This window comes from Streptomyces sp. NPDC048291, assembly GCF_043201715.1.
In the GTDB taxonomy this organism is placed as follows: Bacteria; Actinomycetota; Actinomycetes; order Streptomycetales; family Streptomycetaceae; genus Streptomyces.
The window spans coordinates 547,150-603,475 of record NZ_JBICZC010000002.1; the positions used below are offsets into that span (position 1 = coordinate 547,150).

Annotated in this window: 50 protein-coding genes, 3 tRNA genes and 1 pseudogene (1 of these 54 cut by a window edge); 24 read left to right on the forward strand and 30 right to left on the reverse strand. The window is 72.2% G+C overall.

What is annotated here, in order from left to right:
• The first annotated feature begins 573 nt into the window (after positions 1-573).
• Both ACGF5O_RS06730 and ACGF5O_RS06735 read left to right on the forward strand, forming a co-directional pair.
• Positions 574-1,995: a GH1 family beta-glucosidase gene (locus ACGF5O_RS06730; protein WP_393808804.1), complete on the forward strand. Its 1,422-nt coding sequence runs from the start codon at positions 574-576 to the stop codon at positions 1,993-1,995.
• 198 nt (positions 1,996-2,193) lie between these two features.
• On the forward strand, positions 2,194-2,874 hold the full coding sequence (locus ACGF5O_RS06735; RefSeq protein ID WP_393808805.1) for a hypothetical protein: 681 nt from the start codon (positions 2,194-2,196) through the stop codon (positions 2,872-2,874).
• A 22-nt stretch (positions 2,875-2,896) separates the two neighbouring features.
• Here ACGF5O_RS06735 and ACGF5O_RS06740 read toward each other — a convergent pair whose 3' ends face one another.
• The 3 genes from ACGF5O_RS06740 to ACGF5O_RS06750 all read right to left on the reverse strand — a co-directional run bounded on the left by ACGF5O_RS06740 (position 2,897) and on the right by ACGF5O_RS06750 (position 6,657).
• Entirely contained in the window at positions 2,897-4,387 is a 1,491-nt protein-coding gene (locus tag ACGF5O_RS06740; RefSeq protein WP_393808806.1) for a cellulose binding domain-containing protein, read from the reverse strand.
• Positions 4,388-4,519: 132 nt separating this feature from the next.
• Positions 4,520-5,950 (reverse strand): sensor histidine kinase, encoded by a 1,431-nt coding sequence (locus ACGF5O_RS06745; RefSeq protein WP_393808807.1) that lies wholly within the window; start codon positions 5,948-5,950, stop codon positions 4,520-4,522.
• Complete coding sequence (locus ACGF5O_RS06750; protein WP_362586731.1) at positions 5,947-6,657, reverse strand: response regulator transcription factor; 711 nt, start codon at positions 6,655-6,657, stop codon at positions 5,947-5,949. Before ACGF5O_RS06750 ends, ACGF5O_RS06745 begins: the two co-directional genes overlap by 4 nt.
• 98 nt (positions 6,658-6,755) lie before the next feature.
• Here ACGF5O_RS06750 and ACGF5O_RS06755 point away from each other — a divergent pair, with 98 nt between their 5' ends.
• Entirely contained in the window at positions 6,756-7,292 is a 537-nt protein-coding gene (locus ACGF5O_RS06755; protein ID WP_393808808.1) for a hypothetical protein, read from the forward strand.
• Positions 7,293-7,596: 304 nt separating this feature from the next.
• Here ACGF5O_RS06755 and ACGF5O_RS06760 read toward each other — a convergent pair whose 3' ends face one another.
• Both ACGF5O_RS06760 and ACGF5O_RS06765 read right to left on the reverse strand, forming a co-directional pair.
• On the reverse strand, positions 7,597-8,469 hold the full coding sequence (locus tag ACGF5O_RS06760; protein WP_393808809.1) for a spermidine synthase: 873 nt from the start codon (positions 8,467-8,469) through the stop codon (positions 7,597-7,599).
• A gap of 36 nt (positions 8,470-8,505) precedes the next feature.
• On the reverse strand, positions 8,506-8,886 hold the full coding sequence (locus ACGF5O_RS06765; protein WP_393808810.1) for a hypothetical protein: 381 nt from the start codon (positions 8,884-8,886) through the stop codon (positions 8,506-8,508).
• A gap of 255 nt (positions 8,887-9,141) precedes the next feature.
• Between ACGF5O_RS06765 and ACGF5O_RS06770 the strand changes: the two genes are divergently transcribed.
• Entirely contained in the window at positions 9,142-10,620 is a 1,479-nt protein-coding gene (locus ACGF5O_RS06770; protein WP_393808811.1) for a hypothetical protein, read from the forward strand.
• Positions 10,621-10,795: 175 nt separating this feature from the next.
• Here ACGF5O_RS06770 and ACGF5O_RS06775 read toward each other — a convergent pair whose 3' ends face one another.
• Positions 10,796-11,392, reverse strand: coding sequence for a histidine phosphatase family protein (locus tag ACGF5O_RS06775; RefSeq protein WP_393808812.1), 597 nt, complete (start codon positions 11,390-11,392; stop codon positions 10,796-10,798).
• 224 nt (positions 11,393-11,616) lie between these two features.
• Between ACGF5O_RS06775 and ACGF5O_RS06780 the strand changes: the two genes are divergently transcribed.
• The 7 genes from ACGF5O_RS06780 (at position 11,617) to ACGF5O_RS06810 (ending at position 18,087) form a co-directional block, all read left to right on the forward strand.
• Positions 11,617-12,570: a phosphatase PAP2 family protein gene (locus ACGF5O_RS06780; protein ID WP_393808813.1), complete on the forward strand. Its 954-nt coding sequence runs from the start codon at positions 11,617-11,619 to the stop codon at positions 12,568-12,570.
• The gene (locus tag ACGF5O_RS06785; protein WP_393808814.1) at positions 12,467-13,738 is read left to right on the forward strand and encodes a hypothetical protein; all 1,272 of its coding nucleotides are present in this window, start codon (positions 12,467-12,469) and stop codon (positions 13,736-13,738) included. The genes ACGF5O_RS06780 and ACGF5O_RS06785 overlap by 104 nt, the downstream gene beginning before the upstream one ends.
• Positions 13,729-15,318: a hypothetical protein gene (locus tag ACGF5O_RS06790; protein WP_393808815.1), complete on the forward strand. Its 1,590-nt coding sequence runs from the start codon at positions 13,729-13,731 to the stop codon at positions 15,316-15,318. The genes ACGF5O_RS06785 and ACGF5O_RS06790 overlap by 10 nt, the downstream gene beginning before the upstream one ends.
• Positions 15,315-16,652: an AAA family ATPase gene (locus tag ACGF5O_RS06795; protein ID WP_393808816.1), complete on the forward strand. Its 1,338-nt coding sequence runs from the start codon at positions 15,315-15,317 to the stop codon at positions 16,650-16,652. The genes ACGF5O_RS06790 and ACGF5O_RS06795 overlap by 4 nt, the downstream gene beginning before the upstream one ends.
• Before the next feature lie 260 nt (positions 16,653-16,912).
• Positions 16,913-17,275: a hypothetical protein gene (locus ACGF5O_RS06800; RefSeq protein WP_393808817.1), complete on the forward strand. Its 363-nt coding sequence runs from the start codon at positions 16,913-16,915 to the stop codon at positions 17,273-17,275.
• Between the two features lie 139 nt (positions 17,276-17,414).
• The gene (locus ACGF5O_RS06805; RefSeq protein WP_393808818.1) at positions 17,415-18,023 is read left to right on the forward strand and encodes a bifunctional DNA primase/polymerase; all 609 of its coding nucleotides are present in this window, start codon (positions 17,415-17,417) and stop codon (positions 18,021-18,023) included.
• Positions 18,014-18,087: transfer RNA gene (locus ACGF5O_RS06810), tRNA-Lys, on the forward strand. The genes ACGF5O_RS06805 and ACGF5O_RS06810 overlap by 10 nt, the downstream gene beginning before the upstream one ends.
• 71 nt (positions 18,088-18,158) lie before the next feature.
• On the opposite strand, the gene ACGF5O_RS06815 is transcribed toward ACGF5O_RS06810, so the two are convergent.
• Positions 18,159-19,373 carry a M6 family metalloprotease domain-containing protein gene (locus ACGF5O_RS06815; protein ID WP_393808983.1) on the reverse strand — a complete coding sequence of 405 codons (1,215 nt, stop codon included), beginning with the start codon at positions 19,371-19,373 and terminating at the stop codon, positions 18,159-18,161.
• 372 nt (positions 19,374-19,745) lie between these two features.
• On the opposite strand from ACGF5O_RS06815, the gene ACGF5O_RS06820 reads away from it, so the two are divergent.
• Positions 19,746-21,599, forward strand: coding sequence for a putative bifunctional diguanylate cyclase/phosphodiesterase (locus ACGF5O_RS06820; protein ID WP_393808819.1), 1,854 nt, complete (start codon positions 19,746-19,748; stop codon positions 21,597-21,599).
• Here ACGF5O_RS06820 and ACGF5O_RS06825 read toward each other — a convergent pair.
• From ACGF5O_RS06825 to ACGF5O_RS06835, 3 genes are all read right to left on the reverse strand, one after another.
• Positions 21,569-22,666 carry an LLM class flavin-dependent oxidoreductase gene (locus ACGF5O_RS06825; protein WP_393808820.1) on the reverse strand — a complete coding sequence of 366 codons (1,098 nt, stop codon included), beginning with the start codon at positions 22,664-22,666 and terminating at the stop codon, positions 21,569-21,571. The two genes, ACGF5O_RS06820 and ACGF5O_RS06825, sit on opposite strands and share 31 nt — an antisense overlap.
• Before the next feature lie 292 nt (positions 22,667-22,958).
• A complete protein-coding gene (locus tag ACGF5O_RS06830) occupies positions 22,959-23,690 on the reverse strand; it encodes an aspartate/glutamate racemase family protein (protein ID WP_393808821.1) in 732 nt (243 codons plus the stop codon).
• On the reverse strand, positions 23,687-24,487 hold the full coding sequence (locus tag ACGF5O_RS06835) for an aspartate/glutamate racemase family protein (protein ID WP_393808822.1): 801 nt from the start codon (positions 24,485-24,487) through the stop codon (positions 23,687-23,689). Before ACGF5O_RS06835 ends, ACGF5O_RS06830 begins: the two co-directional genes overlap by 4 nt.
• 193 nt (positions 24,488-24,680) lie before the next feature.
• Here ACGF5O_RS06835 and ACGF5O_RS06840 point away from each other — a divergent pair, with 193 nt between their 5' ends.
• Complete coding sequence (locus ACGF5O_RS06840; protein ID WP_393808823.1) at positions 24,681-25,634, forward strand: D-2-hydroxyacid dehydrogenase; 954 nt, start codon at positions 24,681-24,683, stop codon at positions 25,632-25,634.
• Between the two features lie 14 nt (positions 25,635-25,648).
• On the forward strand, positions 25,649-27,055 hold the full coding sequence (locus ACGF5O_RS06845) for an amidase (RefSeq protein ID WP_393808824.1): 1,407 nt from the start codon (positions 25,649-25,651) through the stop codon (positions 27,053-27,055).
• A gap of 1 nt (position 27,056) precedes the next feature.
• Here the strand turns inward: ACGF5O_RS06845 and ACGF5O_RS06850 are convergent, their stop codons facing one another.
• The gene (locus ACGF5O_RS06850) at positions 27,057-27,551 is read right to left on the reverse strand and encodes a DUF3830 family protein (RefSeq protein ID WP_393808825.1); all 495 of its coding nucleotides are present in this window, start codon (positions 27,549-27,551) and stop codon (positions 27,057-27,059) included.
• Between the two features lie 47 nt (positions 27,552-27,598).
• On the opposite strand from ACGF5O_RS06850, the gene ehuB reads away from it, so the two are divergent.
• The 6 genes from ehuB (at position 27,599) to ACGF5O_RS06880 (ending at position 31,880) form a co-directional block, all read left to right on the forward strand.
• Complete coding sequence (ehuB, locus tag ACGF5O_RS06855) at positions 27,599-28,537, forward strand: ectoine/hydroxyectoine ABC transporter substrate-binding protein EhuB (RefSeq protein ID WP_393808826.1); 939 nt, start codon at positions 27,599-27,601, stop codon at positions 28,535-28,537.
• The gene (ehuC, locus tag ACGF5O_RS06860; RefSeq protein ID WP_393808827.1) at positions 28,534-29,250 is read left to right on the forward strand and encodes an ectoine/hydroxyectoine ABC transporter permease subunit EhuC; all 717 of its coding nucleotides are present in this window, start codon (positions 28,534-28,536) and stop codon (positions 29,248-29,250) included. The genes ehuB and ehuC overlap by 4 nt, the downstream gene beginning before the upstream one ends.
• Positions 29,247-29,897 carry an ectoine/hydroxyectoine ABC transporter permease subunit EhuD gene (gene ehuD, locus ACGF5O_RS06865; RefSeq protein ID WP_393808828.1) on the forward strand — a complete coding sequence of 217 codons (651 nt, stop codon included), beginning with the start codon at positions 29,247-29,249 and terminating at the stop codon, positions 29,895-29,897. Before ehuC ends, ehuD begins: the two co-directional genes overlap by 4 nt.
• On the forward strand, positions 29,887-30,657 hold the full coding sequence (gene ehuA / locus ACGF5O_RS06870) for an ectoine/hydroxyectoine ABC transporter ATP-binding protein EhuA (protein WP_393808829.1): 771 nt from the start codon (positions 29,887-29,889) through the stop codon (positions 30,655-30,657). Before ehuD ends, ehuA begins: the two co-directional genes overlap by 11 nt.
• 280 nt (positions 30,658-30,937) lie before the next feature.
• Positions 30,938-31,696 (forward strand): IclR family transcriptional regulator, encoded by a 759-nt coding sequence (locus ACGF5O_RS06875; RefSeq protein WP_393808830.1) that lies wholly within the window; start codon positions 30,938-30,940, stop codon positions 31,694-31,696.
• A gap of 110 nt (positions 31,697-31,806) precedes the next feature.
• Positions 31,807-31,880: transfer RNA gene (locus ACGF5O_RS06880), tRNA-Lys, on the forward strand.
• A gap of 300 nt (positions 31,881-32,180) precedes the next feature.
• Here ACGF5O_RS06880 and ACGF5O_RS06885 read toward each other — a convergent pair.
• The 5 genes from ACGF5O_RS06885 to ACGF5O_RS06905 all read right to left on the reverse strand — a co-directional run bounded on the left by ACGF5O_RS06885 (position 32,181) and on the right by ACGF5O_RS06905 (position 37,736).
• Positions 32,181-33,806, reverse strand: a complete 1,626-nt coding sequence (locus tag ACGF5O_RS06885; protein WP_393808831.1) for a long-chain-fatty-acid--CoA ligase — start codon at positions 33,804-33,806, stop codon at positions 32,181-32,183.
• Positions 33,807-33,915: 109 nt separating this feature from the next.
• On the reverse strand, positions 33,916-34,392 hold the full coding sequence (locus ACGF5O_RS06890; protein ID WP_393808832.1) for a DUF3592 domain-containing protein: 477 nt from the start codon (positions 34,390-34,392) through the stop codon (positions 33,916-33,918).
• Between the two features lie 129 nt (positions 34,393-34,521).
• Entirely contained in the window at positions 34,522-35,127 is a 606-nt protein-coding gene (locus tag ACGF5O_RS06895; RefSeq protein WP_393808833.1) for a lytic polysaccharide monooxygenase, read from the reverse strand.
• Between the two features lie 109 nt (positions 35,128-35,236).
• Positions 35,237-36,367: an SPFH domain-containing protein gene (locus ACGF5O_RS06900; RefSeq protein ID WP_393808834.1), complete on the reverse strand. Its 1,131-nt coding sequence runs from the start codon at positions 36,365-36,367 to the stop codon at positions 35,237-35,239.
• Positions 36,368-36,437: 70 nt separating this feature from the next.
• On the reverse strand, positions 36,438-37,736 hold the full coding sequence (locus tag ACGF5O_RS06905) for a peptidoglycan-binding protein (protein WP_393808835.1): 1,299 nt from the start codon (positions 37,734-37,736) through the stop codon (positions 36,438-36,440).
• Between the two features lie 186 nt (positions 37,737-37,922).
• Here ACGF5O_RS06905 and ACGF5O_RS06910 point away from each other — a divergent pair.
• The 4 genes and pseudogenes from ACGF5O_RS06910 (at position 37,923) to ACGF5O_RS06925 (ending at position 43,486) form a co-directional block, all read left to right on the forward strand.
• Positions 37,923-37,996 (forward strand) — tRNA-Lys (locus ACGF5O_RS06910).
• Positions 37,997-38,466: 470 nt separating this feature from the next.
• Positions 38,467-40,458 (forward strand): glycosyltransferase family 2 protein, encoded by a 1,992-nt coding sequence (locus ACGF5O_RS06915; RefSeq protein WP_393808836.1) that lies wholly within the window; start codon positions 38,467-38,469, stop codon positions 40,456-40,458.
• Positions 40,455-42,392: a galactose oxidase-like domain-containing protein gene (locus ACGF5O_RS06920; RefSeq protein WP_393808837.1), complete on the forward strand. Its 1,938-nt coding sequence runs from the start codon at positions 40,455-40,457 to the stop codon at positions 42,390-42,392. Before ACGF5O_RS06915 ends, ACGF5O_RS06920 begins: the two co-directional genes overlap by 4 nt.
• 152 nt (positions 42,393-42,544) lie before the next feature.
• Positions 42,545-43,486 (forward strand): annotated as a pseudogene (locus ACGF5O_RS06925) (transposase).
• A 31-nt stretch (positions 43,487-43,517) separates the two neighbouring features.
• On the opposite strand, the gene ACGF5O_RS06930 reads toward ACGF5O_RS06925, so the two are convergent.
• The 14 genes from ACGF5O_RS06930 to ACGF5O_RS06995 form a co-directional block, all read right to left on the reverse strand.
• The gene (locus tag ACGF5O_RS06930) at positions 43,518-44,636 is read right to left on the reverse strand and encodes an FAD-dependent oxidoreductase (protein ID WP_393808838.1); all 1,119 of its coding nucleotides are present in this window, start codon (positions 44,634-44,636) and stop codon (positions 43,518-43,520) included.
• A gap of 447 nt (positions 44,637-45,083) precedes the next feature.
• The gene (locus ACGF5O_RS06935) at positions 45,084-46,112 is read right to left on the reverse strand and encodes a glycoside hydrolase family 6 protein (protein ID WP_393808839.1); all 1,029 of its coding nucleotides are present in this window, start codon (positions 46,110-46,112) and stop codon (positions 45,084-45,086) included.
• A gap of 359 nt (positions 46,113-46,471) precedes the next feature.
• Positions 46,472-47,143, reverse strand: coding sequence for a class F sortase (locus tag ACGF5O_RS06940; protein ID WP_393808840.1), 672 nt, complete (start codon positions 47,141-47,143; stop codon positions 46,472-46,474).
• Positions 47,144-47,156: 13 nt separating this feature from the next.
• A complete protein-coding gene (locus ACGF5O_RS06945) occupies positions 47,157-47,705 on the reverse strand; it encodes a hypothetical protein (RefSeq protein ID WP_393808841.1) in 549 nt (182 codons plus the stop codon).
• Positions 47,706-47,808: 103 nt separating this feature from the next.
• A complete protein-coding gene (locus ACGF5O_RS06950) occupies positions 47,809-48,588 on the reverse strand; it encodes an HAD-IIA family hydrolase (protein ID WP_362586635.1) in 780 nt (259 codons plus the stop codon).
• A 91-nt stretch (positions 48,589-48,679) separates the two neighbouring features.
• The gene (locus tag ACGF5O_RS06955; RefSeq protein ID WP_393808842.1) at positions 48,680-48,811 is read right to left on the reverse strand and encodes a hypothetical protein; all 132 of its coding nucleotides are present in this window, start codon (positions 48,809-48,811) and stop codon (positions 48,680-48,682) included.
• Positions 48,812-49,004: 193 nt separating this feature from the next.
• Positions 49,005-50,060: a 2-aminoethylphosphonate ABC transporter substrate-binding protein gene (locus tag ACGF5O_RS06960; protein WP_393808843.1), complete on the reverse strand. Its 1,056-nt coding sequence runs from the start codon at positions 50,058-50,060 to the stop codon at positions 49,005-49,007.
• 65 nt (positions 50,061-50,125) lie between these two features.
• Positions 50,126-50,923 carry an ABC transporter permease gene (locus ACGF5O_RS06965; protein WP_393808844.1) on the reverse strand — a complete coding sequence of 266 codons (798 nt, stop codon included), beginning with the start codon at positions 50,921-50,923 and terminating at the stop codon, positions 50,126-50,128.
• Positions 50,910-51,671 carry a 2-aminoethylphosphonate ABC transporter permease subunit gene (locus ACGF5O_RS06970; RefSeq protein WP_393808845.1) on the reverse strand — a complete coding sequence of 254 codons (762 nt, stop codon included), beginning with the start codon at positions 51,669-51,671 and terminating at the stop codon, positions 50,910-50,912. The genes ACGF5O_RS06965 and ACGF5O_RS06970 overlap by 14 nt, the downstream gene beginning before the upstream one ends.
• 67 nt (positions 51,672-51,738) lie before the next feature.
• Positions 51,739-52,836 carry an ABC transporter ATP-binding protein gene (locus ACGF5O_RS06975; protein WP_393808846.1) on the reverse strand — a complete coding sequence of 366 codons (1,098 nt, stop codon included), beginning with the start codon at positions 52,834-52,836 and terminating at the stop codon, positions 51,739-51,741.
• Positions 52,833-53,510 (reverse strand): phosphonatase-like hydrolase, encoded by a 678-nt coding sequence (locus ACGF5O_RS06980; protein ID WP_393808847.1) that lies wholly within the window; start codon positions 53,508-53,510, stop codon positions 52,833-52,835. Before ACGF5O_RS06980 ends, ACGF5O_RS06975 begins: the two co-directional genes overlap by 4 nt.
• A gap of 6 nt (positions 53,511-53,516) precedes the next feature.
• Positions 53,517-54,641: a TIGR03364 family FAD-dependent oxidoreductase gene (locus tag ACGF5O_RS06985; RefSeq protein ID WP_393808848.1), complete on the reverse strand. Its 1,125-nt coding sequence runs from the start codon at positions 54,639-54,641 to the stop codon at positions 53,517-53,519.
• A gap of 138 nt (positions 54,642-54,779) precedes the next feature.
• Positions 54,780-55,538: a GntR family transcriptional regulator gene (locus ACGF5O_RS06990; protein ID WP_393808849.1), complete on the reverse strand. Its 759-nt coding sequence runs from the start codon at positions 55,536-55,538 to the stop codon at positions 54,780-54,782.
• An 88-nt stretch (positions 55,539-55,626) separates the two neighbouring features.
• Positions 55,627-56,326 carry the 3' portion of a hypothetical protein gene (locus ACGF5O_RS06995; RefSeq protein WP_393808850.1) on the reverse strand. 335 nt of this gene lie beyond the right edge of the window, so 700 of the gene's 1,035 nt are visible here — the last part of the coding sequence; its start codon lies beyond the right edge, outside the window — the gene reads right to left on this strand; it ends in the stop codon at positions 55,627-55,629.

Genomic DNA, 56,326 nt, shown 5'->3' on the forward strand with positions numbered 1-56,326 from the left:
ACCGGCGATCCGGACCTGCCCTCTCGGTGCGAGCAGCGGCCGGCCCACAGCACTCGACGTGCGGTGAAAAGGTGCTGGTCAACGAGGTGCGGTAACGACAGAGGGAAAGGCCATGGGGTGGTTCGCTCCACACGGGAGCGATTCCCCGGCTACCCGTGGGACCGCTCCCACGCGGCATGCCGGAAGACTGGTTCCTGCCGGGCCGACTGTCAAGACTTGAAAACGGCGTTGTTGCCCAAGCGTGTTCCGGACGTCACGGGAACGTGTCGCACCGGGGGGTTTCACCGGCCCGACATCAGCCCGTCTCATCCAGGAATCACGCAGGTCACAGACGCGACGGCCGTCGACGTCGCAGGAGTTGCGCCGCACACCTCCGCACGCCCGGGGTTTCCCGGGCCAGGACGCGGCACGCTCGGACCGGACGCCGAGAGGTGAACGATGAGCTTTCCGCAGCGCCTCCCGGGAACCGGACGCCCCGGGCCGCCGGCGGGATTGCGGGAGCCCGGCGGCACCTCTTTGCCATGGGAGCGCTCCCATGCATAATGGCGCCAAGCCGACCATGGGAGCGCTTCCATGCCCGATTCGCCGACCGCGAGCTTTCCTCCCGCCTTCCTCTGGGGCGCCGCGACCTCCGCGTACCAGATCGAGGGGGCGGTGCGGGAGGACGGCCGCACCCCCTCGATCTGGGACACCTTCAGCCATACGCCGGGCCGGACGGCCGGCGGCGAGACCGGTGACATCGCTGTCGACCACTACCACCGCTACCGCGACGACGTGGCGCTGATGGCGGACCTCGGCCTGAACGCCTACCGGTTCTCGGTCTCCTGGTCGCGCGTCCAGCCGACCGGCCGCGGCCCGGCCGTCCAGGTGGGCCTGGACTTCTACCGGCGACTCGTCGACGAGCTGCTCGCGAAGGGCATCAAGCCGGCGATCACCCTCTATCACTGGGACCTGCCGCAGGAACTGGAGGACGCGGGCGGCTGGCCGGAGCGGGACACGGCGTACCGGTTCGCCGAGTACGCGCACATCGTCGGCGAGGCGCTCAGCGACCGCGTGGAGCAGTGGATCACCCTCAACGAGCCCTGGTGCAGCGCCTTCCTGGGCTACGGCTCCGGGGTGCACGCCCCCGGCCGTACCGACCCGGCGGCCACCCTGCGTGCCGCGCACCACCTCAACCTCGCGCACGGCCTGGGGACTTCGGCACTCCGCGCGGCGATGCCGGCCCGCAACCAGGTCGCGATCAGCCTCAACTCCTCGGTGGTACGGCCGCTTTCGCAGGACCCGGCCGACCTGGTGGCGGTCCGCACCATCGACGACCTCGCCAACGGGGTCTTCCACGGCCCGATCCTGCACGGCGGCTACCCCCGGTCGCTGTTCGCGGCGACGGCGTCGGTGACCGACTGGTCGTACGTCGAGGACGGCGACCTCGCGGCCATCAACCAGCCGCTGGACGCCCTCGGCCTGAACTACTACACGCCGACCCTGGTGTCGGCGGCCTCCGGCACGGTGACCGGCCCCCGGTCGGACGGCCACGGCGCCGGCGCCCACTCGCCCTGGCCGGGCGCCGACGACGTCGCCTTCCACCAGACGCCGGGCGAGCGCACCGAGATGGGCTGGACGATCGACCCGACGGGCCTGCACGAGCTGATCATGCGCTACACCCGCGAGGCACCGGGCCTGCCGCTCTACATCACCGAGAACGGCGCGGCCTACGACGACAAGCCCGACCCGGACGGCAGGGTCCACGACCCGGAGCGCATCGCCTACCTGCACGGCCACCTGTCGGCGGTGCGGCGCGCGATCACCGACGGCGCGGACGTGCGCGGGTACTACCTGTGGTCGCTGATGGACAACTTCGAGTGGGCGTACGGGTACGAGAAGCGGTTCGGGGCGGTGTACGTGGACTACGCGACGCTGGCGCGGACGCCGAAGTCGAGCGCGCGGTGGTATGGGGAGGCGGCCCGTACGGGGACGTTGCCTGCGGCGGCCGTCTGACCGGGCCGCGGCAGGCCGTCGTTCGGGCGCGGCGCCGTTGTGGCCGGTCGCGCCCATGCGGCGGTAGCCGCAAACTCGATACAGCCCCGCGCCCCTGACGGGGCGCTCACAGGGGGCGCTCAGCCAGCTCTCAACTCCCGGGCGTCTGATGGGTGGTACGAGGTGATCGAGTGATCCTCGTGGATACCGGAGGACGTCATGGGATTCATCGTGCTGGTGCTGCTGGTGCTGGCCGTCGGCTCGGTGGTGGCTCTCGTCGGCCGGAACCGGGAGCGGGCCGGGTCCGGCGCCGGGCAGTCGGTCCAGCAGGACCTCACCGCCGACGCGGGGGCGGAGGCCACCCGCTGGGTGGACCGGCTGGGCGGCGGGATCACGACACTGGCCGCGGGTGACGACCGGGCGGCCCGTCAGTCCCTGGCGGACGCGACCGAACGGCACCGCGCGGCGCAGGCCCAGCTGGCGACGGCGTACACCCCGGCGCAGTACGCCCTGGTCACCCAGACCGCGGTCGAGGGCCTGCACTACGTACGGGCGGCCCGCACCGCCCTCGGTCTCGACCCGGGCCCGGCGCTGCCGCCGACGGGCACGGCCGCGGCCGGCCGGCAGGTGACGGTGAACGGCCGGACGTACACGTCCTCGGACCGCCCGGGCGCGGGCACCCCCTACTACTACCCCGGCGGCCTGGTCGGCGGCCGTACCGTCCCCGGCGGCTGGTACAGCACGCCGTGGTGGAAGACGGCCCTGGTCGCGGGCGCCGCGGGGGTGGGCGGCATGCTCCTGGCCGACGCCCTCTTCGACGGCTTCCACCACCACGGCCCGCCGATGGGCGGGCCGGGAGGGTTCGGGGGGTTCGGCGGGCCGGGCGGGCCTGGCTTCTGAGCGGACGTGCTCGCGGTGCGGGTCAGCCGATCGCGGCGAAGGCCTTCGAGAAGGCGTACTTGTCCTGGGTGACGGAGCTGCAGGTGGCGTCGGCGGTGGGCTTGGCGCCGCCGGCGCACTGCTGGTCGCGGGTGGCCGACCACATGGAGAGCCAGCCGATCCCCTTGGACTTCGCGAAGTCGACGAGCTGGGTGGCGTCGTCCACCTTGAAGACCTCGGCGGAGACGTCGTTGACGCCGATCATCGGGGTGACGGCGACCGCCTTCCAGGCGGCGGAGTCGGAGAGGCCGAGGACGCTCTTGATCTGGGCCTGGGTGGCGGTGGCGGCCTGGATGGCGTAGGTGCCCATGTCGCCGTTGTAGGCGGGACCGTAGTCCATCGCCATGATGTTGACGGCGCTGGTCTTCACGCCGTTGGCCTTGGCGTCGGAGAGCAGGTTCACGCCGTCCTGGGTGAGGCCTTCCGGCATCACCGGGAGGGTGAAGGAGACGTCCAGGCCGGGGTGGCTCGCCTGGAGCTTGGCGATGGCCTTGGCGCGGTTGGTGTTCGCCGTGGTGTTGGGCAGCGCGCCGCCCTCCACGTCGAAGTCGACCTTGGTCAGCTTGTACGCGTCGACGACCTTGCCGTACGCCGCCGCCAGCGCGTCCGCCGAGGAGCAGGTGGTGGCGAGTTCGGAGCCGGACGCGCCGCCGAAGGAGACCCGGACGTCACCGCCCTTGGCGCGCAGCGCGCCGATCTGGGAGGCCACGCCGTCGCTCGCCAGGTCCGTCACCCCACCCCACTTGGGCGTGCAGCCGCCGCCGTCGGTGACGAAGGCGAGGTTGTAGTTCTTCACGCCGGTCGCGTTCGCCGCCGCGAGGAGGTCGAACGCCGGGTAGAGGGAGGTGTCGACGTAGGGGGCGAAACCGGCGGAGGCGGTGGTACCGGATCCGGTGCCGGTGGTCTGGGTCGGGGTGGCGGTGGGAGTGGCCGTCGCCGTGGAGGTGGCGGACGCCGTGGGCGTCGACGTCGCGGTCCGGGTCGGGGTCGGTGTCGCGGTCGGGGTGGTGGACTGCGTCGGACGGCCGCTGGGCTCCGGGGTCGCCGTGCCGTCCGCCGAACAGCTCGCGTTGTCGATACGGCAGCCGGTCGGGTCCCCGCTGCCGTTGACCACGAAGCCGACGGTGTCGGACTCGCCGGCCGCGAGGCCGTCCGTGTCCCACTTCGGCGGCTTCACGGTGACGTGCTGGCCGCTGACGGTGTACTCGGCGTTCCACAGCGAGCTGAGCTTCGCGCCGGCCGGCAGGTCGAACTCCAGCGTCCAGTCCTGCTCCCTGGCACCGCTGTTGTTCGTGACGACGTACTGCGCGGTGTACCCGGTCGACCAGTCGCTGGTCTTCGTGTACGCGGCGCCGACCCCGGCCGCCTGCGCGATCCCGGTGAACAGGATCGCCCCGCCACCGACCACGGCCGCGGCGACCAGACCGCCTATCGCCTTGTTCCTGCCACTGATTCTGCGCCGGTGCGTGCTCATGCCGTGCCTGCCTTCGCCTGCCAACGGGGGTGGGGTGCGGCAGCACGCTAGCGGCAGGGAATCGGACAAACGGCCTGATAGGGGCGGCTGTTGGGGATCTTAGGGTGCGCTTAAGGACAGCATCGGGACCGATTAAAGGTCGAGACCAATTCGCCCGGTGGTTCCCCCGGTTCCCCGCCTGCCGTTGTCCCCATGCTGCCTGCGCGGACGGCGCCGGCGCACCGCTCCCCGGTGCCCCTTGCGCTCCGGTTTGCGGCCGTCCAGCTGGATCCAGATCCGCACCTCGGTCCCGCCGAGCACCGACGACCCGATCCGCACGTCACCGCCGGTCGACTCGGCGAGCCGGCGCACGATGTCCAGGCCGAGGCCGGTCGACCCGGCCGCCCCGGAACCCCGCCCGCGGGCCATCGCCGCCTCCGGGTCCCGGATGCCGTGTCCCGCGTCCGAGACCAGCACGATCACCGCGTCCTCCGCGTTGTGCACGTCGACCGCGAAGGCGGTGCCCTCGGCGGTGTGCCGGAAGACGTTGCCGAGCAGCGCGTCCAGCGCGGCGGCCAGGTCGGCGCGGGCCACGGGTATCCGCACCGGCCGGTCCGCGCCGGCCACCCGCCACTTGCGGCCCTCGTCCTCGGCGAGCGCCGACCAGAACCCCATCCGCTCCCGCACCACCTCGGCGGCGTCGCACCCGGCGCCCGGCCCGATCGCCGCCGTCTGCGGCTTGGCCTCCCGGGCGGTCCTGATGATGGTGTCGACCTCGCGCTCCAGTTGCGCGACGGCGGCCCGGGTCTGCTCGGCGGCGGTCCCCTCCCCGAGCGAGGCCGCGTTCAGCCGGAGCACGGTGAGCGGGGTACGCAGCCGGTGCGACAGGTCGGCGGCCAGCTCCCGCTCGTTCGCCAGCAGTTGGACGACCTGGTCGGCCATCGAGTTGAACGCGACCGCCGCCAGCCGCAGTTCGTTCGGCCCCTCCTCGGGCACCCGCGCGCCCAGCTTGCCCTCCCCCAGTTCGTGCGCGCCCTCCGCCAGCCGCTGGGCGGGCTGCACCATCCGTACGCCGAGCCGGTCGGCGACCGCGACCGAGCCGACGATCAGCGCCAGGCCGACGGCGGCGAGCACCGCCCAGGCCGCGCCGACCCCGTTGGTCACCTCGGACTCGGGCACGTACACCTCGACGACCGCGATGGCACCCGAGCTCAGCGCGACGGGCTGCAGCAGGGTCGAACCGCCGGACACCCCGGTCGTGGAGGCCCGCCCCAGCTTCCGTACGGCCGCGATGTCCCGGTCGGCGGCGCGCTGCCGCCCGATGTCGACGGCGGTCTGGCCACCGGCCGCCGGTATGTGCACGGCCATGCCCCGGTCGGCGCCGGCCGAGGCCACCACCCGCTCCAGCTTGTCCCGGTCGGTGGTGATGGACAGCGCCGGGGCGACGGCGGCGGCCTCCCGCTCGGCGTTCGAGAACGCCCGGTCGCGGGCCAGCTCCTTGACGACCAGGCCCAGCGGGACGGCGAAGGCGACCACGACCATCGCGGTGACCGCCAGGCACACCTTGACCAGAGCCCATCTCATCCGACCGGCCTCGCTTCCCCGCCCGGCGGCTCCAGCTTCACGCCGACCCCCCGCAGTGTGTGCAGATACCGCGGCCGGGCCGCCGTCTCGCCCAGCTTCCGCCGCAGCCACGACAGATGGACGTCGATGGTCTGGTCGTCCCCGTACGACTGCTGCCACACCTCCGCCAGCAGCTCCTTGCGCGGCACCACGACCCCCGGTCGCCCGGCGAGGAAGGCCAGCAGGTCGAACTCGCGCCGGGTGAGATCGAGCCGCGCCCCGTCCAACTCGGCCTGCCGGCGCAGTGGATCGACGGCCAGCCCGCCGACCCGCAGCACGCTCGACGGCGCCGGCTCGCCGCCGCCCGACCGCGCCCGGCGCAGCACGGCGGCCATCCGCGCCGACAGGTGCTCGACGGAGAACGGCTTGGTCAGGTAGTCGTCCGCCCCCGCGTTGAGCAGCCGGACGATCTCCGTCTCGTCGTCCCGTGCCGTGGCGATGATGACGGGCACGTCGGTGATGCCGCGCAGCATCTTCAGCGCCTCGGAGCCGTCCAGGTCCGGCAGTCCGAGGTCCAGCACGACCACGTCGAAACGGAAATGAGCGACCTCGCGCAGCGCCTCCAGCGCCGTGCCGACGCTGCGCACGGTGTGCGCGGCGTCGGTGAGATGCCGGATGAGCGCCGAGCGTACGAACTGGTCGTCCTCGACCACGAGCACACTTGCCATGCGCCGCACCGTACGCCATGCGGCGGGCACCGGTCGGGGCCTGTGGATAACTCGGGTCGAGTGCGCACGGCGGTGCCCCTGAGGCAGTATGGCCCGCGATGCGCAGAGGACTCGTACACGTAATGGCCTGGCTGCTCGCCACGGGCGCGGCGGTCACGCTGTCGTGGTGGGGTGTCCACACGGTGATGGCGGCCACGGCCTACGCCCCGCCCCGCGCCCTGCCCGTCACGGCGGCGGACGACGACCCGACGGCCCAGGGTGCCAAGGCCCTTGCGTCTGCCACGTCCCGCGCGCCGAGCCCGTCGCACACGGCCGCGGCACGCCCGTCGGCGACTCCCACGCCCACGCCGTCCAGGACCCCCGCTGCCACCCCGAGCCCGTCCGCCACCGCTTCTTCGTCCCCTTCCGCCTCGGGCCAGGTCAAGGCGTACGACACGGACGGCGGCCGGGCGGTCTTCGACCTGGGTACCGCCAGCGCGACCCTGGTGTCGGCGACGCCGGGTACGGGCTGGTCGATGCAGGTCTGGAAGACGGAGACGTGGATCCGCATCGAGTTCAGCAGGAGCGCCGACCGGGTGTCGGTGTTCTGCACGTGGCACGACAGCGCGCCACAGGTCCAGGTGGAAACGTACTGACAGCTGTACCGGGGGGCCAGGGACGCTCACCGGCGCCGGCCGGGTACCGCCGCGCCCACCCGTGCCGCCCTGCGGCACGCCTGCCCGCAGCCAAGGAGCCCCACAAGGGGCACGGGGAACTGCGCGAGCAACCCCCACCGGCCCGCGGCGGCGCGGCTGCCCGCGGCTGGGTGGCCCCGCAAGGGGCGCGGGGAACTGCGCGAACAGCCCCCACCGGCCCGCGGCGGCGCGGCTGCCCGCGGCTGGGGTTTTGTCTTTTGGGGGCGCGAGGAACTGCGCGAGCAACCCCCACCGGCCCGCAGGGTCAACGAAACACCGAGGGCGGTGGGGGCGGCGAGGCCACGGCCACCGCGTCCGTCACGGGAACCGCACCGCCGGTGAAGTCCCGCAAGGGTCGCCCGTGTTCGACCCGCCCGGGGTGCGGGTCGGATGCGCAGCGCCGGGTCAGCTCCGCCACCGGCAGCTGCACGTCGGCCGCCACCAGCACCGCGTTGCCGAACCGCTTCCCCCGCCAGACCGTCGGATCGGCCACCACCGCGACCTCCGCGAACCTCGCCCCCGCCGTGGCGATCTGCCCCTTCAGATGGGCCAGCGGCGGCCCGTCCGCGAGGTTGGCGGCGTACACGCCCCCCGGCCGCAGCACCCTCCGCACGGCGTCCAGGAACTCCGTGGACGTCAGATGCGCCGGAGTGCGCGCCCCGCTGAACACGTCCGCTACGACGAGGTCCGCCCACGCCTCCGGGACCTTGCCCAGTCCCTCCCTGGCGTCCGCGGACCGCACCCGTATCCGCGCGTTCGCGTCCAGCGGCAGCTCGCGCCGCACCAGTTGGACCAGGGCCGCGTCCCGCTCCACGACCTGCTGGGTGGACCGGGGCCGGGTCGCGGCGACGTACCGCGCCAGCGTCAGCGCACCGCCACCGAGGTGCACGACCTGCACGGGCCTGCCCGGCGGTGCCACCAGGTCGATGACATGACCGAGCCGGCGCTGGTACTCGAAGGAGAGGTACGCCGGGTCGTCGAGGTCGACGTGCGACTGCGGGGCGCCGTCGATCAGCAGCGTCCAGGCCCGGCCCCGGTCGGGGTCCGGGATGAGCTGGGCGAGGCCGCCGTCGACGGCCTCGACCACGGCCTCGGCAGCGGCGGCCGACCGGCGACGTGCGTTCCTGGACTTGCCCATTCCGCCATTTTCCCAGGCGCCGGGCGTCCGGGGAACTCAGCGGCAGCTGTCCGCGGCCTCGATCATCCGGGCCGCCTCCCCGAGCGCCCGCCGCAGCACCGCCGGATCGGTCGCCGGCTCGGCCTCGCCGGGCGGCAGCAGCCAGTCGGAGCCCTCGACCGGCGGCTCCGGATTGAGCCGCAGTCCGCGCCCCTCGGTCTCGGTGCAGGTGCTGCCGGGTACGTCCCAGCCCGCCGCCGTACCGGCCGGCACCACGAAGCCGAGGGTGCCGCCCCCGTCGTCGTGGAGCACGGGACCCACCGCCTCCCCGGCCCCCCGGCGCAGGATGTCGACCGCCTCCAGGCCCTGCCGGGCCGGCACCGTCACGAGGTCGCATCCCGCATCGTCACAAGGATCGTTGCTCTGGCTGGTCTCCATCCCGGCCTCCACCGCGCAGCCCTCTTGCCGTCCATGAGGTCCAACGCGCCACCGCGTCAACGGCTACGGCGGAAGTCAGCCGCAAAGGATGGCAGTTCATGGCAGATCGTGGATGAGATATCCGGTTTGTAGCCAAACCCAGCGTCACGGGTCCGACACAGCAGGTACGTTCTTGCCCGCCGGAATCAAGGGTCCACTCGGACAACTCACCATGAGTCCGGCATGGTTCGACGGTTCGCACGAGAGGACCCGGCCATGGCGTCGTCAACCACGACCTCGTCGCAGCCCGATCGGCCGGTACGGCCGAACATCGCCTTCCGGCAGGTACGCGGCCGGCACTCACCGGCCGAGTTCGCCGCGCTGGTACGGCGTGCCGCCCGCGAGATCGGCGAGCGGGTGAGCTGTGACGCGCGCTACATCGGCCGGGTCGAGGCGGGTGAGATCCGCTGCCCCAACTACGCCTACGAACGGGTGTTCCTGCACATGTTCCCCGGCCGCACGCTCGCCGACCTCGGTTTCGCGCCCCGCTCGTCCGTCCGCGGACGGACGGCACGACCGCCGGAGGACGGGCCCCTGGTTCTCGCCCCGGGTGAGACGCAAGGGGCCGTCGAGCCGTATGACCCGCAGGACCAGTACCACCGGCACGACCCGCATGACCCGCACGAGGTGCGGAACCCGCAGGACCCGTACGAGACGCACGACAACTACGAGGAGAGCGACGTGCTGCGTCGCCTATTCATGACCGGCGGGGGCGCCACCGTGGCCGCCACCACGCTGGGCCCGCTGGGGTTCACCATCGACGCCGTGGCGGCGGACCGGCCGGTCCGCCGTCCCGGGACCTCGCACGCGGCCGCCCTGGAGGAGGCCGTACGCCGGATCCGGCTGCTGGACGACCGGCACGGCGCGGACGGTCTTTACCGGCGCGCGGCGGCTCCGCTGCGCGCGGCGTACGCGCTCCTTGACGCGGGCGCGACCCGGCAGACGACCGCCGAGCGGCTGCACTCGGGCGCCGGTGAACTGGCCATCTCGGTGGGCTGGCTGGCCCATGACTCCGGCCGCTTCGACGACGCCCGCTCGCACTACGCGGAGGCGCTGGCGACGGCCCGGATGACCGGGGACGCCGGGCTGGAGGCGCACGCCTTCTGCAACACGGCGTTCCTGGCGCGGGACGCCGGGCGGCCCCGGGAGGCGGTGCGGGCGGCCCAGGCCGCGCAGCGCGTCGGCCGGCCGCTGGGCTCGGCCCGCCTCATGTCCCTCCTCGCCCTGCGCGAGGCGGGCGGCTGGGCGGGGCTCGCCGACCGCACCGGCACCGAACAGGCGCTGGCCCGCGCACAGGCCCTCTTCGAGCGGGGCCACTCGGACGCCGACCCCGAGTGGATGAGCTTCTACGGAGAGGCCGAGCTGGAGGGCCTGGAGGCGCAGTGCTGGTCCATGCTGGGCGACTGGCGCCGGGCCGCACGGCACGCGCACCGGGCCGCCGAGCTGCAGGACCCGCACTTCACGAGGAACATCGCGCTGTACACGGCGGAGCTCGCGGACGACCTCGCGCGCGGGGGGCGGCCCGACGAGGCGGCGACGGCGGGCATGCGGGTCCTGGACCTGCTGGACCAGGTCCAGTCGTCCAGGATCCAGGGGATGCTCGCGGGCACGGCCCGGGTGCTGCTGCCGCACCGGCGGGCGAGCGGGGTCCAGGAGTTCCTGGACCGGCACGCGTCCACGCCCAGGGTTGTGTAGGGCCGAGTTTCGGGTGCGGGCAGGTGGGGGCTGGTCGCGCAGTTCCCCGCGCCCCTTACGGGGCGCTGACCAGCTACCCAGGTGCGGGCAGGCGTGCCGCAGGGCGGCACGGGTGGGCGCGGCGGCACCCGGCAAGCGCCGGTGAGCGACCCCACTCCCCGGCCCCAGCCAGCCGTCATCCCACCAGGTGCCCCACGTCGTTCCAGCTCCCGATCGCCGGCTCGCCGTAGGCCCACCCCAGTACCGACAGCGACGTCGGGTTCAGCCGGATCCGGGCCGCGAAGTCCAGCGGCAGCCCGAGCCACCGCGCCCCGATCGACCGCAGAATGTGCCCGTGGGCGAAGATCAGGACATCGCGGTCGGCCGACCGCGCCCAGGCCACGGCCTCGTCGGCCCGCGCGGTGACCTCCGCCAGGGACTCGCCCCCGGGGACGCCGTCGCGCCAGATCAGCCAGTCGGGGCGGACGGACGAGATCTCCGCCGGGGTCAGCCCCTCGTACGCCCCGTAGTCCCACTCCATCAGTGTGTCCCACGGCTCGGCGCGCTCGCCGAACCCGGCCAGTTCGCAGGTCTCACGCGCGCGTACCAGCGGGCTGGTCCGTATCTCGGCGTCCGCGAGACCGTCGAACGGCGGCCGGTGCAGGCGCTCGCCGAGCAGTTTGGCACCCCGCCGGCCCTCTTCGAGAAGCGGTACGTCGGTCCTGCCGGTGTGCTTGCCGGACAGTGACCACTCCGTCTGTCCGTGCCGGGCCAGCAGGATGCGCGGTGCCATGGGGGGAGAACCTTTCGGGAGAAATTCGGAAGCGGGACACCTCCATCATCGCCCAGGCCGGGAACGCGCGGGGAACAGGCCGGGAGGGCGGGCAACCCGGCGCGCGCTCTCCGCGTCTTTGAGTGCTGAGCGCCCCGCATGGGCGGGAATACGCGCAACGTAAAGTGTCACGGTCGGCCCGCCGGGTGCCGCGCGGACGGGGACGAGAAGGGGGAGGCAGTCGGATGCCGCAGACCGAGAAACCGGGCACCGAGGTGGCTGCGCGAACCCGGTTGCGCTGGTGGACCGAGCTGCCGCTGATCCTGCTGGTGTACGGCTGCTACACGGCCGGCCGCCTGCTCGCGCGCGGGGACACCGCCACCGCCGTCGACCACGGCCTGGCGATCCTGCGCATCGAGAAGGCCCTGCACCTGAACGCCGAGCACCCGCTCAACCGCCTGTTCACGCGGGAGCCGTGGCTCGGCATACCCGCGGACTTCTGGTACGCCTCGCTGCACTACCTGGTCACCCCGGTGATCCTGGTCTTCCTGTTCCGCAAGCGCGCCGAGGTCTACCGGCGGGCCCGCACCTGGCTGATGACGTCCACGTTCATAGGCCTGATCGGCTTCACCCTGCTGCCCACCTGCCCGCCCCGGCTGCTGGACCTGAAGTACGGGTTCGTCGACACGATGGCGCAGTACAGCTCGTACGGCTGGTGGGGCGGCGACGCCAGCGCCCCGCGCGGCCTCGGCGGCATGACCAACCAGTACGCGGCGATGCCGAGCCTGCACTGCGGCTGGGCGCTGTGGTGCGGGGTGATGCTCTGGCGCCACGGCGGCAACCGCCTGACCAAGGTGCTCGGCGTGGCCTACCCGCTGCTGACCGCGATCGTGGTGATGGGCACCGCCAACCACTACTTCCTGGACGCGGTCGCGGGTGTGTTCGTGATGGGCGTGGGCTACCTGCTGGCGCCGCGGGTGATGCGGGTCGCGGACCTGGTCAGGGTGCGGATCACCCCGGGTGCCTCCCTCGTCGCAGCCCGCTCGGACGGCTCAGGTTCCCCGATTGTCAGTGGCGGATGCCAGACTTCGGCGGGTGAGCGAATCCCATCGCAGCGCGAGTCCCGGCTCGCCGCCGCAGCCGAACCGGACGCTTCCCCCACAGACGCGGGGGACGGCGCTCCGGCACCGGCTCGCTGAGCTGCGCGGCCCCGCCGTCCCGGCCAAGGCACTCGACGCGCGTGCCCTCGCGGCGCTCGCCGCGAACCCGGGGTGCAGGCGGCGGGCGCTCCTGGACGGCGCCGGGGTGGACAAGACCGTGCTGGCCGGCGCCCTCGGCTCGCCCTCGGCCTTCGGCCAGTCGCAGTTCGCGCTGACCCGGGGCAACGCCTTCGAGGCGAAGGTGAAGGCGGACGGCGGTGCCGAGCTGCTGCGGCTGGTGCGCACCCACCTCGACCCGGGCGCCGAGCCCGCCGAGCGGGCCGCCGTGCCGGACCTGACCGCGATCGGACCCGAGGGGCGTACGGCCCGTACGGCGCTGGCGCTGCGCGAGGCCGTGGCGACCGGCGGCTGGGCGCTGTTCGACCATCCGATGCTGGCCCTCGAGGTGGCGGGCTCGCCCGCGTTCCTGGAGCCGGACGCGGTGGTCGTGCACCCGGACGGCAGCTGGACGGTCGTGGAGATCAAGTCGTTCCCGATGCTGGACGGCTCCGCAGACCCGGCGAAGGTGGGCGCCGCCGCCCGGCAGGCCGCGGTGTACGTGCTGGCCCTGGAGCAGGTCGCGGCCCGGCTCACCCCGGCCCCGCGCGTCCGCCACGACGTGCTGCTGGTCTGCCCCAAGGACTTCGCCAACCTGCCGACGGCCGCGGCCGTGGACGTCCGCAAGCAGCGCGCGGTCACCGCCCGTCAGCTGGCCCGGCTGACCCGCGTCCAGGACATCGCCGACGCCCTCCCGGCGGGCACCTGCTTCGCCCCCGACCTGCCGACGGAGCGGCTCACGGCGGCCGTGGACGCGGTCCCCGCGACCTACGCGCCCGAGTGCCTGTCCGCCTGCGAGCTGGCCTTCCACTGCCGGCAGCGGTCCCGCGCGGCCGACGAGGTGACCGCGCTGGGCCGCGCGGCCCGCGCCGAGCTGGGCGGACTGAGCACCGTCGAGGAGGTGCTGTCGGCGGCCCGCGGCGAGAGCGGCGACCCATCCGGCCCGGCGGTCGCGGCCCTGCGCCGGGCGGCGGCCCTGCGAGCCGAAGCACTGAGCGCCAGTGCCGACGCCGGTCCCGGTGCCGACGCCGGTGCCAGCGCCAGCGTCGGTGTCGGTGTCGGTGCCAGTGCCGGTGTCGGCCTCGGCGCCCAGGGGGCCGTGTGTCCCTGATCACCACCCTCGCCCGCCTGGAAGCCGTGAGCTCGGGCACCGCGCAGCCCGCCGCGACCGTCCGCCACCGGCACCTCTCCGACCGCCCGCTGGTCTTCGTCCCGCTCACCACCGCCGGTGAGGCCGGTGCCCCGCTCGGCGCGCTGGTCGGCACCGACCGGGACGCCCCGCGGCTGCTGGCCGTACCCCAGCCGCGCGACCGCGACCTGCGGTTCGCGTTCCTCGCCCAGCTCGCCGACGTCGTCCTGCCCTACCTGGACTCCTGCGCGGACTCCGTCGAGGCGGCCGAGCGCACCGAGACCGACCCGGAGACCGGCAAGCGGGTCAAGGTCGAGGTCGAGCTCTGCGCGGACGCCCCCCAGTTGATCGTCCCGGGCCGTGCGGGCGTGGAGTACGTACGGCTGCTGGGGCGGTCGATGCGGTTCCGGCGCACGGCGGAACAGGACCCGGAGACGCCCTACCCGGCGCCGCCCCGGGTGCCGTTGCTCGGCCGCTGGCTCACCCACTTCGGCGAGCGCGCCCGGGTCCCCGGCTCCTCTCTGCTGCTCGCCATGACGGACCTGCTGTCCCGGCACTGGGCCACCGGCCAGTCCGGCATCGAGGACCAGCACCTGGGCGCGCTGCTCGCCTGGATCGCCCCGCCGGAGGGGAGCACGGGTGCGGAGGCCGCGCGGGTGGCCGAGCTGGCGCGGGACGGCGACGGGCAGTTGCTGTGCCCGCCGGCCGGGCCCGCCACCGACCCGGCCTTCGACAACCGGCTGCTGGCCCCCGCCTTCGAGCGCTACGACCGGGCCCGCACCGCCCTCGCCGAGGCCGAGGACGGTCTCCAGGCCGACGACCGGCTGGTGATCCTCACCGCCGCCGAGCGGGAGATCCGCGCCCTGGTCGAGAGCCGTACCCGGCCCACCTGGGACGCGGTCTGGCAGGGCCTGGACCTGCTGCGCGGGCTGCCGGAGGGCGCCCGGGCCGAGGAGCGGTGGACGCGCGACCGCTGGTCGTTCACCGGCCACCGGGACCGGGTGCTGGCGGGCGAACCCCCGCAGCCGCGCCGCGACGACGCGGTCACCGCGGCCAACAAGCTGGCCACGCGCGAGCGCGAACAGGCACGCCTCGACGCCCAGGAGGCGCTCGACGACCCGCTGGTGATGGCGGGGCGGCGGCTGTCAGGGGAGGCGTTCGCGGGCGAGGTCCTCGACGTCGTCATGGCGTACAGCGAGGGCAAGCGGCCCAGCCCGCGCCCGCTGCTGACCGTGCGCACGGAGGACCGGCCGCAGCTGGGCGAGCGCGCCAAGGCGTACCGCTCGCTGGGCGGCAAGCCGCAGTCGACGGAGTTCGTGGGGTACGAGGCGGAGGGGGTCCTGGTGCTGCGTGTCCTGGACAAGATGGGCCGCGGCAAGGAACCCGAACCCGGCTCGGTGCCGGAGAAGGGCGACCGGCTCGTCTTCACCCTGTTCGAACACGAGCAGCGCGGTGGGGCGAAGCTGCCCGACCCGGAGGACACGCCGTGGACGCACGGCGGACCGCCGGGCCAGGCGGCACCGGAGGCAGCCGACGCCGTGACCGCGGAGGACGTGCTGTGACGACCACGGACTTCGATCCCGGCACGGCCGCGGCCGAGGCCACCGCCGCGATCCTGCGCGACACCCTGCACGGCACCGACCGGGGCGTGGTCGTCGACTCCCCGCCGGGCGCCGGCAAGTCCACGCTGGTGGTCCGCGCCGCGCTCGAACTCGCCGAGGCGGGCCGCCCTCTGATGGTGGTCGCGCAGACGAACGCCCAGGTGGACGACCTGGTCCTGCGGCTCGCCGAGAAGAACCCGGAGCTGCCCGTCGGCCGCCTGCACAGCAGTGACGCCGACCCGTACGACAAGGCGCTGGACGACCTGCCGAGCGTCCGCAAGTCGGCGAAGGCGGCCGACCTCAGGGAGACCCAGGTCGTGCTCTCCACCGCCGCGAAGTGGGCGCACGTGAAGGTGGACGAGCCCTGGCGGCACGCGATCGTCGACGAGGCGTACCAGATGCGCTCCGACTCCCTGCTCGCCGTGGCCGGTCTGTTCGAACGGGCGCTGTTCGTGGGCGACCCCGGCCAGCTGGACCCGTTCGCGATCGTCGGCAGCGAGCAGTGGGCGGGCCTGTCGTACGACCCCTCGGCCTCCGCCGTCTCCACCCTCCTCGCCCACAACCCGGGCCTGCCCCAGCACCGCCTCCCGGTCTCCTGGCGCCTGCCCGCGTCCGCGGCCCCCCTGGTCTCCGGGGCGTTCTACCCGTACACCCCCTTCCGCAGCGGCACCGGCCACGGCGACCGGCGCCTGGCCTTCGCCGTCCCCTCCGACGGCTCGGGCCCCGACCGGGTGATCGACGAGGCGGCGGAGTCCGGCTGGGGCCTGCTGGAACTGCCCGCCCGGCACACCCCGCGCACCGACCCGGAGGCGGTCCGCGCGGTGGCGACGGTGGTACGACGCCTGCTCGACCGCGGCGGCTCGGCCCTCTCGGAGCGCTCCCCCGACCCCGCCCCGCTCACCGTCGACCGGATCGCCGTCGGCACCGCCCACCGCGACCAGGCGGCGGCGGTCCGCGCGGCGCTGGCGAAGCTGGGCGCGGCGGACGTCACCGTCGACACGGCGAACCGCCTCCAGGGCCGGGAGTACGACGTGACGGTCGTCCTCCACCCGCTCTCCGGCCGCCCCGACGCCACCGCCTTCCACCTGGAGACGGGCCGCCTCTGCGTCCTCGCCTCCCGCCACCGCCACGCCTGCGTCATGATCTGCCGCGCCGGCGTGACCGACCTCCTGGACGACTACCCGTCGACGGAACCGGTCCAGCTCGGAACCCTCGTGAAGTTCCCGGACGGCTGGGAGGCGAACCACGCGGTCCTGGCACATCTGGCGGAACACCGAGTGGCATGGCGGCCCTGACGGACACCGACACCCGCACCGCCCACCCGCCGGACGGAGTCCGGCACGCCGCCGGAGGCGGCCGACGAACACAGCCCCGCACGGCTGGGAGGCGAACCACGCGGTGCCGGCACATCTGGCGGAACACCGGGTGACCTGGCGGCCCTGAGCGACCGAGCGCAGAGTCAGCCATCGGCCTCAGGGTCCCCTTGCGCGGGCGCGGGACAATGGACGGTGGTCATCGGACCGTAGTCATCGACACCGTACGAGGAGGACCAGACATGGCGGAGCCCACGCCGCGTCGGAACGAACCGCGGCTACGCCCCGCGCCCCTGCTCTTCGAGCCTGTGGAAGCGGTCGCCGACCCCGAGCACTTCTTCGGCCTGGAGTCGGTCGACGACCCCGGGGCGCTGCTGGCCCGTGCGACGGAGCTGGCCCAGGCGTTCCGGGTGGCCACCGACCGGGCGGTGGAGTTCCAGGCGATGGCCGCCGCCCAGCTCGCCGACCCGCGCCGCTTCGACCGTCTGACCCCGGCCGACATCGCCGAGCGGGCCGAGTGGACCGAGGACTACGCGAAGAAGATGGTCGAGTTCGGCCGGGATCTGCTGCAGGGGAGGGAAGGGCAGGGTCCCGAACAGATCTAGGCGGATCCGGCGGGCATCCGGCGGGCGGATCCGGCGGGTGGCATATGCCGGGTGGGCAAGATACGCCTCTCCGTTCCGTCCTGTCCGGGTTTTCCGCAACCGACGGCGAGCGGGTGTTCACGAGGGGTATCAATTCCCCATGAGCCGCACACCGTACGAGACCTTTCCCGGTGACCTCGGCGACCTCGGCGACGCGGCCGGGGTCACCTCCGACGGGGCCGCCTGGCTGGCCTCCGCAGGAACGTATCCGCGGAGCACGCTCGCGCACTGGGAGGAGCGGCCGGACGCCCCGGTCGTCCTGCCCTGCGGGACCGTGTTCGACGTGGTGAACGCCCCGGCGATCTTCGGCCGGCGCATGCTGGACCGGCTGTGGGACGAGGGGCCGGGCTCCGGACCGGTCGCGGTGTTCCGGGGCCGGATGCTCCTGTTCGCCGCCCCGGGCACCGCCGCCCGGCTGCCGTCGCTGCTGGGCTGGGAGGAGTGGGGCGGCCGTGGCGAGGCCGTACCGCCGCTGCTGTGCCACGGCACCGGCGACGCGGTGACCGTCCCGGCGCCGGGCACCGGCCCCTCCCCCGCCCCGGCCGGCACCCGCTGGCTGGTCGCCCCCGACACCCGGCACCCGTGGCTTCCCGGCCCGGAGATCCTGCTCTGGGCGGCCGTCCGCGCGGCCCGCTCGACCGTCCGCATATCGATTTTTCCTCCCGCCGATCAGGATGCTAAGGTCTACGACGTCAGCAGGCGCCGCTAGCTCAGTTGGTTAGAGCAGCTGACTCTTAATCAGCGGGTCCGGGGTTCGAGTCCCTGGCGGCGCACGCGAAGTAGGCGAAGGCCAAGCTCCTGTGAGCTTGGCCTTCGGCTTTTGGCCGGCAGGGTTCGGCAGGGTTCAGTCCGGCCTCGCCGGTGTGATCTTCACGTTCCAGGCGCCGGACTCCGTCCGCCCCTCCACCGCCACCCGCACGCCGTCCCCGGGCACGGTGAAGCTCTCGCCGAGGGCGACCGGGGCGTCGGCCAGCGGCGGGTAGACCGAGTTCTCCCAGCAGGCCTCGGTGCGCGGATGGGCGTCGATCACCTCGACCGGGCCGCCGCCGGACGCCGTCTCGTCGCGGACCCGGTAGACGAGGATGCCCTGCCGGCAGGCCGCGCTGTCGTTGCCGGACGCGCCGCGCGCCTCGAAGGCCAGCACGGTGTCGGGCCCGGTGCGCACCACCGCCAGCTTGGTGCCGTCGCCGAGCCCGAAGGCCGGGGCGCCCGCGGCACCCTGCGCGGGCACGCCGGGACCGGCGGAGAGCGGTTCCAGGGTCAGCCGGGTCGGCGCGGTCCCCCGGACGCACACCACCTGGCGCGGATCCAGCCATCCGAGCTTCCACTTGTGCCAGGCGAACAGGTCAGGGGAGAGCCCGAACTGGCTGCCCATCAGATCCCAGTCGCCGACGTACGTGTCCCAGTCCCCCTTGCCGTCCACCGGGCGGTGGTAGAGGTCGGGGAGGTCGAAGACGTGCCCGGTCTCATGGGCGAGAACCAGCCGGTCCGGCGGGTGCTTCTCGAAGACCGTGACGACCCGGCGGACGTCGGTGCCGTCCACGTGCACCGGGGTGTCGAGGTTGACCACCTTCGTGGCGTCGGAGTCGACGCCGGGCGCGTCCGGGTCGGCCACCAGGTAGACGACGTCGTAGCGCGAGAAGTCGACCTCGGGATCGGCCGCGGCGAACGCGTCCCGCAGGTAGGCGGCCCGCAGCGGGACGCTCCAGTCGCGCCTTATGCCGTACGCGACCGACGGCCTGGGCATCCGCAGCCAGTGGGTGAGCGGGTGCGGGTGGATGGTGAACTTCCCGTAGGAGGCCCACTCGTAGTAGCGGCTGGTGGCCGGGAAGTGATCGGCGGCGAGCTCCGCGGGCGTGGTCTGCGGGGTCGCGTCCGGGAAGGAGAGGAACACCATCACGGCCGAAAGCGGATGGGTGGGGCGGGTGTAGTCGGGGTTCCAGGTGTCGACGCCCTCGGAGTGGTGCGCGTCGGTGCGGTGCAGGGCGCAGGGGGCCGTGGAGAACGGCTCCGCGGACGACGGCCCGGTCAGGATCGTCGTCGCGACGAGCGCCGACATCGTGGTGAACACGGCGGCGGAACTGCGCAGCAGGAGACGCGGCACGGAAGGACCTCCGGGGGCGGTTCGCGGGACACCGCACCCAGCCTGTGTGAGTTTGTCACCTTATGACCTGTTTATCTGAACCAGAAGGGTGAGGAACCACCTGCTCACCACGGGGAGACCCGAACGGCCGACACCCCGGGACGCTAACGGAACGTCACAAGTGGTCGTACGACCCAAGAACCCGTCCAGGTGCGGGCAGAAACGATCTGTCAGAATCACCGGTTCATCGGGGACACTGGACAGTGGCTGGAAGGCCCTCGGGCCAGCCTCTATGATCGGCACACTTTCCTGCACGGACAGAGATCGAGTGCACTGCGGGAGCGAGCGGTGAGCGGAACGTCCGAAGGGCCGACGCCCGCGGCAGACCTCGACCGGTCCGCCGTCACAGAGAGTGACAACACCTACCGGAAGTCGTACGAGAAGACAGAGAAGAAGACAGAGCCGACGACCTACGAGCACGCCTTCGCGGCCGCCGCGCTGCCCATGGCGGTGGTCGACGGCGAAGGGCTGGTCACCGCCGCCAACGAGGCGTTCGCCACCCTGATCGGCGCCGACCAGGCCGGGCTGCCCGGGCGGATCGCCGCGGACCTGGTGGACCTGGCCTCCGACGCCCGTACCTGGCACGCCTACCGCGAGGTACTGCGCGGCCGGCAGGCCAAGCTGCGCTGCACCCGCCGGCTGAAGCACCCCGACGGGCACTCCGTCTGGGTCCAGGTCACCATCGCCCCGCTGGCCAGGACCGCGCCGGGCGTGCTGATCTCGGTCTCCGACATCAGCGACCGCCGCGAACTCCAGGCCCGGCTGCGGCACTTGCAGATGCACGACCCGGTGACCCGGCTGCCCAACCGGACGCTGTTCTTCGAGCGGCTGTCGGCGGCGCTGGAGGCGGAGTCGTACGAGCAGAGCGGCACCGGCCGGATCGGCCTGTGCTACCTGGACCTCGACGGCTTCAAGGCGGTCAACGACACCCTCGGCCACCGGGTCGGCGACCGGCTCCTTGCCGCCGTCGCCGAGCGGCTGACCCGGGTCGCCGACGAGGCGGGCTTCGCACGGGCCGGCGCGCCGCTGGTGGCCCGGCTCGGCGGCGACGAGTTCGCCCTGCTGGTCGAGGACTCGACCGGCACCGACCAGCTGGCCGACCTCGCGGAGTCCGCGCTCGCCGCCCTCCAGGCGCCGTTCGACCTGGCCGGCCAGCGGCTGTCGCTGTCGGCGTCGATCGGGGTGGTGGAGCGGCACGCCGCCGGCACCACCGCGACCGGCCTGATGCAGGCCGCCGACACGACGCTCTACTGGGCGAAGGCCGACGGCAAGTCCCGCTGGACGCTCTTCGACCCGGAGCGCAACGCCCACCTGGTGACCCGGCAGGCGCTCTCGTCCACCCTCCGCCCGGCCATCGAGCGCGGCGAGTTCGTGCTGGAGTACCAGCCGCTGGTGGGCATGGGGGACGGGCGGCTGAACGGGGTCGAAGCCCTGGTCCGCTGGCACCACCCGGAGTTCGGCACACTAACGCCGAATCGGTTCATCGGATTGGCGGAGGAGGACGGCTCGATCGTCCCGCTCGGCCGCTGGGCCCTGACCACCGCCTGCCGGCAGGCCCGCCGCTGGCAGCTGGACCACCCCGGCGAGCCGCCGATCTTCGTCAGCGTGAACGTGGCCGTCCGTCAGGTCTGGGACTCCGACCTGGTCGCGGACGTGGCGGAGACGCTGGCCGAGACCGGTCTGGCCCCGCACCTGCTCCAGCTGGAGCTGACGGAGTCGGCGGTCATGGGCTCGGCGGGCCGCCCGCTCCAGGCGCTCCAGGCCCTCAGCGACATGGGGGTGCGCATCGCCATCGACGACTTCGGCACCGGCTACTCGAACCTCGCCTACCTCAGCCGCCTTCCGGTCTCCGTCCTCAAGCTGGACGGTTCCTTCGTCCGCGGCTTCCAGTACGACGACCCGGGCGACCGTCCGAACCCGGCCGACGAGGTCGTCGTCGAGGCGATGATCCAGCTGGCCCACCGCCTCGGCCTCACCGTCACCGCCGAGTGCGTCGAGACCTCGGCGCAGGCCTCCCGGCTGCGGCACATCGGCTGCGACACCGGCCAGGGGTGGCTCTACTCCCGGCCGGTGACGGCGGATCGTATCTCCGAGCTGCTGGACACCCGGACCTACGCGGACACCCCGGTCGGCAAACCGTAGGCGTCGGCGACCAGTTCGTAGGAGCGCAGGCGCAGCTCGCCGCGGTGGGCGTGGGTGGTGAGCATCAGCTCGTCGGCACCGGTGCGCTTCTGCAGGTCGTCGAGGCCGGCGCGGACCTCGTCGGCGGTGCCGTGCACGATGTTGGCGGTCCAGGAGTGCACGAACTCCTCCTCCATCGGGGAGAACTCGTGCTGCTCGACGTCGTCCGGGTCCGGGAACAGACCGGGCCGTCCGGTGCGCAGCCGCAGCATGTTCACCGCGCCGGCCCGCACCTGGCGCCGGGCCTCGCGTTCCTCGTCGGTCGCCAGCGCGGAGACGCCGATGAGGGCGTACGGCTCGTCGAGCACGGCGGACGGGCTGAAGGACTCCCGGTACAGGTCGAGGGCCGGGACCGTGTTCTGCGCGGAGAAGTGGTGCGCGAAGGCGAACGGCAGCCCGAGCATGCCGGCGAGCCGGGCGCTGAACCCGGAGGAGCCGAGCAGCCAGACCGGCGGCCGGTGCGGCGACTGCACGCCGCCGGCGGCGGTGGCCTGGACCGGCCCGGGGATGGCGTGGATCCGCCGGTAGGGATGCCCGTCCGGGAAGTCGTCGTCCAGGAACCGGGTCAGCTCGGCGAGCTGCTGCGGGAAGTCGTCGGCGCCCTCGTTGAGGGTCTGGGTACGGCGGAGCGCGGCGGCGGTCGCCCCGTCCGTCCCCGGCGCCCGCCCGAGCCCCAGATCGATCCGCCCGGGAGCCAGCGCCTCCAGCGTCCCGAACTGTTCCGCGATCACGAGCGGCGCGTGGTTGGGCAGCATGACGCCGCCCGAGCCGAGCCGGATGCGATCCGTGTGGGCGGCGAGGTTGGCGAGGATCACCGCGGGCGAGGAGGAGGCCACGCCCGGCATCGAGTGGTGCTCGGCGACCCAGTACCGGTGGAAGCCGCGGGCTTCGGTGAGCCGCGCGAGCGAGGCGCTGGTGCGCAGGGCGTCGGTGGCGGTACTGCCGGTGCCGACGGTCACCAGGTCCAGTACGGAGAGGGGGACGGGGGCGGTCCCGTGCGTGATGCCCCGGATCTCGTCTGCCGACACGGTGAGAGCCTCCTGAGTTACGGCCGTGAGCTGTCCTGGGGGGCGATAACAGGAGGAGGTCTCCGTTTATTCCTGCGCTTTCCGTCGTGGTGCGACTGCGGCTGCGTGGGGGCCGACCGCGCAGTTCCCCGCGCTCCTCGGTCGGCCACGCCACCCGACGCCAAGAAACCCCGCCCCTCAGCCGACCGAGCTTTCCCTTCCCGACGTTTCAACCCACCGAGTCGGGTGGTGGGTGGGTGGAGGTGTTCGGGGGTGCAGGGGGCGGAGTCTCCTGGTGGGGTGGGGGGGTGGGTCAGGCCTGGATGATGGGTTCGCGGGTGAAGAGGGTGCCGAGGGAGGGGGCGTTCACCCGGCGGTCGGCTAGGCGGAGGCCCTCCCAGACGGTGACCTGGTTCGCCGTGAGGACCGGCTTGGACAGGGCCTTCTCCAGGAGGGACACGTGCGCCGCGGTGTGCAGGGCCGTGTCGGGAAGGAGCACCGCCTCCGCGTCGGGGGCGTCGGCCGCCCGGGCCAGGGTCAGGACCTCCTCCTCGCCCCACGTCCCCACCTCCGCCGCCGTGACGATCCCCGAGGAGCGCACGCCGGTCACCTCCAGGCCTCCGGCCCGCAGGAAGTCGGCGAAGAGGGACGCCACGTCGTCGGGGTACGTCGCGCCGACCGCCACCCGCCGCACCCCGAGCTCCCGCGCCGCGTGCACGAACGCGAAGGACGTGGACGACGCCGGCATCCCGGCCGCCAGGGCGAGCGCGCGGACCTGCTGCCGGGCGCCCTCCCAGCCGTACACGAAGCTGCCGCTGGTGCACGCCCAGACCACCGCGTCCGCGCCCGCGAGCCGCAGCTCGGCCACCCCGGCGGCCAGCCGTTCCCCGGCCCCCATCTCGCGCAGCGCGTCCACCCGGTGCGCGTCCTCGCCGATGTCGGTGTGGACGACGTCCACCCGGATGTCGCTGCCGAGGAGCTGTTCGATACGGGGGTATTCGTCCTCCGCGGAGTGCCCCGGGTAGAGGATTCCGAGCGCTGTCATGTCCACCCTTCCTGCTGTTCTTCCGGCAGTGCGGGCCACCCGTGTGCCGTCGCCGAATCGTCCGGATGACGGATCAGCGCCTGATAGGGGCCCACCGGTCGGGTACCCAGCCTGCGCAGCGCCGCCCACATCGTGACCTGGTTGGCCGACAGGACGGGGATGCGCAGCTCGGCCTCCAGCTGGGGAATGACGTCGTAGGTGGGCAGGTTGGTGCAGGAGATGAACAGGGCGTCGGCGGCCCCGGGCCGTACCGCCTGCCGGGCCATGGCCACCACGTCCCGGTACGGCACCTGCCAGATGTGCCGGGTCAGTCCCATGAACGCGCAGCCGGCCACCCGTACGCCCGCCTCCGCGACGTACTCCTCCAGGACCCGGGTCACCGAGACGGTGTACGGCGTGACCAGCGCGAGGCGCCGTACGCCCAGCTCGGTCAGCGCGTCGAGGAGCGCCCCGGAGGTGGTGAGGGCGGGCACCGTGCCGGAGCGGGTCATCGCCTCGCACATCGCGCGCTCGCCCGCGATGCCGCCGACGAAGCTGCCGGAGGTGCAGGCGTAGGCGACGACCTCGGGCGCGACCGCGGTCAGCGCCCGTACCGCCTCGCCGAGGGTCTCGTGCTCGCTGACCAGTCGGGCCAGGTCCAGGCCGACCTCGACCGGCACGAACGGTGTCCTGGTCAGATGCAGGGAGACCTCGTCCGGCACCCAGCGCCACAGCTCGCGGTCGAGCGCGAAGTCGAAGGGCGCCACGACGCCGATGCCGCGCTGGGGACGAGGTCCGCCCAGAAAGGAGACGTCCATGGGAAGTCACCGGCCTCATGTTGGATATCGAGGGGCAACGGTCGACGGATACGCCCGTGTTGACGAAGGTAGGTTCGGGTGCCAGCGTGGTCAATCCGCGCATCCGAGACGTTGCGTACGCCCATGTCAGACGCCGTCGGACACCGGGAGACCGCCCCGAATGAGCACCGTATGAGCCCCGAATGAGCCCCCTATGACGCCGCCCGTGCCCACTCTGCTGGTCCTCGACGCCGACCCGCCCCCGCGGCTGGGCCGGCTCACCGGCCGTGCCCGGATCGTGCGTACGGACGCCGCGGGCCTCGCGGCCCGGCTGCCGGCGGCCGACGTCCTCCTGGTCTGGGACTTCGCCTCGCACGCCGTCCGCGAGGCCTGGCCGGGCGAGGGGCCCCGGCCGGGCTGGGTGCACACCGCGAGCGCCGGCGTCGACCATCTGATGTGCCCGGAGCTGGCCGCGTCCGACACGGTCGTCACCAACGCGCGCGGGGTCTTCGACGCGCCCATCGCCGAGTACGTGGCCGCGCTGGTGCTGGCGCTCGCCAAGGACCTGCCGCGCACCCTCGACCTCCAGCGGGAGCGGACCTGGCGGCACCGCGAGGCGCGCCGGGTGGCCGGCACGCGCGCGTGCGTGGTCGGCACCGGGCCGATCGGCCGGGCGATCGTCCGCACCCTGAAGGCGCTGGGCGTCACCACGGCCCTGGTCGGCCGCGTCCCGCGTACCGGCATCCACGGCCCGGACGACCTGGACCGGCTGATGTCCCGCGCGGACTGGGTGATCTCGGCCGCCCCGCTGACCGAGCAGACGTACGGCATGTTCGACGCGCACCGCTTCGGCGTGATGCAGCCGTCGGCCTGTTTCATCAACGTCGGCCGGGGCGGGCTGGTCGACGAGGAGGCCCTGGTCCGGGCGCTGACCCGGCGCTGGATCGCCGCCGCGGCCCTGGACGTCTTCACGACGGAGCCGCTGCCCGCCGACAGCCCGCTGTGGGACGTGCCGGGCCTGCTGGTCTCTCCCCACATGAGCGGGGACACGGTCGGCTGGCGGGACGAACTGGGCGTCCAGTTCGTGGAGTTGTACGAGCGGTGGGCCGCGGGCAGATCTCTGCTGAACGTGGTCGACAAGAAGCGCGGATACGTGCCAGGTCACTGACGCCGGGAGGCCCCATGCAGCTCACCGACCTCACCGCCCGACAGCTCCTCGACGGTTACCGCACGGGCGGGTTCGGTCCGGTGGCGGCGGTCCGGGCGGTCCTGGAACGGGCGGCGCGGATCCAGCCGGAGGTCAACGCCTTCGTCCGGCTCACCGAGGAGGACGCCCTGGCGCAGGCGCGGGCGGCGGAGGAGCGGTGGCGGCGGGGCGAGCCGCAGGGCCTGCTCGACGGCGTCCCGGTGACGGTCAAGGACATCCTCCTCCTGCGCGGCCATCCGACCCTGCGCGGCTCCCGGACGATCTCCGCGGCCGGGACCTGGGACGAGGACGCCCCCTCGGTCGCCCGGCTGCGCGAGCACGGCGCGGTGTTCGTCGGGAAGACCACCACCCCCGAGTTCGGCTGGAAGGGCGTGACCGACTCCCCGCTCTCCGGGATCACCCGCAACCCGTACGACCCCTCGCGCACCGCCGGCGGTTCGAGCGGCGGCAGCGCGGCGGCCGTCGCCCTGGGCGCCGGGCCGCTGTCCCTCGGCACGGACGGCGGCGGCAGCGTCCGCATCCCGGCCGCGTTCTGCGGGATCTTCGGCCTGAAACCGACGTACGGCCGGGTCCCGCTCTACCCCGCGAGCGCCTTCGGCACGTTGTCGCACGTGGGCCCGATGACCCGGGACGCGGCGGACGCGGCGCTGATGCTGGACGTGATCGGGGCCCCGGACGCCCGGGACTGGTCGGCCCTCGGACCGGCGCCGGGGTCCTTCTCCGCGGCGCTCGCCGAGGGGGTGCGCGGGCTGCGCGTGGCCTTCTCCCCCTCGCTGGGCGGGCAGGTCGCGGTCCGTCCGGCGGTCGCGGCGGCGGTACGGCGGGCGGTGGCGGGACTGGCGGAACTCGGGGCGTACGTCGAGGAGGCCGACCCGGACTTCAGCGACCCGGTGGAGGCGTTCCACGTGCTGTGGTTCGCGGGCGCGGCCCGGCTGACCCAGCGCTTCTCCCCCGACCAGCGGGCGCAACTCGACCCGGGGCTGCGGGAGATCCGCGGCCGGGGCGCCCGGCTGAGCGCGCTCGACTACCTCGCGGCGGTGGACGTCCGGATGGACCTGGGCCGCCGCATGGGTCTCTTCCACGAGCGGTACGACCTGCTGGTGACGCCGACCCTGCCGCTCACGGCGTTCGAGGCGGGGGCGGAGGTGCCCAAGGGTGCGGGTCACCGCAGGTGGACCGGCTGGACCCCGTTCACCTACCCGTTCAACCTGACCCAGCAGCCGGCCGCGACGGTCCCCGTCGGGACGGACCCCGACGGCCTGCCGATCGGCCTGCAGATCGTGGCCGCCCGGCACCGCGACGACCTGGTCCTGCGGACCGCCCACGCCCTGTACGAGGCGGGGGTGGCCACGCAGGAGGCAGGGTGGCGGGAGCGGGCGTGAGCTACGCCCTGCGGAACGCCAGGGTCTCTCCCGCCGCGCCCGTGCGCCACAGGTCGTTGCAGGCCTCGGCGAGCTCCGGCAGGCCCGCCGCCACCTGGCCCCACACGATCCCGGGCACCCACCCCACGTCCCCGTTGAGCAGCAGGTTGTTGCGTTCGTAGAACAGGGCCAGGTCGACCACCGTCGTACCGGGGCGCAGCTCGCGGTCGTAGCCGTAGGCCCCGGTGCCCAACTCCGTGCCGGCGAAGGAGAAGTAGCAGAGGTCGCCGGGGATCGGGGTGACGGTCGGGTTCTCCAGGGGCGGTTCCGTCGGGGCGAACGGCGGGAAAAGGGCGTAGATCTCGTTGCGGGCGTACTTGGCGTGGTAGACGTCTCCGGACAGCGGCAGGGCGTCCCAGACGGCGGCGCAGGTGACGGGCGCGCGGTCGTCCAGGAGCCGGGCCTTGGCGGTGACACCGCGGCTGACCAGCGAGACTTCGATGAATCGTTCGGTCATGCCCTCCATGGTGCATAAGTCGGTTGGGGTCGGGTAGCCGCGCCGCCATGGCTCCACCACACGGGAACGAATCAGACACATCAGGGTACGAATCCAGACACAGTCGGCGGGCCGTGCTCGCGGGTGCCGCCGTGGTCGGCGCACTCGGCGCGTTCGGTGCCGCCGGGTGTACGCGCGTGGCCACCGCGGCCGGCACCGACGGCGGTGACCTGCTGCAACGGCTGCGCGCGCAGGGTGTCGTACGGCTCGGCATCGCCGGTGAGATCCCCTTCGGGTACATCGACACGGACGGGCACCTGACCGGTGAGGCGCCGGAGCTGGCGAAGGCGGTCTTCAAGCGGCTCGGGGTGGACCGGGTGCAGCCGGTGCCGACCGAGTTCGGTTCGCTGATACCCGGGCTGAACTCGCAGCAGTTCGACGTCGTGGCCGCCGGGATGTACGTCAATCCGGACCGCTGCGAGCAGGTGATCTTCGCGGATCCCGACTACCAGATGCTCGACTCGTTCGTCGTGCGGAAGGGCAACCCCAAGGGACTGCACGACTACCAGGACGTCGTTGCGAAGAAGGCGAAGTTCGCGACGGGGACCGGGTACGCGGAGATCGAGTACGCGGTCGGGGCCGGGTACAAGGAGAGCGACATCCTGATCGTTCCCGACCAGGTCGCCGGGCTGAACGCCGTGGAGGCGGGGCGTGTCGACGTGTTCGCCGGGACCGCGGTCACCGTCCGCGAGGTCGTCAGGAAGTCCGCCAAGGCCGAGGCGACCGAGCCGTTCGCGCCGCTCGTGGAGGGCAAACCGCATGTCGACGGGGGCGCGTTCGCGTTCCGGTCGGCGGAGACGCGGCTGCGGGACGCCTTCAACGTGGAGCTGCACAAGCTGAAGCGGAGCGGCGAACTGCTGCGGATCCTGCGGCCGTTCGGCTTCACCCGGGCCGAGATGACCGACCTGACGGCGAAGGAGCTGTGCGGGGGAGGGAAGAGCGGATGACCTCGGGACTGTGGGACCTCGTACTCAGGGGAGTCTGGACGACCGTCCAACTGCTGGTGCTCAGCGGACTGTTGATGACGGCCGTGGCGCTGGTGGTGGGCGTGGCGCGCACGCACCGGCGCTGGATCGTCCGGTTCCTCGCCGGGCTCTACACCGAGGTGTTCCGCGGCACCTCGGCGCTGGTGATGATCTTCTGGGTGTTCTTCGTGCTGCCGGTCGCCTTCGGCTGGCAGCTGGTGCCGCTGTGGGCGGGGACGCTCGCGCTCGGTCTGACGTACGGCGCGTACGGCTCGGAGATCGTGCGCGGGGCGCTGAACGCGGTCGACCCGGCGCAGAAGGAGGGCGGGATCGCGCTGAGCTTCACGCCCTGGCAGCGGCTGCGGCTGATCCTGCTGCCGCAGGCGGTACCGGAGATGATCCCCTCCTACTGCAACCTGCTCGTGGAGCTGCTCAAGGGCACCGCCCTGGTGTCGATCACCGGCATGGGCGACCTCGCCTTCAGCGGGAACCTGGTCCGGCTGGCGCTTCAGGAGAGCGCGCACATCTACACGTACCTGCTGCTCGTCTACTTCGTGATCGCGTTCGTGATCACCCGGCTGATGCGCGGTCTGGAGAAGCGGCTGAAGGCCGGCATCGGCAAGGCCCCGGGGAGCGGACGTGAGGCGCGTGCGGTGAAGCGCAGGGAAACGACCGGGGTCGGTGGTGTCGCGTGACCTGGGACTGGAGTGCCGTACGCGCGTTCATGCCGCACTTCCGGGACGGCCTGTGGGTCACCCTGGAGGCGCTGGCCCTCGGCTCGCTGATCTCGTTCTCGCTGGGGCTGGTGTGGACGCTGCTGATGCGGGCGCCCACGCGTTGGGTGCGCTGGCCGGTCGGGGTGGTGACCGAGTTCGTGCGCAACACCCCGCTGCTGGTGCAGCTGTTCTTCCTCTTCTACGTGCTGCCCGAGTGGGGACTGACGTTCTCCGCGCTGACCACCGGGGTCTTCGCGATCGGCCTGCACTACTCGACGTACACCATGCAGGTCTACCGGGCCGGCATCGAGGCCGTCCCGGTCGGGCAGTGGGAGGCGGCCACCGCGCTCAGCCTGCCGGCGCGGCGGACCTGGTCCGCGGTCATCCTGCCGCAGGCGCTGCGCCGGGTGGTGCCGCCGCTCGGCAACTACGTGATCTCGATGCTCAAGGACACACCGGTCCTGATGTCGATCACGGTGCTGGAGATGCTCGGCCAGGCCCGGCTCTTCTCCCAGCAGCACTTCCAGTTCACCGAGCCGGTGACGGTGATCGGCGTCGCCTTCATCGTCATCTCCTACCTCGCCTCCCTTCTCCTGCGCACCCTGGAGCGTCGCCTTGTCCGTTGAGACCAGTGACCCGCTGACCGCCACCGACACCCTGGTCCGGCTGGAGGGGGTGACCAAGCGGTTCGGGGACAACACCGTCCTCGACGGGCTCGACCTCGCCGTGCAGGCGGGCCGGCACGTCACGCTGATCGGGCCCTCCGGCTCCGGCAAGACCACGATCCTGCGGCTGCTGATGACCCTGACCAAGCCGGACTCCGGCACCATCACCGTCGACGGGCAGCGGCTCTTCCCGGCGTCCGAGAAGGAGCTGCGGGAGGTCCGCAAGCAGATCGGGATGGTGTTCCAGCAGTTCAACCTGTTCCCGAACATGAGCGTGCTGCGCAACATCACCGAGGCCCCGGTGACCGTGCTCGGCCTGTCCCGGGAAGAGGCGGAGGCGCGCGCCCGGGAGCTGCTCGACCTGGTGGGCCTCGCCGACAAGGCCGACGAGCGGCCGACCCGGCTCTCCGGCGGCCAGCAGCAGCGCGTCGCGATCGCCCGCGCGCTGGCCATGCGCCCGAAGGTGCTGCTCCTCGACGAGGTGACCTCGGCGCTCGACCCGGAGCTGGTCGCGGGCGTCCTCGACCTGCTCAGGGACATCGCCCGCACCACCGACATCACCATGTTCTGCGTGACCCACGAGATGAACTTCGCCCGGGACATCTCCGACCAGGTGCTGATGTTCGACGCGGGCCGGATCATCGAGGCGGGCCCGCCGGAGCGGATCTTCAGCGAGCCCGAGCAGGAGCGGACCCGGGAGTTCCTCAGCGCGGTGCTGTAGATATTTCCACCGCCGACACCGTAAAAGTTTCCCCGCACCGTGCCACGACTACAGGAAGTGAACGCTCGATCACCCGAGGTCCGGCGGGTCGCCCGGACCGCGGGGCATTCCGCTGACATATGCCAAAGGGTCTTTTCCGCAGTTGAGGGGACTGGAATCTCGCCAACACCCCCTCCGTTTCGGGTGCTTGCCCGTTATCGTGGAGAGGATCCGTTGTCCGGATCGCGGCCCAAGCAGTGCTGCCGAAGCAGCATCGCCGAGCGAGCGCAGGGGGACCACCGTGGCGCTGATGCACGAGCCGACCGCCCCGTACCACTCCGCCCAGGACGCCCTTCGGGTCCTGGAGACGGTGGCGGGGCACGCCACCGGCGTCACCGACACCGAGCTGGCCCGCAGGACCGGCCTGGGCCCCGAGCGGCTGACCGCGCTGCTGCGCATGCTGCGCCGCGAGGGCTACGTCGAGCAGGTCGCCGACGGCGCCTACGTGACCGGCGAGACCCTGCGCCGGCTCGGCTCCGCGCACGAGCGGGAGCAGGCCCTCGGCGAGCAGCTCCAGCAGACCCTCGACCGGCTGCGCGACTCGGTCGGCGCCGCCGTCTACCTCAGCCGGTACGTCGACGGCGAGGTGCGGATCGGCCAGTACGCGGACGGCCCGGCCACCCCCGCGGTCAACGAGTGGGTGGACTTCCGCTCCTCCGCGCACGCCACCGCGATCGGCAAGAGCCTGCTCACCCAGCTCGACCACAACGCCCGCCGCGACCACCTCTCCCGGCACAAGATGGCCCGCCTCACCTCGCGCACCATCACCAGCGACAAGCTGCTGCTCTCCCGGCTGGAGGCGCAGCCGCCGACGGTCCCCGTCCTGGACCTCCAGGAGTACGCCATCGGCACGGTGTGCGCGGCGGTGCCGATCACCGCCGGGTCGGCCGTGGGCTGCCTCGCCCTGTCCCTGCCGGTCGAGCACGCGCACCGGCTCCGCCAGGCCGCCGACACCCTGAACCGCGGCGCGGCTCCGCTGCTGCTCTCCCTGGCGATCTAGGCGATCCGGGGACCGGTCCGGCGGTGGTCGGAAGCACGCCGTCGGACCAGGTAGTATTTTCTTCGTCGCCAGCCGCGGGAGACACACTTCAGGCGGTCGGCGGGAGTCATGCGCCGCTAGCTCAGTTGGTTAGAGCAGCTGACTCTTAATCAGCGGGTCCGGGGTTCGAGTCCCTGGCGGCGCACCTGTGATGACCTGGGATTTCACCATCCCAGGTCATCTTTTTATGGGCGGTTGCCGGACCCTGCGCGCCCCAGTGCGGTTCCCCCAGGCAGGGGAAGGGTGAGGTTGCGGCCGTTCGGGAACTTGTCCAGGAAGAGCTCGCGGTCCCTGACCGGCTCCCGCTGGTTCCATGATGTCGGTGATGCGGCTCCTGGGGTCCACGCTCGTGGGGCTGGTGCCCAGGCCGGAGACGTGGTGGGCCATGTCGACGGCTCCTCTCGGGTGGCGGTCCATGCCGATTTCCGGGCACGCCGGCACGGGGTCAATTACCCAGGTGTCCACGTGTGAACGGCCTTTCGGGCACAACGTCCACCGAGGTCAGCAGGCGGTACGTCCGCTCCCCCGGCGGTCTCCACCACACCGGGTCGGCGCACCGCACGCCCTCCCTGCGCAGGGCCGCCCGCTGGATCTTGTTGGTCGCCGTCACCGGCATCCGCTCGACCACCCGCACGAACCGGGGCGCCATCTTCGTCCCCAGGTCGGGCTGGGCCAGCAGGAACTCGGCGAAGTCCAGCGGGTCGAACCGGCCCGCGACGGTCACCATCACCTGGTCCCCGGTCACCGGGTCCGGGACCCCGTAGACGGCGACGGCCTCCGCGCCCTCGTACCGGGCCACGATGTTCTCGATCACCGCGGCGGCCAGGTTCTCCCCGTCGACCCGGATCCGGTCGTCGGTACGCCCCGCGAAGTACAGGTAGCCCTCGGCGTCCCGGTAGAAGAGGTCCCCGGTCCAGTACCAGCCGCCCCTGCGTCGCTCGGCCTCCGCCGCCGCGTTCCGCCAGTACCCCTCGAACGGGTTCGGCGCGCGGTTCACCAACTCCCCTATCGCCGCCTCCCCGTTCAGCAGCCGTCCCCCGGAGTCGAAGACGGCGGGCGGGCACTCCTCGCCCGACTCCTGGTCGAGCACGACGAGCCCCGGCGCCGCCCGCCCCACCGCCCCGGCCGGCGTCCCCGGCGACCACTGGATCGCCGCTCCGCCCTCCGAGGAGCCGTACCCCTCGACCAGCCGCACCCCGAACCGCTCCTCGAAGGCCGCCGCGTCCACGGCCCCGGCCTCCGTCCCGAACCCGAGCCGCAGCGGGTTGTCCCGGTCGTCGGGCCGCGGCTCGGTGGCGAGCACGTACTGCACCGCGCGCCCGACGTAGGTGAAGTAGGTGGCCCGGTAGCGCCGCACGTCGCAGAGGAACCCGGACGCCGAGAACCGCCGCCGCAGCGCCACCCCGGCGCCCGCCACCAGCGCGGGCGCCCAGTCCGCGATCACCGCGTTGCCGTGGAACATCGGCATGCAGACGTAGTGCACGTCGTCGGGGCGGACCCCGAACTGTCCGGCGAGCGACCGCCCGGCGGCGACCAGCCGCCCCTGGGAGCAGAGGGCGGCCTTCGGAGCGCCGGTGGACCCGGAGGTGAAGTAGAGCAGGATCCGGTCGGCGGGCGCGGCCCTGGAGGCGTCCGGTACGGCGCCGAGGTAGGGGGCGAGCAGGGCACCGTACTCCGGTTCGTCGGTGACGAGGAGGCGGACGCCGGGCAGTTCGAGCCCGGCGAGCAGCCGCAGGTGGGCCCGCTCGGTGACGAGCACCGGGCACTCGGTGTGCAGGATGTCCCGGGCCAGCTCGGCCCCCCGGCGGGTCGGATTGACCCCCGCGACGGCGGCCCCGGCGAGCGCGGCGGCCCCCAGCCAGAGCGGGAACTCGGGGGTGTTGTCGAGCAGCACCCCGACATGCGGCACGGCACCCGCAGGAAGCAGATCGGCGAACAGCGCAGCCCGGGCAGCGGCCCCGGCGGCCACCTGGTGGTGCGTCAGCACCCGCTCCTCGAACCACAACCCGGGCCGGTGGTCCCCCCACCTGGCGGCAACAGCTTCAGCGACGGTGCGTCCCTCGACGGCCATGGAGAAGCAGATTAATTGACACCCCGTCAGATCAACACCCTAGGGGCGCGGGGAACTGCGCGACCAGCCACGACGAAGCCCGCACCGCCCCACCCGCCGATCGCCCCACTCACGGCGCACCAATCCCGTCCGCCGCCGAGAAGAAGAAGTGCGCCGTCACCATGAAGAACAGCGCGAACCCGATGAACACCGCGAAGAACGCCACCGTGCACCCGGTCCCCACCGCCAGCTTCCCCTGCGCGGGCGGCTGCGACGTCGCCCCCTCGGGGCGCTCCGGCAGGTAGTACACGGTCACGAAGTCGCCCTCGACCACGATCGACCGCCCGCTCGCCTCGTCGAAGCGGACGACCCGCCCCTCGGCCGTCGTGAACTCGTAGACATGGTGCAGCGTGGTCGTCACGGACGTGTCCCCCGCACCGCCGCTGGTCCTCGTGTACGACCGCAGACAGCGCGCCTCGGCGGTACGCCCGTGACGCCACGTCCGGCTGATCTCGCTCGACCGCCGCAGCGTCCTGACCAACCCGAGCACGCCGATGACGACGAAGATGCCGGGAAGGATGTAGAAGAACGCTTCCATCAGGTCCATGAGGGTCCCCCGCCTCCGAACACCGGTCCGACTGACCGGTGTGGCGGGAACGTACCCCCGCGGCCCGAGGCGGGTCCTCAAGCGAAGCTCAGATCGGCCGGGTGTTACCCGCTTGTCGAACGACGCAGGTCAGAACGTGACGTCCGAGCAGGCGTAGAACGCGTTGCCCGTGTCGGCGATCGTCCAGACCGCCAGGATCACGTGGTGACCGCTCAGCCCGGACGGCAGGGTGCCGCTGTGGCTGAGGGTGGCCGGCGGGCGCTGGCCGTTGTAGGGGACGGTGAGGAACGGGGTGGTGTTGAGGTCCGAACGGGCGAGGGCGTGGTTCTGGTTCCAGCCCTGCTTGGTGACGTAGTACTTGAAGTCGGTCGTGGCGTGCATCGCCGTGAACTGCCAGCGGAACGTGTACGTCTGGCCGCCGGTCACCTTCGTGGTCGGCCAGGCGCCGCCCGACGGTGTGGCCGGCGAGCTGAGCTGGGCGAACCTGCTCAGCCCGCCGTTGCAGATCTGGCCGTCTGCGGGACCGGCCGCCGGGAAGCCCTTCGGCCCCTCGACGCTCTGCGGCTCGTACTGGATGTCGCCGCAGTTCGGCACCGTGCCGTTGGCACAGAGCTTCTGCCGGCTGATGGGGAGGTCGGTGTAGCCGTGCCCGCTGGCGCCGCCGGTGGAGAGTGCGAAGGCTCCGGCGGTCGCCACACCGAGCACGACGGCCGACACCTTGGTCCGTTTACGCATGCTGCCGCTCCTGGAGAACGTGGGGGAGGTTCACTGAGCCGTGCAGGTCTAGACCAAGCCCCAGATTATTGCCGCCTGTTGAACATGTCCATACCAAAAGGGGTACCCGTCACGGCATGGCCTCGGTGCGCCCCGAACAGAAGGCCACCGTCAGGTCCCGCACCAGCACCTTGCGTTCGTAGTCGTCGAGCTCGACGAGTCCGCGCATGGTCAGCCGGGTCACCGTGTCCTCGACCGAGTCCACCACCGAGGTGAGCATGGTGGCCCGCTGCCGGGCGTCGAGCGCGGCGATCCGGCGCCGCTGCATGGCGCCGGCGACCTCCGGGGCGTACTCCACGCGGACCGGCTGCACGGAGAACACCTCCAGGCCGATGCCCCCCGCGTCCGCCGAGACCAGCCGGGTCAGCGCGTCGGTGGCCATCTCCACCGAACCCCGGGCGGTGCCCGGCGGCTCCACCGGCACCCGGGCCAGCGCGGCCTCCACGCACTCGCGCAGATACGTCTCGTGGTCCTCGACGCCGAGCACCGCCCGCGCGGTGTCCCGCACCCGCCACACCACCAGGACGACGACCCGGAGCGCGACCCCGTTGCCGTCCGCGGCCGGCATCTCCTCGCTGCGCCAGTGCCGCAGCCGGACGTCGGCCCGGCGGCGCAGCAGCAGCGGGTTGACCCAGAGCAGGCCGGTGCGCCGTACCGTCCCCCGGTAGCGGCCGAACAGTCCGAGCACCCAGGCCCGCCCGGTCGTCCCGCGCGCGAGCCCGCCGAAACCGGCGAGGCCGAGCGCACCGGCCGCGGCGTACGCCGCCCACTGCGCCGGGCCCAGCCCCGCGCCTCCGTACGCCGGCAGGTGCAGCGCGTGCGCCGCGAGCGGCGGCAGCACCCCCGCCCACCAGGAGGTGGTGAGCCCCCCGGCCACTCCGCCGAGCCCGGCGCACACGCCGGCCGCGCCGGGCAGCACCCGGGCCGGACGCTCCACCAGGTCGGGGTCGACGGCGGCGGCCGGCCGGGGCTTGGCCGGGAGCGGGCGGCGCAGCCGGGGCTGTTCGCCGGTGCCCTGCCGGCGGCCGACCACGGCGGGCCGCAGCGGCACCGACACCGGGTCGGGGTCGTCGCGGAAGAGCAGGTGGACGGGGATCTCGGTGGTGATCTCGTTCTGGATGAGCCGGGGAGCCGGACGGGTGGGCGGCCCGCCGTCCGGGGGCCCGTCCGAGTCAGGGGTGTGTTCGGTGGTCGTACTCATGCCTGCCTCCAGCCTCCGCGCCAGATGCTTCAGGTGATCCTCAGGGGGATCGGGGTCGGGATCGGGACCGTCACAGGAACAGGCGGCGCCAGGTCTCCGGCCCCGGGTAGCCGTCGGCCGCGCCGCCGCGCCAGCCCTGGGCGCGCTGGAACGCCTCGACGGCCCTGCGGTCCGCCTCGCCCCAGGCGGCGTGCGGGCCGGCGGGGTAGAAACGGCCGTACCCCTTCTTGACCAGCTGTCCGCCGAGCCGGGTGACATAGTCGTTGGCGGCGCCCGGGCGGAAGAAGTTCTTGCCCGGGTAGCCCGGGACCCCGTGCGAGGCGGGGGCGGACGGGGCCGTGGTGGCGGACTTGATGTTCCTGCCCCTGCCGGTGGCGAGGAGTTCCCAGGTGCCCGGTCCCGGCAGGCCGTCGGCGGCGGCGCCGGTCCAGCCCTGGGCCTTCTGGAAGGCCTGGGTGGCCCGCTGGTCCGCGGTGCCCCAGACCGGCCCCGGGCCCTTGGCGTAGTAGCCGCCGGCCCCCCGGGCGACCAGCAGCTGTCCGAGGAGGGTGACGTACTTGTTGTGGGCGCCGGGCCCGAAGTAGGCCGCCCCCGGATACGGCACCGACGTCTTCGCGGCCTGGGCGCCGGGCGTGGCCGGGTCCGCGATCAGGCCCTTGTAGCGGTAGGGGACGTACTTGGCGGAGTTGGTCCAGTAGGCGTAGGGCGTGGCCTGGCTGCGGGCGTGCGGGGGCGTCTGCTCGTACACCGTGTAGGAGGTGTGCGTGTAGTCCGTCCAGCCGCCGAAGAGCACGACGTGGGAGCCCTTCTCGGGGTCGTCCGGGTTGTGGAAGAGCAGCATGTCGCCGGGCTGGAGCTCCTCCTTGGTGATCTTCGTGCCGAACTGGTCGAGGCTGCCGGTCCACTCGTTGCCGGTCAGCCCCCAGGCCATGGAGACGTAGCCGGAGCAGTCCTGCCGGTATCCGTCCGTCCAGTAGAGGGTCATGCTGTACGGCACCTTGGCGGTGACCCAGGTCTTGGCCCGGTTGATGATCTGCGTGCGGGTGATGGGCGGCGTGGTGACCGGGCCCTTGACGGGCTTGCCGTCCGGCCCATGCAGGGGGGACTTGGTGCCCTGCGGGGTCTGGGGCTCGGGGTCCACCGGAGCGGCGGACCGGTGCGGGGCGGGCGGGGCGCTGTGGGCGGCGGCGGCCGGGGCGCCCGCGGCGAGGGCGGCGGACGCGGCGGCCACGACCAGGACGCTGCGCGCCGCCGGGTGCCCGCCGAAGCGGCCGGGCAGCGGGGAGGGGCTCACCCGCCGCCAGTGGACGCATCCGGGGCATTCGCAGGTGGTCGTGGGGTCGAATTCCTCGAAGACCGGGGCCGCCATGCGATTCCCCTCACACTTCATGTTGATATGTCCGGGACTGTGCACGTTGATCAGTTTCCCAACTGTGGCCCCGGTGCGCATGCTGACGGTCCGAATGATGTACGGCAGAGGGCGGACGGGGATCGCCCTGGTGGCCGATGGTCGGGAGCACGGTTCGCCGTCCGGTAGAGTTCTCGATGTCAGCAGGCGCCGCTAGCTCAGTTGGTTAGAGCAGCTGACTCTTAATCAGCGGGTCCGGGGTTCGAGTCCCTGGCGGCGCACAGACACCGGGAAGGCCCTCCGCAGCAGCGGGGGGCCTTCCGGCGTATACCCCGTCGGTCACGCGAGGCGACTTCGGTACTCTCTGCCGCCCCTTGCCCCTTTATGTCAACAACCGACACGACCGATCCACACAATCCCCACACGCTCCACAATGAACGCCTATGACCGGTAAACACCGTGTTTCGCTCTTGCGATCATGCCGTGCACCGTAGAACCCTGGATGTCCAAAGTGCCGGTGTTTCGCGGCACTTGGGGGGTAGATAGCCGGTTGCCAGATCTGCGGGGTTGAGGGGCCCCGATCGTGAATCGGTGCCGAGGGGGGCACCACGCAACCGGACGGTCACGGTCCGTGTCCATTCTCTGTGGGAAGACTGTGCACCGCCATTGACGCCCGGCAGGGTCGAGGGGGATCCGAGCGGGCTCTGGGATCGATGAAACACGCGCTGATCTGCGTGTGGGGGGATGACTCATGACGTCGACGCCGATGGGCGCCCGGCAGGAACAGGACTACGACCCGTCACGGACCACACAGCTCCGGGTGCCCGCGCACCGCACCGCCGCCGCCCTGGGCCGCATAAAGAAGACCCTGCCCAGATACGACTACGAGCACTACAGCCGGCTCGCGGGCCCCCTCACCCAGCCCGACCCGGGCCGGCCGTACACCGTGCAGTACCGCTCGCTGCTCTCCCAGGAACCGCACCGCGTGCGCGCCGCGCTGATGCTGGGCGCGGCCCCGCTGCTCTCGCTGGTCCTGCTGGCCTGGCTGCTGCAGCCCGAGCACTGGACCCAGCGGGACTACCCGGCGTACGACTTTCTCCCGGCCCTCGACATCGTGATGCTGGTGTCGATCGGCCTGATCGAGTTCTTCCGCTGCATGAACGTGCTGTCCAACGCGCACGCCACCCTGGTCGCCCGCGACCCGGTCCCGGTGATCCCGGAGACCGGCACCCGGGTCGCCTTCATCACCACGTTCGTGCCCGGCAAGGAACCCCTCGACATGGTCACCCGGACCCTGGAGGCGGCCGTCCGGCTGCGCCACCGGGGCCTGCTGCACGTCTGGCTGCTCGACGAGGGCGACGACCCGGAGGTGAAGGAGGTCTGCGCGCGCCTGGGCGTGCACCACTTCACCCGCAAGGGCGTCGAGAAGTGGAACCGGCCGAAGGGCCCGCACCGCGCGAAGACCAAGCACGGCAACTACAACGCCTGGCTGGAGGCGCACGGCGACGAGTACGACTTCTTCGCCTCCGTCGACACCGACCACGTCCCGCTCCCCAACTACCTGGAGCGGATGCTGGGTTACTTCCGCGACCCGGACGTCGGCTTCGTCATCGGCCCGCAGGTCTACGGCAACTACGACACCTTCGTCACCAAGGCCGCCGAGTCCCAGCAGTTCCTCTTCCACGCCCTGATCCAGCGCGCCGGCAACCGCTACGGCGCCCCCATGTTCGTCGGCACCTCCAACGCCGTACGGATCAGGGCGATCAGGCAGATCGGCGGCCTGTACGACTCGATCACCGAGGACATGGCGACCGGCTTCGAGATGCACCGCGCGAAGAACCCGGCGACGGGGAGGAAGTGGCGCTCGGTCTACACCCCGGACGTACTCGCGGTCGGCGAGGGCCCGAACGCCTGGACCGACTTCTTCACCCAGCAGCTGCGCTGGTCCCGGGGCACGTACGAGACGATCCTCAAGCAGTACTGGAAGGGCCTGTTCAGCCTCGGTCCCGGCAAGCTCTTCAACTACACGATGATGATCATCTTCTACCCGATGTCGGCCCTCAACTGGATACTGGCCGCGCTGAGCTGCGCGCTGTTCCTGGGCCTGGGCGCCTCGGGCGTGAACATCGACCCCGCCGTGTGGCTGATGCTCTACGGCAACGCCTCCGCGCTCCAGATCGGCCTCTACATCTGGAACCGCCGGCACAACGTCTCCCCGCACGAGCCGGAGGGCTCCGGCGGCGTGGCCGGCATGGTGATGTCGGCCCTCTCCGCACCCATCTACGCCCGCTCGCTCATGGACGCCGTCCTGCGCCGCAGGAGCAAGTTCGTGGTCACCCCGAAGGGCGAGTCGGCGAGCCCCGACACCCTCTTCGGGACCTTCCGCATCCACTGGTTCTTCATCCTGGTCTTCGGCGGCTCGCTCACCGCCGGCTTCCTCGGCGGCCACTCGCAGCCGGCGATGCTGACCTGGGCGACACTGGCGCTGCTGATCACGGCGGCCCCGATCCTCGCCTGGCAGTACACCCTGCGGACGGAGAGCAGGGCGCCCGAGCCGTCGGCCGAGCCGGAGGACGCGGTGCCGGCCGGGTACCGGCCCGCGGGACACGCACCGCAGCAGCGGCCGACCTGGACGCCGCCCGCCGGCACCCCCGTGGAGCAGACCCTGCGGATCGCTCTCGGCGGACCGGGCGGACACGGCGGGCTCGGCGCCCGCCGCGGGCCGGGAGGTCGTGAGGAATGAACGACAGCGCCGGCCGTCGCCGGGCCCGCCGGCTCGCGATCACCACGGTGGTCGTGCTCGCCCTGGCAGGCATGAACGGGCCGTGGCTGTACCGCTTCGGGACCGACCGGTACCACCAGTACAAGATCAACAGACCGGAGTACAAGGCCTCGAACGGGCACTGGGACATCATCGAGTTCCCGAAGGAGTACCGCCAGGACACCATCCACGCGGTACTCCTGCACACCGGAAAGGTGCTGCTGGTCGCGGGCTCGGGCAACAACCAGGACAACTTCGACGCGAAGATCTACGACAGCCGGATCTGGGACCCGGTCAAGGGCACGATCAGGAAGGTGCCCACCCCGGCCGACCTGTTCTGCACCGGCCACACCCAGCTCGCCAACGGCAACATCCTGATCGCGGGCGGCACCAAGCAGTACGAGAAGCTCAAGGGCGACGTCAAGAAGGCCGGCGGCGTCATGATCCTCTACAACGAGAACCCGGACAAACCGATGACCCTGCCCAAGGGCACCCGGTTCACCGGCAAGCAGAACGGCAAGACGTTCGTCTCCGACGACTCGGCGCTGATCCCGCGCGCGACCAAGGTCTTCGACAGCAAGACCGGCAGGTTCCTGCGGAACAACCCCGGTTACGCCCGGGTCGTCGTGGAGGCGCCCAGGCAGGGCACGAAGTACGAGACCGGCACCCAGGACAACTACAGCATCGAGGGTCTGGCCGGCGCCGACGCCCGCAACACCTACGGCATCGCCAACAAGCTCGGCATGGACAAGCGGGACTTCGAGGGCATCAAGAACGCCTACGAATTCGATCCGGTCGCCGAGAAGTACATCAAGGTCGACCCGATGAACGAGGCCCGCTGGTATCCGACGCTGACGACCCTGTCCGACGGGAAGATCCTCAGTGTCTCCGGGCTCGACGACATCGGGCAGCTGGTGCCCGGCAAGAACGAGGTCTTCGACCCGGCGACGAAGACCTGGACGTACACGAAGTACAAGCGCCAGTTCCCGACCTACCCCGCGCTGTTCCTGCTGGAGAACGGCAAGCTCTTCTACTCCGGTTCCAACGCCGGGTACGGACCGGACGACGTCGGCCGGGACCCCGGCATCTGGGACGTCGACACCAACGGGTTCACCAAGCTGCCCGGGCTCAGCGACCCGAACATGCTGGAGACGTCGGGGACGGTGCTGCTGCCGCCGGCGCAGGACGAGAAGTACCTGGTGGTGGGGGGTGGCGGGGTCGGCGAGTCCGCGCTGTCCACGAAGCGGACGCGGCTGATCGACCTGAAGGACCCGAACCCGAGGTTCGTCGACGGCCCCTCGCTGGAGAAGGGGACACGGTATCCGCAGATCTCGGTACTGCCGGACGACAGCGTGCTGGTGTCCGGCGGCTCCGAGGACTACCGGGGGCGCGGCGCCTCGGACATCAGGCAGGCGCGGATCTACGACACCGCGACGAACTCCTTCCGGAGGGTGGCCGATCCTCTGGTGGGGCGCGACTACCACTCCGGGTCGATCCTGCTGCCGGACGGGCGGGTCATGTTCTTCGGCTCCAACCCGCTGTTCGCGGACAAGGCCGACACCAAGCCGGGGGTCTTCGAGCAGCGGATCGAGATCTACACGCCGCCGTACCTGTACCGGGACTCCCGGCCGTCGCTGAGCGGGGGGCCGCAGACGATCGCGCGGGGCGGGACGGGGACGTTCACCTCGCGGCACGCTTCGTCCGTCAAGAAGGTGCGGTTGATACGGCCGAGTGCGACCACGCATGTGACGGACGTGGACCAGCGGAGCGTGGCGCTGGCCTTCAAGACGTCGGGGAACAAGGTCACCGTGACCGTGCCGGAGAACCGGAACCTGGTTCCTTCGGGGTGGTACATGATTTTCGTGGATGACGATCAGGGGACGCCGAGCAAGGCGCAGTGGGTGAAGGTGCCCTAGCGCTCCCGCGGGTTCGGGTTTCGGGTGCGGGAGCGCTGTGGCTGGTCGCGCAGTTCCCCGCGCCCCTGGTGCTCTGACCGGGAAGGTTCTCTGTGGCGTTCGTCCAGGCCGTTGGATGTGCGGTGATGTCCGGTCCGACTGCTGGGGGTTTGGTGGCACAGCCTGTCCGTGTGCGCAGACTGACCGACCAGGAGGGGCGGAAGCTGCAGCAGATCGTGCGCCGGGGCAGCACCAGTTCGGTGCGTTACCGGCGCGCGGTGATGCTGCTGGCCGCGGCCGGCGGGAACCGGGTGCCGGTGACCGCGAAGCTGGTGCAGGCCGGTGAGGACACAACTCGCCGTCTACCCGCGGAAAGTCCACGGCCGTGTCATCCGGATCGGCCGCGAGGCGTTACGGTGCCTGCTCGCCCGCCGCGGCGTCACCTTCCAGCGGACCAGGACGTGGAAGGAATCGCCCGATCCGGAGCGCGACGCCAAGCTGGACCGCATCGAGGAGGTGCTGGAGCGTTTCCCGGACCGTGTCTTTGCGTTCGACGAGTTCGGGCCGCTCGGTATCCGGCCCACCGCCGGGCCGGGCAGGGCCGGCCCGAGCGGCATCCCGCGACCTACCACCGCACCCACGGGGTCCGCCACTTCCACGGGTGCTACCCGATCGGCGACGACACCCTCTGGGGCGTCAACCGCCTCAAGAAGGGTGCCGCGAACACTCTGGCCGCGCTGAAGTCGATCCGGGCCGCCCGCCCCGACGGCGCCCCGATCTGTCTCATCCTGGACAACCTGTCCGCCCACGAAGTCGCCGACATCCGTCGCTGGGCGAAGAAGAACAAGGTCAACCTGTGCTTCACCCCGACCTATGCGTCCTGGGCCAACCCGATTGAGGCCCACTTCGGACCGCTGCGGCAGTTCACCATCGCCAACTCCCACCACCCCAACCATCCCGTGCAGACGCGGGCCCTGCACGCCTACCTGCGGTGGCGCAACGCCGACGCCCGCCACCGCGACGTCCTGGCCGCCGAGCGCAGAGAACGCACCCGCATCCGCAGCGAGAAGGGCATCCGCTGGGGCGGACGCCTCCTCACCGCTGCAGTTGCCTGAACAACCCGGCGAACCCCTGCGGTCAGAACGCTCAGCTCCCGGCGAACCTGGTGATCAGGTTGTGGGGTGTGCCGTCGCCCAGGATCTCGTGGAGATCGGGGGCTTCAGCGGCGGATGCGGCGCTGCGGGGGAACATGGCCTGCTCGTATGCGGTGAGCGCGGTCTCGATGTCGTCGGGGTGTGCGGCGATGGCCTTGCCGAGTTCGGCGCCGTCGTACATGGCCAGGTTGGCGCCTTCGCCGTTCGGGCCCGTGAGGTGGGCGGCGTCGCCTATCAGGGTCACCCCCGGCACCCGGTCCCACCGGTGCTCGACGGGCAGGGTATGGAGGGTGCGCAGGACCGGTGCGGTCTCACCGTCGGTGATCAGCGCGGTGAGCTCCGGTGCCCAGCCATCGAACTCCCGCACGATCCGCGCGGTGGCCGCGGGGGGACTGGTGAAGTCGATGCCGGTGAACCAGTCCTGCCGCCTGGCAAGCATCACCCAGGTGTGGAAGTTCCCGTCGCGCTCCCGGTGCGCCATGATTCCCTTTCCCGGCTCAAGCACCATGGTTGCTCCGGCGCCGAGGGTCTTCGCGTTGGCCGGGTGCCGGGTGTCGCCGCCGAACAGGTAGGTCTCGACGAACGAGATGCCGATGTACTCGGGGGCCGCATCGGACAGCAACGGCCGGACCCTCGACCAGGCGCCGTCCGCGCCCACCAGCAGGCTCGTGGTGACGGTGGCGCCGTCGGCGAAGGCCACCTCATGGCGGCCGTCGCCGAGGGCACGGACACCGCTGACCTTGCGCCCCCATCGGACAGTGCCGGCCGGGAGCGAGTCGAGCAGCATCTGCCGCAACTCGCCACGCAGGACCTCGGGGCTGCCACCCGTACCGTCGTCCGGCAGGTCGAAGAGGATCTTCCCGTCCCGGTCCAGGACCCGCATCGCCTGACGTCCCTCCAGGACGATGCCGCGGAACTCGTCCATCAAACCGGCGATCCGCAAGGCCAGTTGGCCGTTGTAGTCGCGGATGTCGAGCAGCCCGCCCTGCGTGCGCGCCGTCGGGGAAGGCTCCGCCTCGTAGACCGTGGACGGGATTCCGTGGACGTGCAGGACACGAGCGAGTGTGAGACCGCCGAGTCCTGCGCCGATGATCGTGACGTGAGTGCTCATAGTGATTCCTCGCGTGTTCATGCCTGCCGGATGCCCCCCGGCAGGACCTCCACAGAACGTTCCAGACCCCGCCGACAAAGCGCCGACGCCTCAGCGACAACCGTCACCGACAGCCGACAGACCACCGACAGCACACCGACACCACGGACGCGCATGTCAAAGCGGCGTACAGGCAGACGCGCTCACCCGCGAGCACATCACCGAGAGCTGCCAGCGAGCTGCTTGACGCGGGCGGCGGGTGCGGGCTGACATTCCGGGTGCTGACCGGACACCTGGCCACCGGGCCGGGGCCATCCAGGCATGTTGCGAACAGTGAACTGTTCGGCGCTGTGAGCGATGCTTCACCGGCTGACAACAGGCTTGTCCACACACCCAGCTGTAGGAGCGGACGTCGCCGCACATACAACGGCCGGAACGACCGCCCGGCGAACCTTCCCGGTCACAGCACTAGGGGGTTGATCCCTGCGCCAGTTTCAAGGCGTAGGTGGGCCACCAATTTCCTGCCTGGGGGCCGCCCTTGCAGGTGCCGTCGGATTCGCCGGGGCGTTTGACCCACAGGTAGGCGTCGACCGAGGGGTCGGCCGTCTTCGTCGTCGGGGTCTCCCCCAGGGACCGGCCCGGCGGGTTGCACCAGCGCTCCTCCGGATCGCCGCCTGCGTACGGGCCGTTGCCGTTTCGGCTGGTGTCGATGACGAAGTGTTTGCTGCCGACCTTTGCCGAGAGCTGCTTGCCGTAGGTGATGGAGTCCTGGGTGGAGTAGAAGTTGGAGACGTTGACGGCGAAGCCGTCCGCCTGGGCGATGCCCGCCTGCTGGAGGGGGCGGTAGATCTGGTCGGGGTGGCCCCAGCCGGCGTTGCCGGCGTCCAGGTAGACCTTGGTGGACTTGAGGGACTTGAGCTTGCCGACCGCGTAGTTCAGGAGGCTGTAGCGCTCCTCCTGGAACTGGGACTGTGTGCAGCCGTCGACCATGTGCAGGACGGCGTCCGGTTCGAGGATCACCGTGGCGGGACGGTCCTGGATGCCCCGGGCGACCCCGTCGATCCACGCCCGGTAGGCGTCGCCGTCGGCCGCGCCGCCCTGGCTGTACTGGCCGCAGTCGCGGTGCGGGATGTCGTAGAGGACCAGGAGGGCCGTGCGGTCGGACTTCTGGGCGGCCTCGGTGAAGCCGCGCGCCTCCTGCTCCGGGTTCTCCGGGCCGATCCACTCGCCGGTCGGCTGTGCCGCTATCTTGCGGATCTGCTCGGCGTCGGAGTCCTTGCCCGCCTTCGCGTAGGCCTTCACCTGGCGGGCCGCGTTGGAGTCCGGGTTCACCCAGAACGGGTCGGCCTCCTTGGGCTGTTGGGTGATCGCCGCCTGCGGACTCGCGGCCGGCTTGTCCCCGGCTCCGCCGCCGCCCGAGGAGCACCCGGCGAGCAGCAGCGCCGCCCCCAGTGCCCCGGCTCGGGCCGCCGAGCGGGCCCCCCTGCTGTCGTACATCCAATTCCCCCCTGGGTGCACTTGGCCAGAGCCCAATCGTGACATACCCACCGCACTCGCCACGAGATCGCCCAACCCTTGTCGGTGAGCTGTTACAGCCCTCGTTGACGGGCGAGTCGGCGGGCGAGTCGGCGGGGTACGGCGGGAGGCTTGGCGGGCGCGAACCTAGGCCCGGGCGCCGGTTGCCCTCTAGAGTCGCTTGCGGGCGGCCCGGACACCGGCCCGCCCTTCCCAGCCTCCCGCGCCTGACGCCGGGCTACTCCCGCAGCCCGAGCGCGCGCGGTCGAGGACCGGCCCGGTCGGCGGTCTCAGGGGAGCAGGCCGTCGACCGGGCGACAGGTGGGTGCGGCGCCACGGTTCTATACGGCGGTGCCCGTGAGGTACGCCGAGACGACCACGTTCGCCGTGTAGCTGTCGGTCGTCCGGTCGAAGGTGCCGCCGCAGGTGATCAGGCGGAGCTCGGCGCGGCCCGACTCCCGCGTGCCGTAGGCCTGTTGGGCGTCGAAGTGGTCGCGGGGCAGGACCCGGACGTCGTCGACGGTGAACTCGGCGACCGTGTTGTCGGCGCGGACCACGCGGATCGTCTCGCCGGGGCGCATCGCGCTGATCTTGTAGAAGACGGCGGGCCGGGTCTCGGTGTCGACGTGCCCGACCAGGACCGCGGTGCCGGCCGCGCCGGGGTCGGTCCCGGAGCCGTACCAGCCGACCACGCCGGGCTGGTCGAAGGGCGGCGGATCGACCCCGCCGTCCCCGTCGAGGCCGCGGACGACCACGGGGGCCTGCACGCCCAGGTCCGGTATGTCGAGGCGCTCGGGCACGGCCGAGGCCAACGGCTTGGCGGCGGGCGGGAGTTCGGGATCCGAGGGCGGGCGGCCGACGGCGGCCACGTCCCCCGTGGTGGGCCCCGTCACGGCGTCGGGTATCTCGGTCACCCCGCGGCCCCACAGCCACAGCCCGAGCAGCAGGACCGCCCAGGCCACCCCGGTCAGCAGCCGTCCGGTGCCGGGGGAACGTTCGGTGTCGTCGGACATCGTGCTCCCGTCCTCAGCGCGAGCCGTGCCGGCGGCGGGCGCTCAGCAGTCCGACGGCGACCGCGGCGAAAGCGGCGAGAACCAGACCGGTGACCGCCTGCGCGGTGCCGGGACCGGCCGAGCGGGCGTCCACCGAGGCGAGCGGAGCGGTGCCGCCGCCGCCCGCGTGCACGGGCGCGAATGGCGAGGCGGGCAGCACGCCGGGCGTGTCCTGCTGCGCCGAGGACTCCCGTACGACGGTGACGCTGCCGGTGACGGCGGAGCCGCCGCAGCTGACCTGCACGGTGTAGGTGCCGGCGCCGGCCGTGGAGCGGACCTGGGCCTGGCCGGTCAGGTCGCCGCCGGTGCCGCCGAGGCGGGCGTCCGAGACGAAGGCCGTCGAGACGGCGGTGCCGGTCGTACCGGAGCAGCCGCTCGCCCGCAGCGCCACCACGGATCCGGCGGACGGGGAAGCAGGGGTCACGGCGACGCCCCGGCCGTCCGCCGCGAGGGCGACCGCCGGGGCGAGGCCGGCGGCACAGACCAGGAGTCCGGCACCGAGAGTGAGGGGAATTGAGCCCATCGTGAACCTCCAGATATCTGGAGGCTCCCCCGCACGGGGCGCCCCCGCATCCTCTGGGGGCGCCTTCTTGCTCCGTACGGGTGGTCTCGGGTCCTGAACCGGTTCAGATCCGGTCGACGAGGTCCGCGATCGAGTCCACGGTCTCGGAGGGCCGGAAGGGGTAGCGGTCGACGTCGTCCGGCTGGGTGACGCCGGACAGCACCAGGAAGGTGCGCATCCCGGCCTCCAGGCCCGCGAGGACGTCGGTGTCCATGCGGTCGCCGATCATCGCGGAGGTCTCCGAGTGGGCGCCGATCGCGTTGAGGCCCGCCCTCATCATCAGCGGGTTGGGCTTGCCGACGAAGTACGGCTTCTTGCCGGTCGCGGCGGTGATCAGCGCGGCGACCGAGCCGGTGGCGGGCAGGTCGCCCTCCACGGACGGGCCGACGTTGTCGGGGTTGGTGGCGATGAACCGGGCGCCGTCGTTGATCAGCCGTACGGCCTTGGTCAGTGCCTCGAAGGAGTAGGTGCGGGTCTCGCCGAGGATGACGAAGTCGGGCTCGTGGTCGGTGAGGATGTACCCGACGTCGTGCAGGGCGGTGGTCAGGCCGGCCTCGCCGATGACGAAGGCGCTGCCGCCGGGCCGCTGGTCGTGCAGGAACTGGGCGGTGGCCAGCGCCGAGGTCCAGATGTTCTCCACCGGCACGTCGAGCCCCATCCGCCGCAGCCGTGCGTGCAGGTCACGGGCGGTGTAGATGGAGTTGTTGGTGAGCACCAGGAAGGGCCGTCCGGACTCCCGCAGCTTCTTCAGGAAGGCGTCCGCTCCGGGGATCGGGACCCCTTCGTGGATGAGAACCCCGTCCATGTCGGTGAGCCACGACTCGATGGGCTTGCGCTCTGCCATGTGGTGCGTCTCCTGGCGTGCGGATGCGTGCATGCGGTCTTGCTTGAGCTGGGGGCGCCGGAACCACGGCGTACCGACGCCCCCAGCCTAATCAGGACTGCGTGACTCCGACCCCGTCGATCACCCAGTACCGGTTGTTGCCGCCCGTGTACCGGAAACGGACCCTGGCGGAGGTCGCTCCGGCGGGGATCCGGAGGGTGACGGTCTCGGTCCGCGAGGGCACGTCGGCGGTGTGGGTGAGGGTGGCGGTGCGTCCGCCGGTGACCGGGTGGGCGGGGCTGACCAGGGTGGAGTCGAAGGTGCCGGTCAGGCTCCGTACGACACGGAGACCTCCGTGGGAGAGGGGCGCGCGGGCATGGCGACGCCCCCGGTGGTGCCAGGGGCGTCGCGGTCGTGCTCGGTGGTCCGGAGGGCGCTCAGCTGCCGGTCGCGGACTTCCAGGCGTCCACGTACGACGTCAGGTTCTTGTCGATGTCGTTCCAGTCCGGCGTGAACACGTCGACGCCGTCCATGAGTTCGGTCAGCGCGGCGGCGTTGGCGTCGGTGGCCTTGACGTCGGTGCGGGCGGTGAACCCGCCGCCGATCGAGCTGACCTCCTCCTGCTGCTTCCGCGCGAGCATGAAGTCGAGGAGCTTCTTGCCGTTCCCGGTGTGCGGGGCCCCGGTGAGCAGGCCGGCCGCGTAGGGCAGCGCGAAGGTGGTGGGCTTGCCGCCCTGGGCCGCCGGGAACCAGATGCCGAGGTTCGGCATGGTCTTGGCCTGGGCGAAGTTCATCTGGACGTCGCCGTTGGCGACCAGCAGTTCGCCCTTGTCGACCTTGGGGGCGAGCTTGCCGGTGGAGGCGGACGGGCCGACGTTGTTGGCCTGGAGTTTGCCGAGGTACTCCAGCGCCTGCTTCTCGCCGCCGAAGTCGTGGATCGCCTTGATCAGCACGGCGGTTCCGTCACCGGCGACACCGGGTGTGGAGTACTGGAGCTTGTTCTTGTACGTGCCGTCGAGCAGCTCCTCCCACGTCGTGGGCGCCTGCTTCAGCTCCTTCTTGTTGTAGACGAAGCCGAAGTAGTTGTTGACGACGGAGGTCCAGGTGCCGTCGGCGCCCTTGTCGGCGCCGCCGACCTGCGCCGATCCCTCGGGCCGGTACTTCTGCAACAGCCCCTTGCTGTCGGCCTGCTGGATGAACGGCGGGAGCGTGACCAGCACGTCGGCCTGCGGGTTACTCTTCTCCCGCAGGGCCCGCTGCACCACCTCGCCGGAACCGCCCTCGACGTACTTGACCTTGATGCCGGTCTGCTTGGTGAAGTCGGCGAAGACCTTGTCGTACCAGCCGTCGTTGTTCTCGCCCTTGAGACCGTCGGCGCTGTAGACGGTGACGGCCTTCTCGTCGGCGGCGGCCGAGGAGCCGCCGCAGGCGGAGAGCAGCGGGGTGGCGAGGAGGGAGACGGCTACGGCGATCTTGAGCGTGTTTCTGGACATGGTTCTGGGCATGGCGAGATGAACTCCTGGCTGGGAAGGCGGATGTGAGGAGGGGCTTCGACGGATCAGCGGTACGAGGCTCTGTTGCGGACGCGGGAGACGGCGAACAGGACGAGCAGGGTCGCCGTCATCAGGACCACCGCGAGCGCGGAGCCGGCGAACAGGGCGCCGCGGTCGGTGGCCGAGTAGATCAGGACCGGAAGCGGGGTCCAGTCGGGCGGATAGAGCATCATCGTGGCGCTCAGCTCACCCATGGAGAGGGCGAAGCAGAGCCCCGCGGCGGCGGTGAGCGAGGGCAGCAGCAGCGGCAGCCGGACCCGCCACAGCACATACGCCGGCCCGGCGCCGAGGGAGGCGGCGGCCTGCTCGTAGGCGGGGTCGAGACGGGTGATGGCGGCCGACACGGACTGGTAGGCGAAGGCCGTCACCAGCACGGTGTGGGCGAGGATCACGATCCACCGGGTGCCGTTGAGCAGCATCGGCGGCCTGGAGAAGGCCACCAGCAGCGACAGCCCGACCACGACCGACGGCACGGCGACCGGCAGCACGAACAGGGCGTCGACGACCCGCCGTTGCCGCTTCCCCAGCCCGGCCGCGGCGAGCGCGGCCCAGGTGCCGACGGCCAGCGCGAGCAGACTCGCGGTGACGGCCGTGACGAGGCTGGTGGTGAGCGCCTCCAGGGCGTCGCCGCGGGTGGCGGACCGGAAGTTGGCCACCGTCGCCCCCGAGGGCAGCACGCCGGACCAGTGGGTGGCGAAGGAGGCGCCGAGGACGACGAGGAGGGGCAGGGCGAAGAGCGGCACGAAGAGGACGACGAACACCGCCCACACCGCCCACCTGGCCCCGCGGCTATGCACCAGCACGACGGCTCACCACCCGGTAGAGGCCGTAGAGACCCACGGAGATCAGGACGTTGACGACGGCGACGACACAGGCGCCCGGGTAGTCGGACTCCAGGATCGCCTTGCTGTAGACGAGCATCGGCAGGGTGGTCACGCCCTTGGCCCCCGTGAAGAGCACGATCCCGAACTCGTTCAGGCAGAGCACCAGCACCAGACTCCCGCCGGCCGCCAGCGCGGGCAGCACCTCCGGCAGGATCACCCGCGCCACGATCCGCGGCGCCCGCGCCCCGAGACTCGACGCCGCCTCGATCTGCGCGGTGTCCACCTGCGAGAACGCGGCGAGCAGCGGCCGCATCACGAACGGCGTGAAGTAGGTGACCTCGGCGAGCAGCACCCCCCAGGGCGTGGTCAGGAACTGGAACGACCCGACGATCCCGGTCGTGCCGTAGATGAAGAGCAGCGCGAGCGTGATGAGGAACGACGGGAAGGAGAGGTAGACGTCGACGAACCGCGCCACCCCCTTCGCCCCGGGAAACGGCACGAACGCGATGACCAGCGCGAGCCCGAACCCGAGGACCATGCATCCGGCGGTGGAGGAGACGGCGATCCACACGGTGGTCCACAGCGCGTTACGGAACGACTCCGAGCCGAACACGTCGACATACGGCTGGAACGAGGTCCCACCGGTATCGGGGTGCACGGACTGCTGGACGACGAGGGCGAGCGGATAGAGAAAGAAGACGGCAAGCAATGCAACAGGCGGCACCACCGCCCACCTAAAGGGGCGCGGGGAACTGCGCGAACGCCCCCCACCGGCCCGCGGCCGAGTCACAACCTCACCCACGGCCAACCCCCGCAGGCAGCAACACCGCGTCCTCCGGCGCGAAGTGCAACGCCACGTCGTCCCCGAACCCCGGCGGATCCCGCAACTCCCGCAGATCGGCCATCACCTCATGCCCGCCCACCTCGACGTACAGCCGATGCGTGGCCCCCCGCCACTGGATGTCCTTCACGACACCCACAAGCTGGTTGGGCCCCTGCCCCAGCCCCACCAGGTGCGGCCGTACGCACAAGGTCGCCCGGGCCCCGGACACGGCCCCCGCCGTGTCCACCTTCACCCCGACCCCCGCGAAGTCGACACCCCCCGCCCCCACGGTCACCGGCAGCAGGTTCGCCCCGCCCACGAAGGACGCCGTGAACTCGTCGGCCGGCGCCCGGTAGAGCTCCGTCGGCGTCCCGCACGCCCGTAGCCGCGCCCTGTCCATGACGGCGATCCGGTCGGCCAGCGTCAGCGCCTCGACCTGGTCGTGGGTGACGTACAGGATGGACACGTCCGGCAACTCCCGGTGCAACCGGGCCAGTTCCGCCAGCATCCCGGACCGCAGCTGCGCGTCCAGCGCCGACAGCGGTTCGTCGAGGAGGAGTACGCCGGGCCGGATGGCCAACGCCCGCGCGATGGCCACCCGTTGCTGCTGGCCGCCGGACAGCTCCCGCGGATAGCGGCGCGCGTACGCCGCCATCCCGGTCATCTCCAGGGCCTCGGCGACCCGTTCCCGGATCTCGTCCTTGGCCGTCCTGCGCGCCCGCAGCCCGAAGGCCACGTTGTCGGCGACCCGCATGTGCGGGAACAGCGCGTACTGCTGCACCACCATCCCGATCCCCCGCCGGTGGGGCGGCAGGTCGGTGACGTCCCGGTCGCCGAGGAACACCCGCCCGGAGACGGGCCGTACGAACCCGGCGACCGCCCGCAGCGCGGTGGTCTTGCCGGAGCCGGACGGCCCGAGCAGGGCCATCACCTCGCCGGGCCCGACGGTGAGGTCGAGGGATTCGAGAGCGAGGCTGCCGGCGTTCCCGTCGTAGGCGACGCTCACCGACTCGAACCGGATACCGCCGCTGGTGCCGCCGCTGATCCCACCGCCGGTCCCGCTGCTCATGCGAGCGCTCCCGGCAGGTCGGCCACCGACGCCAGCACCCGGTGCGCCCCGGCCGCCCGCAGGGCATCCGCGTCGTGCGCCCCGGTCAGGACGCCGGCGACCAGCCCCGCCCCCGCGCGCACCCCGCTGAGCATGTCGTACGAGGTGTCGCCGACGACGGCGACCTGCCCGACCCCGTCGGCGGCCCGCGTCCGCAGGAACGCCGTCAGGACCATGTCGGGGTAGGGCCGCCCGCGGCCCCCGGCGTCGGCCGGGCACAGGGTGAGCGGGACCAGGTCCCGCCAGCCGAGGGCGGCGAGGATCGCGTCCTGGGTCGCGCGGGCGAAACCGGTGGTCAGCACGACCGTACGGCCCTGCCGCCGCAGTTCCTCGATGGTCTCGCGCGCCCCGGGCAGCGCCTCGACCCTGCCCCCGTCGACGAGTTCGGCGTAGGCCGCCTCGAAGGCCTTGTTGGCCTCCTGGGCCAGGCCCTCCTCCCCGAACAGGTGCCGGAAGACGGAGATCTTGGACTCGCCCATGGTGGCGCGGACGTAGTCGATCATCCGGTCGGGGTCGGCACCCAGGTGGCGGGCGGCAGCGGTGAACGCCTGCTCGACGAGGCCGCCGTCCGCGACGGTCGTACCGGCCATGTCGAGCACGACGAGCCGGATGCCGTCGGTCTTGTTCGTGGTCATCTGTGGTCACCAGCCCAACTGCTGTGCGGTCTGTTCGGCTATCGCGGGCGAGCAGGTCATGCCGCGCCCGCCGGGCCCGGTGACCAGCCACACCCCGTCGGCCACCTGCTGCCGGTGCACGACCCGCGAGGGGTCGGTGCACTGGGCGTACACCCCGGCCCAGCGGTGCCGGACGCGCGGCAGCGGCCGGCCGAGGAGGGCCTCGACGACGCCGGTGAGGTGCTCGTACGGCTCCTCGACGGTGTCGAAGGCGAAGGGGTGCTCGTACTCGTGGGTGTCGCCGATGGTGAGGCCGCCGTCGGCGCGCTGCACCATGAGCAGTTGCATGCGGTGCTCCCGCGCGGTGGGCGCCTGCGGCAGGCGGGCGTTGAGCTCGTCCAGGGCCGGGGAGGCGTACGCCGGGTAGTAGCGGAAGCTGTCGGCGTCGGCGACCGAGGTGGGGAGCGCTTCGCCGAGCGGGTCGGTCTGCATCATCTGGAGGCGGACGCGGCGTACCGGCAGGTCGGGCCCGGCCAGTTCGCGGACCAGGCCGCCGAGCCAGGCGCCGGTGCACAGGACGACGGCGTCGGCCCGGTGGACGTCGCCGTGGTCGTCGCGGACCGTGCCCGCGCCGGTCACCTCGCGGACCTCCCGGCCCGGCAGGAAGGTGTAGTTCGGGGACTTGAGCAGCTCGGCGCGGAGGGCGAGCTGGGCGGTGCGGGGTTCGACGGCCGCGTCCCGTTCGCAGTAGAGGGCCGCGTCGAAGGCTCCGCGCAGGGCGGGGTTGAGGGCGCGGGCCTCGGCGGGGGTCAGCAGCTTGTGGCCGCGGGCGGCCGCGTCGTCGCGGGCCACGGCGGCCTCGGCGACGGCGAGTTCGTACGCGCCTCGCACCGGGGTCAGCGACCCGTTGGCCCGGAAGCCGAGCGCGGGCACCCGGCCACCGATCTCCTCCCACAACTCCCTTGCCCGCAGGGCGGTTTCGAGCTCCGTTCCGCCCGCGCGCCCGCTCACCCAGATCTGCCCGAAGTTGCGCAGCGAGGCGCCGCGGGCCTCGGCCTCGCGCTCGATCTGCACGACCTCGTGGCCGCGTTCCATTGCCTGCCAGGCGTGCATGGTGCCCACCACGCCTGCTCCGACGACTGTCACTCTCACGACGGCCACGCTCCTCGCGACTGGGGAACCGGAAAGGTCCGGCTGACAACGAGAGCGTGAACTGGTCATCACGTTTGGGCTAGACCCGTTATCCTTTCGTGACATCCGAGCGCGATCAGAAGCGGGTGAAATCGGCCGTTATCCGCCGCCGAGGTGGGCCGAGAACGAGAACCGGTCCCCCCGGTACAGCGACCGCACCCGCTCCAGCGGCCGTCCCCCGGTGTCCCGTGACACCCGGTGGATCAGCAGCATGGGAAGGGCCGGCGGGGTGCCGATCAGGAGGGCCTCGCGCGGGGTGGCCAGCACGGTCTCGATGCGTTCGTCGGCGTCCCCGAAGGCGATGCCCTTGTCGTGCAGGTAGCCGTAGAAGGAGGAGTCGGGGTGGAAGTCGGTGTCGAGGTGCGGGACCCGGGCGACGGCGACGTACGTGCTCTCCAGGCCGACCCGCTCGTCGTCGGCGAGCAGCACGCGCTCCAGGTGCCAGACGGGTTCGCCGCGCTCCAGGCCGGTCTCGGCGGCGAGGGCGGCCGGGCAGGGGAACCGGTCGAGGGTGACGAGGCTCCGGCCGGGGGTGCGGCCCTGCCGCCGTACGCCTTCGGTGTAGCTGGCGAGGGAGAGCGGCTGCTCCAGCTTGGGCCCCGCGACGACCGTGCCGCGGCCCTGCCGGCGCAGCTTGCCCTCCAGCACCAGCTCGCGCAGCGCCTGCCGGACGGTCTCGCGGGCGACCCCGTACTCCTCCGAAAGGTCGCGCTCGGTGGGGATGACGCTGCCCTCCCCCAGCGCGCCGACGAGCTGATCGATCCGCGCCTTCACCGCGTAGTACTTCGGGATGCGGCCGTGCTCCGGGATGCCGGAGCGGACGGGGGCACCGGGGGCCTGGTCGTTCGGGTAGTCCACGCAGGGATCGTCGCAGACGGGGCCCGTACGGCCGGACAGGGGGCACCGTCGGCGCCCGACCGCGGTCACCGCTGTCACACGACCGCGGTCACCGCCGCCGGCGGGCCAGCAGGAAGGCGCTCGCCCCTACGGCGAGGAGGGCGGCGGAGGCCGTGAACAGCCCGTGGGCCAGGCCGAGGCCGGTGCGGGCCAGTTCGCGGGCGCGCTCCCCGGCCTCCCAGGGTCCCCCTGCCCCCCAGGCGCCCCGGTTCTCCCAGGCCTCCCTGCGACGGTCCCAGGCCTCCCGGCCGTCCCGGCCTTCGCGGCGGCCGTCCCGGTTTCCGCCGGCCTCGTCGGTGCGGGGCGGGGCGCTGCCGCCGGGGGAGGCGGCGGGGGTGCCCTCGGGGGTGGCTCCCGGGCTCGCCTCCGGGCTGCTGTCGGGGCCGGTCCCTGCGGATGCCCCCGGGGATGTCTCCGGGGATGTCTCCGGGACGACCTGCGAGGAGCCGCCGGAAGGGACCGCGGGGACGGCGGGGGCGGCGGGCGCGACGCTCGCGGGTGGCAGCGGCGGTGCCTCGCCGCCGATGCCGAAGCGGTAGTCGTTCGACTCGCCGACCCACTCGCCGTCCGACCCCTGCCGCTGCACGACGGCCGCGTTGGCCGTGACCCCGTCGCGCACCGCGTCGGAGGTGACGGCGAGCCGCACCTTGACCGAGACGGTCGCCCCGGGCGCCACGGTGAGCCCCGGGAAGCCGGTCCCCTCGAAGACGCCGACCAGCTCGGACTCGTCGGTCTCCGTCAGCGGGACC

Bases quoted from the DNA above. Each gene is read 5' to 3' on its own strand.
- ACGF5O_RS06765 (WP_393808810.1), bottom strand. From the start codon at position 8,886: ATGGAGACCAGCCAGAGCAACGATCCTTGTGACGATGCGGGATGCGAC.
- ACGF5O_RS06830 (WP_393808821.1), bottom strand. From the start codon at position 23,690: ATGACAGCGCTCGGAATCCTCTACCCGGGGCACTCCGCGGAGGACGAA.
- ACGF5O_RS06930 (WP_393808838.1), bottom strand. From the start codon at position 44,636: ATGAGCACTCACGTCACGATCATCGGCGCAGGACTCGGCGGTCTCACA.
- ACGF5O_RS06915 (WP_393808836.1), top strand. From the start codon at position 38,467: ATGACGTCGACGCCGATGGGCGCCCGGCAGGAACAGGACTACGACCCG.
- ACGF5O_RS06745 (WP_393808807.1), bottom strand. From the start codon at position 5,950: ATGAGATGGGCTCTGGTCAAGGTGTGCCTGGCGGTCACCGCGATGGTC.
- ACGF5O_RS06895 (WP_393808833.1), bottom strand. From the start codon at position 35,127: ATGCGTAAACGGACCAAGGTGTCGGCCGTCGTGCTCGGTGTGGCGACC.
- ACGF5O_RS06890 (WP_393808832.1), bottom strand. From the start codon at position 34,392: ATGGACCTGATGGAAGCGTTCTTCTACATCCTTCCCGGCATCTTCGTC.
- ACGF5O_RS06750 (WP_362586731.1), bottom strand. From the start codon at position 6,657: ATGGCAAGTGTGCTCGTGGTCGAGGACGACCAGTTCGTACGCTCGGCG.
- ACGF5O_RS06935 (WP_393808839.1), bottom strand. From the start codon at position 46,112: ATGTACGACAGCAGGGGGGCCCGCTCGGCGGCCCGAGCCGGGGCACTG.
- ACGF5O_RS06945 (WP_393808841.1), bottom strand. From the start codon at position 47,705: ATGGGCTCAATTCCCCTCACTCTCGGTGCCGGACTCCTGGTCTGTGCC.
- ACGF5O_RS06950 (WP_362586635.1), bottom strand. From the start codon at position 48,588: ATGGCAGAGCGCAAGCCCATCGAGTCGTGGCTCACCGACATGGACGGG.
- ACGF5O_RS06815 (WP_393808983.1), bottom strand. From the start codon at position 19,373: ATGTCGGCGCTCGTCGCGACGACGATCCTGACCGGGCCGTCGTCCGCG.
- ehuC (WP_393808827.1), top strand. From the start codon at position 28,534: ATGACCTCGGGACTGTGGGACCTCGTACTCAGGGGAGTCTGGACGACC.
- ACGF5O_RS06780 (WP_393808813.1), top strand. From the start codon at position 11,617: ATGCCGCAGACCGAGAAACCGGGCACCGAGGTGGCTGCGCGAACCCGG.
- ACGF5O_RS06760 (WP_393808809.1), bottom strand. From the start codon at position 8,469: ATGGGCAAGTCCAGGAACGCACGTCGCCGGTCGGCCGCCGCTGCCGAG.
- ACGF5O_RS06840 (WP_393808823.1), top strand. From the start codon at position 24,681: ATGACGCCGCCCGTGCCCACTCTGCTGGTCCTCGACGCCGACCCGCCC.
- ACGF5O_RS06940 (WP_393808840.1), bottom strand. From the start codon at position 47,143: ATGTCCGACGACACCGAACGTTCCCCCGGCACCGGACGGCTGCTGACC.
- ACGF5O_RS06730 (WP_393808804.1), top strand. From the start codon at position 574: ATGCCCGATTCGCCGACCGCGAGCTTTCCTCCCGCCTTCCTCTGGGGC.
- ACGF5O_RS06885 (WP_393808831.1), bottom strand. From the start codon at position 33,806: ATGGCCGTCGAGGGACGCACCGTCGCTGAAGCTGTTGCCGCCAGGTGG.
- ehuB (WP_393808826.1), top strand. From the start codon at position 27,599: ATGGCTCCACCACACGGGAACGAATCAGACACATCAGGGTACGAATCC.
- ACGF5O_RS06905 (WP_393808835.1), bottom strand. From the start codon at position 37,736: ATGGCGGCCCCGGTCTTCGAGGAATTCGACCCCACGACCACCTGCGAA.
- ACGF5O_RS06845 (WP_393808824.1), top strand. From the start codon at position 25,649: ATGCAGCTCACCGACCTCACCGCCCGACAGCTCCTCGACGGTTACCGC.
- ACGF5O_RS06735 (WP_393808805.1), top strand. From the start codon at position 2,194: ATGGGATTCATCGTGCTGGTGCTGCTGGTGCTGGCCGTCGGCTCGGTG.
- ACGF5O_RS06805 (WP_393808818.1), top strand. From the start codon at position 17,415: ATGAGCCGCACACCGTACGAGACCTTTCCCGGTGACCTCGGCGACCTC.
- ACGF5O_RS06775 (WP_393808812.1), bottom strand. From the start codon at position 11,392: ATGGCACCGCGCATCCTGCTGGCCCGGCACGGACAGACGGAGTGGTCA.
- ACGF5O_RS06800 (WP_393808817.1), top strand. From the start codon at position 16,913: ATGGCGGAGCCCACGCCGCGTCGGAACGAACCGCGGCTACGCCCCGCG.
- ACGF5O_RS06920 (WP_393808837.1), top strand. From the start codon at position 40,455: ATGAACGACAGCGCCGGCCGTCGCCGGGCCCGCCGGCTCGCGATCACC.
- ACGF5O_RS06980 (WP_393808847.1), bottom strand. From the start codon at position 53,510: ATGACCACGAACAAGACCGACGGCATCCGGCTCGTCGTGCTCGACATG.
- ACGF5O_RS06770 (WP_393808811.1), top strand. From the start codon at position 9,142: ATGGCGTCGTCAACCACGACCTCGTCGCAGCCCGATCGGCCGGTACGG.
- ACGF5O_RS06960 (WP_393808843.1), bottom strand. From the start codon at position 50,060: ATGTCCAGAAACACGCTCAAGATCGCCGTAGCCGTCTCCCTCCTCGCC.
- ACGF5O_RS06740 (WP_393808806.1), bottom strand. From the start codon at position 4,387: ATGAGCACGCACCGGCGCAGAATCAGTGGCAGGAACAAGGCGATAGGC.
- ACGF5O_RS06850 (WP_393808825.1), bottom strand. From the start codon at position 27,551: ATGACCGAACGATTCATCGAAGTCTCGCTGGTCAGCCGCGGTGTCACC.
- ACGF5O_RS06755 (WP_393808808.1), top strand. From the start codon at position 6,756: ATGCGCAGAGGACTCGTACACGTAATGGCCTGGCTGCTCGCCACGGGC.
- ACGF5O_RS06975 (WP_393808846.1), bottom strand. From the start codon at position 52,836: ATGAGCAGCGGGACCGGCGGTGGGATCAGCGGCGGCACCAGCGGCGGT.
- ACGF5O_RS06835 (WP_393808822.1), bottom strand. From the start codon at position 24,487: ATGGACGTCTCCTTTCTGGGCGGACCTCGTCCCCAGCGCGGCATCGGC.
- ACGF5O_RS06900 (WP_393808834.1), bottom strand. From the start codon at position 36,367: ATGAGTACGACCACCGAACACACCCCTGACTCGGACGGGCCCCCGGAC.